Raw genomic sequence first — 56084 nt, 5'->3', positions numbered from 1 at the left:
TCGAACAAAGCAGAAAGCCGAATTGGATGCCGCCTACGCCGCGCTCGAGGCTGAGACTGACGCCACACGAGCTGCGGTCGAGTCTGAAGCCGCGAGCGTACGCAGCGAGCTTGAGAAAGACGTGCACACTGCGCGTGCGGCGCTTGAGAGTGAACTTACTGAGGCTCGCGAGCAGTGGGAACAAGACGAGCGAGAAGCGCGAGCGCTACTCGACAGCGATGTCACAACCACCCGCGCAGCACTCGACGACGAAGTTGCTACCGCACAGGCGGCCCTTGAACATGAAGTAACGAGCACGAAATCGGCACTCGAACAAGAAGTTACGACGACCAAGACTGCGCTTGAGCAAGAAGTTAAGGTTGCTCAAGCGGCGCTCGAGCAAGAAGTGACGACAACTCGCTCGAACTTGGAGCAAGAAGTTGCGACAGCCAAGGCAGCACTTGACGACGAGGTGACGACAACTCGCGCCGAACTCGAGGCACACGTCAAAACTTCACGCAGTGAACTCGCAGCAGATCTGTCAGCCCAGAAGAAGGCGCTGGATCGCGAAGTCATATCCACCAAGAACGCACTCGCCAAGGAGGTCAGCTCAACGCGAGCAGCCCTCGAGGACGACGTTGACACCACCCGGGCAGGGCTTGAAGAAGAAATTACTACCGCTCACAGCGCATTCGAGAACGAGAGCACAACAGCACGCGCCCAGTTCGAAATCGAAATGACGACGCGACGCAACGAGCTTGAAGCAGAAATCGCGACCGGAACGGCAGGCCTCGAAGAAGAGATGGCTCGCCGTCATGCCGATCTTGATGCTGAAATTGACAGCAAGCGCACCGCCCTGGAGGCAGAAGACGCCGAAACTCGCGCGAGCCTCGCTCACGATGTGCAGAAGCGAACCGCAGACCTCGAACGAGACATCGCACGCCAGCGTGCAGAGCTCGCCAGCGAAGTCGAGTCGACTCGGGCATCCATTCAACATCAGCTTGACGAGACGCGCACCACAATCGAGCGCGAAGCTGAAGCAGCCCGCATCGAACTAGAGCAGGAGCTTGCGGCCCGTCGTGATGAAGCCGAGAAGGAGTTCTTGGCCCAGCACAAAGAAGCTTCGACGCAGACTCAAAACTACCTTGAGGAAGCCCAAGCCCAACTGGGCGAGGCCGTGCGAGAAGCGAACAGCAAGCGCCACGAGGCCGAAGTGCTCAACACAGACTCACAGGCAGAAGCGAAGGCGATTCTGGCAAATGCATCCGAACGCGCGGCTAGCGAACTTGCCGACGCCGAGCAACGCGCCAAGTCACTCGTCGACGACGCCGAAAAGCGTTCGAGCGAGCTTGTTAGTGATGCCGAAGAGCGATTGGCCAAGATCAAGGCTGAGCGCGAAACGGTTGCCGGCTACTTCGAAAACCTGCGCGGAGTTCTCAACCAAGCCGAGGATGTTGACCGGTAATCTGCCCGCGGGCATCTAGAATTGCGGGCAGCCTGACACCCCGTCGCTTCAGGCTGGACGGAGCCTCGTAATGAAGATTCTCAACCCTTTCCGCCTCGGTCTTCTTGGCGGCCTGGGTGTGCTCGTCGCGGTCGGTATCGGCCAGACGATCATTTCCTTGGCGACGATTCTTACCTACGTCGGCGCTGCACTGTTCTTGGCGCTCGGTCTCGACCCCTTGGTGACGTGGCTAGAGACAAAGAAGTTTCCCCGGTGGACGGCCATTCTCACGGTCCTCGTCGGAGTGCTCGGCGTTTTTGCGGGCCTCGTCTTCGCAATCGTTCCGGTGATCGCAGAGCAAGTGCGCACAGCGTCTCGCGCGATTCCGCGGCTCGTGACGGCGTTCTTTGACGGAACGATCAAGGAGAACGTTGAGACAGCATTTCCGTGGCTCAACGTTGAGGATCTGCTCGACGGTCTCAACACATGGCTAACCGAACTCGATTTCACCACTATCGGTGGGGGCGTTTTTGCGGTCGGCATCGGAATCGCCACGGGCATTACGGGCGCAATCATCGTGCTCATCCTCACGATTTACTTTGTGTCATCAATCAACAACATCAAGTCGGGCATCTACCAGTTAGTTCCGGCAACGAAGCGGGCCAAGTTCATCGATCTCGCTGAGCAGGTCAGCACCGCTGTTGGCCGGTACGTCATGGGCCAAGGATCACTTGCTCTAGTGAATGGCTTGCTGTCCTTCATTGTGCTGACGTGGATCTTCCCGGCGTTCGGAATGCCGGTCAAGTACTCAGCCCTGCTGGCGTTCATCGCTTTCTTGGGGTCGCTCATCCCGCTAATCGGAACGCTCAGCGGCTCCATCGTGATCACCCTGCTGGTACTGCTTTTCAACGGTCCCCCCAGCGTTATCGCCGTCGGAATCTATTACTTGATCTATATGCAGGTTGAGGCCTACCTGCTGAACCCACGCATTATGAGTAAGGCCGTAAAGGTACCCGGTGCGCTCGTGGTCATCGCCGCCCTCGCCGGTGGAACGCTGTTGGGCATCTTGGGTGCACTAATCGCTATCCCCGTTGCCGCGGCGATCCTGCTTGTCGTCAAACAGGTCATCGTTCCCCGCCAAGCGAATCTTTAGGCGATTTGCGCCGCACCCTGCCTAGAGAGACTGTGCAGGCTCCGGAGGCCAGGTGCGCGGCAATGGCAGCACCATCGGGTTTAGTCGAGCAACTATCTCGCTGAGCACACGGTAGGTCTGCGCCTCCCCCACCCAGAGGTGCTTTCCGCCTTCAACAGCAACGAACTCAAGTTCCGGCACCGAAGCGAAGCGTTTCGCTGCTTCCGCTGGACGCAGATAGTCGTCAAGCTCCGGGATGATTGCGACCAAACGGCGTTCATCGCCCGCCCAAGCAGCAACCTCGTCGGCGCTCGCTCGGTGGAGTGGCGGTGAGAGCAAAATTGCTCCAGTGATGGGATGTTCGCGGCCAAACTTGAGAGTGACTTCGGTGCCGAACGACCAACCCATTAGCCACACATTGGGCAGCCCGCGCTCGCGCACGAAGTCCATTGCAGCAGTCAGATCGTGTTGCTCAAGCAACCCTTCGCCAAACGAGCCCTCTGACGTGCCCCGAGGCGAGGTAACTCCACGAAAGTTGAACCGCAACACCGCGACATCCGCCAACGCAGGCAAACGTGCCGCTGCCTTACGAATGATGTGGGAATCCATGAAACCGCCGGCCGTCGGCAGCGGATGCAGCGTGACAAGAGTCGCGGCGATATGGCCAGACTCGGGCAACGAAAGCTCGCCAACGAGAGTGAACCCGTCGCTCGTCTCCAACTCGATATGTTCGCGCTTGGCTGGGAGTTCGGTAGCTCCTCTGATGGCTTCACTCACTGGTAGCTCTCACAATCTGATCTTCCAGCAGTGCTGGTGCCAATGGCGCCGCGCCGCGAGGTCATCTGCTTCGCCCATGATGCCGTCAGCACGCCACGTAACAGTGTGTGAGGCCCCAGCAGAGATGGGTTGAGAGCATCCGGGGCAGGTATAGGTTTTGACCGCATTGCCTGACGAGACCGGCTGAACATTCCATTCGCCGTCTGACTTGTGCTCGGTTCGCCGGGAACCGTACAGCATTTGGTTGAGGTCACCACGATCGTCATCGTCGGGGCGACGCCGTCCGCGGGGGCGATTCGAACGAGGCATGCCTCAAGCTTATGCGTTCGATCGAGAGGATCTAGTACCAGCCGTTGTCTTCAGAATACGCCCAGGCACCACACGGCGTAGCGTATCGGCCTTCAATGTAGCTGAGGCCCCACGCGATCTGTGTTGCTGGGTTTGTGGCCCAGTCAGCACCGGCTGTCGCCATCTTGCTGCCCGGAAGCGCCTGCGGGATTCCGTAGGCGCCGCTTGATGAGTTCATTGCGTAGACGTTCCAGCCTGATTCGCGGTTCCACAGACTGACCAAACAGTTGTATTGGTCGGTGCCCATGCCGCGCGCGGCAAGCATCGACTTCGCGATCGCTTGAGCCGTTCCAGGATCGGGAACCCCTGCCGCTGGAGCAGCGGGCGCCGCAGGAAGCACTGGTTCGACGACGATCTCCTTCACAGCCAACTTGTCACGCGCAATTTCGTTGACGAAACCTTCTGCGACTGTGATCGACTGCACTTCGGCGCGCTCGATCGAGTTCACCGGCACACTAGCGGCGGATAGCGTGCTTACCGGGTCTGGGGCAGCCATCATGAGGGTAGCGACGAACCCGAGACTGACCAGAGATGCAAAGAGTCGCAGACTCCACGAGGAACGTTTGTGGCGCCCAGAAATATCCGCACTCTGGCTTTTTGCCCGAGCGCGGAGAATTGTCGTTCGCGAATTACTCATCACAGTATTCGCGATATTAGCCCACCGACCTGAAAAAACAGCGGGAACTAGCGAACAGCGAGCATGACGTCGATCACGGTGTCGAGTAAATAGTCGACCTGTGTCTCGCGATAACCGCCCTTGGTGCTGCGGAATGCGATGGTGCGTACACGTTCAATTGTGAGCGTAGCGCCATGTTGAAAGTAGTTGGCCAGTTCATCTGCGAACGCATCAACGTCTTTGACCGCGTAGCCCGTCGTGAAGGAGCTGGCGCGAGAAAACTTTTTGCCGTTGTGGCGCGCTAGACGATTGAGAATCTCTTGAGCCTCTGAACGGGCATTGGCGTACCACGCCGCTTCACCGAGATCTGCAATCGAACGGTCACGCTCTCGAGCGGCAAAGGCGTCTTCTAGGCGCTCAAGAGCAGAATCAACGTGCAGCGGTGAGTATCCGCCCTTTTGCATGACGAAAGCAAGCTTGCGGATGGTGCGAGACGAGACCACAGCAGCCTCGGTTCGCTCAGACGTGTAGGCGCTGCGAGCCTCCTCGAGGAAGTCCTCGACTTGGTCAACGCTGTAGCCCAACTTTGACTTGCGGGTGCGGGGAAAAGTGGTGCTCACGGTTCTATTGTGCCTTACGCGAAGATAAGAAACAGCGCATAGCCGGCGGCGGCCGACAGCAGCGATGAATCAACGCGGTCGAGGAACCCTCCGTGACCCGGGAGCCAGGTACTGATGTCTTTGATTCCTAAGTCGCGTTTGATGAGCGACTCCGCGAGATCGCCCATTGTGGCGGTGCCGAGAATGACGAGCCCAAAGATGATTCCGACCCAGACGGGCTGATCGATCATGAAGAGTGCCAACAGAACTCCAGCAGCCACCGATGCGACCGCAGCTCCGGCAAAACCTTCCCATGTCTTGTTAGGGCTAATGGTGGGCGCCATCGGATGTTTTCCAAAGGAAAGACCGCTGGCGTAGGCTCCGATGTCGCTCACGACGACGACGATTAACATCGCAAGCGTCCACCACTGACCGCCATCTTGCGCAGTGAGAAGCACAGTGAAGCTCGCCAAGAAGGCGATGTAGAGCATGACGAAGACGCCGGCTCCGAGATCCCTGAGCACCGCCCGCACGGAACTGCGGTGATTCGGTCGAACAAGCCAGACGAGTCTCCACACGCTGACAAAGGCGATGCCTGCGAGAGTGATGTACCACTGCCCTTCGGCCAGCCAATAGAACGAGGCCGGCACGACCGCGACGGCGGCGATGACAGTGGGCAATCGCGGAATGTTGAGCCCGGCGAACCGAAGCGCGCTGGCCAACTCGAACGCCGTGAATGCCACGAGAACCCCAGCAAAGAGCATGTAGAGCTCTTTGACGAAGATCAGGCTGAACAACAACGAAAGACCTAGCGCGAGCCCCACAGTGAGTGCCATCGCCAAAGGACGCCCTGTGCGGGCGTTGATCTTGTCGTTAGTTGCCCGAACCTGAGCTTCGAATTCGGAAACCATTAGACCTCGAGTAGCTCGGACTCTTTGCGCTTGAGGGCGTCGTCAATAGCGTCTACGTGAGCTTTGGTGCTCGCTTCGAGCTCCTTTTCTGCACGAGCGACCTCATCTTCGCCGACCTCTGTAAGGGCATCTAGGTCATCTTTAGCTTTGCGACGCACGTTGCGCAGCGATACTCGAGCCTGCTCAGCCTTGTCACGAACGATCTTGACGAAATCCTTGCGGCGTTCCTCAGTCAGTTCAGGCAGCGTGGCACGGATTACGCTGCCATCGTTGCCAACGCTGGCGCCCAAGTGGTGGGCCCCGGCAATCGCCTTCTCGATGTCTTTGAGCGCAGACTTATCGAATGGCGTGATGAGGAGGGTACGGGCCTCTTGATTGACCATCGATGCAAGCTGCTGCAAGGGCGTCGGTGTGCCGTAGTAGTCCACGAGCACCTTCTGGAACAGTGCGGGGTTGGCACGGCCGGTGCGCACTGTACCGAAGTCGTCTTTGGCAGCGTCCACTGCCTTGTTCATCTTTTCGCTAGCTTCCGCTAGAACATCACTGATCACGAGCACTCCTCTTAGTCTCACCCGAGTTTAGCGTGCAGTCGCGGCATCGCCGGCTGCAGCACGCTCGGAGTTTGTCTGGCACCGATTAGGTCTTGCCTAACTTCGCACAGGGTTTCTTGGTTGGGTTGCTGGCGTTAAGCGCAGCACGGCACGTTAGCCGTGCACGCGAGTTCCAATTTGCTCTCCGACGATCGCACGCGTGAGATTCCCTGCCGGTTCCATGCCGAATACCAGCATCGGCATGGAGTTGTCCATGCAGAGGCTAAACGCAGTGGAGTCAACAACCTTGAGTCCCTGCACGAGAGCGTCTTGGAAACTGATTGAGTCAAGCTTGCGAGCATCAGGGTTGCTGCGGGGGTCCGAGTCATAAACGCCATCGACTCCGTTCTTAGCGACCAGTACTTCTTCAGCACCGATCTCGAGCGCGCGCTGCGCGGCCACAGTATCGGTCGAGAAGTACGGTAGACCGGCGCCAGCACCGAAGATCACGATGCGACCTTTCTCAAGGTGTCGTTCGGCGCGCAGAGGGATGTATGGCTCGGCAACCTGAGTCATGGCAATCGCCGACTGCACGCGGGTAGCGACACCTGCCTGCTCGAGAAAGTCCTGAAGGGCGAGGGCGTTCATGACGGTACCCAGCATTCCCATGTAGTCGGCACGGCCGCGGTCCATTCCACGCTGGCTAAGCTCGGCGCCGCGGAAGAAGTTTCCACCACCGACGACGATTGCGATTTCTACATCGGCGGATGCCGCAGCAATCTCCTTAGCGAGGGCCGAAACGACGTCGGGATTGACTCCGAGTTGTCCACCACCGAAGGATTCTCCCGACAGTTTCAGCAGCACCCGGCGTTTGCGTTGTGTTGTCATTGTCTTCTTTCCTTCGTGGTCGTCATATACAGGCTATTGGTTTGATTCGCGTTCAGCAGTGGCGCACAGCAGATTCGCTGCAAGCAATCCCCTCGGCACCTGAAATGGGCCCCGGCACACTAAAGGGCCGAGGCAGTAGTGCCTCGGGCCTTCATCAGTGTGCGTGTTAGGCGCCTACCTTGAAGCGTGCAAAACCGGTAACGGTGATGCCAGCATCACCGGCAACCTTGGCAACCGAGACCTTGTTGTCGCGAGCGTAGTCCTGATCAAACAGTGCGACCTGCTTGAAGAACGCGCCAAGACGGCCTTCTACGATCTTGGGAAGAGCAGCGTCAGGCTTGCCCTCACCGCGGCTGATCTCCTCAACGATGCGACGCTCGTTCGCGACGTCATCTGCCGGAACCTCGTCACGCGAGAGGTAGGTCGGAGCCGCGAACGAAATGTGCTGGGCAATTCCGCGAGCAGTTTCTGCGTCGTCACCTGTGTAGGCGACAACAACGCCGACCTGCGGAGGCAAGTCTTTGTTCGTGCGGTGCATGTAGACCTCGAACGAGTCACCCTCGAGCTTGGCCAGACGGCGAAGCTCGAACTTCTCGCCCAGGATCGCAGCTTCGTCGTCGATGAGCTGCTCGACCGTAGTCGACCCTGCGGATGCCGCGAGGCCTTCCTCAACGGTCGACGCACCAGAATCAGCAACAGCAGCAGCGACGGCTTCGCCGAGAGCAACAAACTTGTCGCTTTTTGCAACGAAGTCGGTCTCGCAGGCGAGTTCAATGATCGTCGTTGTGGAACCAGACGATTTTGCGGCGATGAGGCCCTCGCTGGTGGAACGGTCTGAACGCTTGGCGTTGCTCTTGGCACCGCGCAAACGCAGCAGCTCGGTGGCCTTTTCGAGGTCTCCGCCAGCTTCTACGAGTGCATTCTTGGTTTCGACCATGCCGGTGCCGAGGCGCTCACGCAGGGTCTTGAGGTCTTCGAGGCGAAAATCTGCCATTGTTTCGAATCCTTACTTCTTGTCGTCGGCTGCGTCAGCGGCCTTCGCAGCGGGCTTCGCAGCGGGCTTCTTTGCGGCGGGCTTAGCAGCAGGCTTTGCAGCCTTTGCCTCGTCCTTGTCTGCCTTGGCGGGCTTCTCAGCCTTTTCAGTCTTAGCGGGTGCTTCGGTCTTCTCAGCCTTAGCGGGTGCTTCGGTCTTCTCAGCCTTAGCGGGCTCTTCTGACTTAGCGGGCTCTTCTGACTTGGTCGCAGCAGCGTCAGCGTCAGCGTCAGCCTGGCCGAGAAGCTCAGCTTCCCAGGCAGCCATGGGCTCTACTTCTTTGCCCTCTTCTGGCTTCTGGTGACGCTGGATGAGTCCCTCAGCTGCAGCGTCAGCGACGATGCGGGTGAGAAGACCTACCGAGCGGATGGCGTCGTCGTTACCCGGGATGGGGTAAGCAACATCGTCGGGGTCGCAGTTGGTGTCGAGGATCGCGATGACGGGGATACCAAGCTTGTGAGCTTCGTCGATTGCGAGGTGCTCTTTCTTGGTGTCAACGATCCAGATTGCCGACGGGGTCTTCGTGAGGTTACGGATACCACCGAGGCTCTTCTGCAGTTTCACAAGCTCGCGCTTCTGAATGAGCAGTTCCTTCTTGGTGAAACCACGTGTGGTGTCGTCGAAGTCGACCTCTTCGAGTTCCTTCATGCGTGCAAGACGCTTGGAAACCGTCTGGAAGTTGGTGAGGAGTCCACCGAGCCAGCGCTGGTTCACGTAGGGCTGGCCTACGCGCAGAGCCTGCTCAGCGATCGTTCCCTGTGCCTGCTTCTTGGTGCCGACGAAGAGGATGGTTCCGCCGTGGGCGACCGTCTCCTTGACGTAGTCATACGTCGCGTCGATGTGAGCAAGCGACTGCTGCAAGTCGATGATGTGGCTGCCCGAGCGCTCGGTCAGAATAAAGCGCTTCATTTTCGGGTTCCAACGACGAGTCTGGTGTCCGAAGTGTACGCCGCTGTCGAGCAGCTGGCGGATGGTTACGACGGCCATGGCCGTTCTCCTTTTCTGGCTCACTGCTGCCCTAGGCATCAGCGGCCTTCTCAGTTAATATTCGCGACCGGTCGGCGCGAATCCTGGTGCCCGGGCATACCTCCGCCCCAATCGCAACGATGTGCAAGAGGGGACTGAGTGAAGATAGTGGCCGTGTGCTGCAGTAGTTTTACTGCAACGGGGCACGCGTAGTCACCGCGAATACACGCGGTGCTGCAAAAATCATACCATCGCTCCCCCACAACGTCATCCCGCGCATTGACTATCCCCTACTCATCGGTTTGGGCGCCAGAGTGCCGCGCGATCCTCGACAGTAGATGGATGCTTCGAGCCGCCACCTTTCTACTTCTGGCCCTTGTCGTGCTGCCACTTGGCCAAGCGTCGCCGAGCGTGGCATTAGCCGCTCCACCTGAGGCTGAGGCGGTGGATGTCGCGGCTTCAGCACCGTGGGATTGGCCAGCGCCTGATCCGCACGTGATCGTCCGCCCCTATCTCGCACCGGAAACCCCGTACTCCTCCGGACACCGCGGTATCGACATCGATCTTGGCTCAGCCGTTGATGTGCACGCGCCCACCGAGGGCGTCGTGCACTTTGCGGGCACCGTGGTTGACCGCCCCGTGCTCTCGATCCGGCATCCGGGTGGACTCATCACTAGTTATGAACCAGTGACAAGCACGCTCGCGCGCGGTGACTCGGTAATGCAGGGACAAGTGATCGGCGAAGCACAGGCCGGCCACTGCGTGCGGCCCTGCCTGCACTTCGGGGTTCGCTTCGATGGCAACTACGTGTCGCCGCTTAACTATCTGAGCGGGATACCGCGGGCTATCTTGCTGCCGACCCGTGATCCGTGATGCATGTCGGCAACCCGCTAGTGTTCGACGCTGTGCTTCGCCCCGTGCGATTCGGCGGTCTGTGATTCGGCGGTCAGCAAGTCGGCGGTCAGCGATCGGTCAGCTCGCGGTTCGTCAACCAGCACATCGGGAACCTGCTTGGCGGCAGCGTGCCTTGCTGCGTGCGAGCCTGCCGAGTGCTGAGGAGTGCGCACTTCAGCGCCAACCGAAATCACGCGGCCTGGCCACCAGAACTTCTCGCCAGCGATAAAGGCGAGCGAAGGCACGATGACCGTACGAACGAGCAGCGTATCCAGCAGCACACCAATGCAGACGATGATTCCGATCTGGGTGAGCGTGATGAGCGGCAGCACTCCAAGAACCGCGAACACAGCCGCGAGCAAGATACCCGCGCTCGTGATCACTCCACCGGTCGACGACAGCGCCCGAATCATTCCGGCTCGCGTGCCGTGCTCGACGGCCTCTTCTCTAGCTCGAGTCACCAAGAAGATGTTGTAGTCAACACCGAGCGCCACAAGGAATAGGAAGGCAAACAAGACAACATTCGTGTCAATTGCGGGGAACCCAAATACTGACTCAAACAGCAACCAACTGGCTCCGAGACTGGCGAAGAATGACGCCACCACGGTGAGCAGCAGCAAAATTGGCGCAACCAGAGAGCGCAGCAAGAGCACGAGAACGATAAACACGAGGCCCAGAATCATGGGAATCACGAGATCCTGATCAGACTGCTGAGCACGCTCCACGTCGAGAGCCTGAGCATCCAGACCGCCGACGAGGGCGTTCGCACCTTCGATAGTCGACAGCTCCGAGCGAAGCGCCTCGATCGCAGCGAACGATGCCTCTGTCTCAGCGGCATCATCCAACACCACAGTGATCTGCGTGATGGTGTCGGTGCTTTCACCGATGCGAACCGAATCGACGCCGTCGACACCCTCGGCAGCCTGGGCAACTTCCTCGGCATAACCAATATTCGCGATGACGGATGCCGGCGAACCGCTGCCGGCAGGGAACGCATCGGCAATAATTTCTTGCCCCTGGACCGCTTCGGGGACCTGCGTGAAGCTCTCGGTCTGCGACAGCCCGATCTTGATCTGGGGAACACCCAGCGAGAGTGCGCCAAGCACCACCGCGCCCAGAATGGCGACCACGACCGGCTTCTTGGAGACCAGAACGCCCAGTTTGTGCCAGACACCGCGCTCAGCACTGCCTTCCGTGCCAAATTTGGGGATGTACGGCCAGAACAGCCCGCGGCCAAAGAGCACGAGGGCAGCTGGCAGCACAACTAGGGCAAAGATCATCGCAATAACAACACCAGTGGCGCACGCAATTCCGAGGGCGCGATTGCCCTGCAGCTCAGCAAAAACGAGGGTGAGAAGCGCAAGCACGACGGTGCTTCCACTGGCGATGATGGCGGGGCCAGCGCCACGCAGCGCACGAGACATTGCCTCGCGACGATCCTCGACGAGCCGCAGTTCGTCACGGTATCGCGCAATCAATAACAGCGCGTAGTTGGTGCCGGCACCGAAAACTAGCACCGAGAGAATTCCCGTGACCGAGGCATCCAACTGGATGCCGGCGAGCGCAGCAACTCGGGCGGCAACGATACCCGCAAGGCCGTCAGCGGTGCCGACGACGATGAGGGGTACGAGCCACAACCACGGGCTGCGGTAGGTAATCAACAGCAAAACCGCAACGACGATGACCGTGGTGAGCAGCAGCGTGAAGTCGGCACCTTCGAACACTGCGGCAATGTCGACCGCAAAGCCCTCGGGGCCGCTGAGGAGTGCAGTGAGCCCACTGGGCAGATCAGAGTTTGCGGCTGCGCGAATCTCAGCGGCACGCTCGGCCTGCTCCCCCGCCTCTGAGAGTTTGTCGAGCGGAACGGTCACGAGTGCTGTTGTTCCGTCGTCGGAGAATACGGGAGGCGGAACGAAGCCTTCCGCTGAAAAGTCACCGAGAGCTGCGGTCGCGGAAGAAACAGCCTCAGTGTCGTTATCGCTGAGAGTGTCACCGTCGCGGCTGAACACCAGAAGCGCGACTGTTGAGTCAGCGCCGGGCAAATCTTCTGCCGCGGCTGCCGCTTGAGCGGATTCGGCCGAGGCTGGCAAGCCGATCCCGGGTAATGTGCCTTCTTCGTTGCCAGTACCGGCCGCGAAAATTGCGCCGGCTGCGAGAAGTGCACCGACCAGAACGATCCACGAAGTTCGTCGTGCGGTGATGAACGTCCTGAGGCGAGACATCGCGCTCCTTCTGAAGCCAAAGTACTTCGATTGGTTAGATATTCGACAAGTTAGGAATATAGCCCTAAACTGATGCGCATGCAACCCACCGACAAACCAGTCGGGCGACCCACAGCGCGACGCCCCACTCAGCTGTTGCGCGACATCCTCGATACCAGCGACGAGTTTGAACTACACGTGGGACGCACTCTCTCGGTGAACGCCACCGACCTCGAAGCCATGGAGCACCTGATCATGCACGGGCCACTTCCACCCACCGAACTCTCCCGACGACTCAACATTTCGACCGCCGCAGTGACCGCAGTAATCGACCGACTCATCGGCGTCGGCCACGTGACGCGACAACAACACCCCACCGATCGCCGCAGTGTGGTCGTGGTGCCGAACCCCCGCTCGGTGGAAACCGCAATGGCCACGCTCATGCCGATGATCATGGGCATCGATCAAGTGCTCGACGAGTTCGACGACGCAGAGAATAAGGTCATCGAGCGGTATCTCGATGGAGTCGTCACCATCTACCGTGCCCAGTTGCCCGATTCAGGCGAAGTGCCTCCCCCTAAGTCGGCGGTACCGCGACCACGCGCCGACGTTCCGGGCCCGCGACGCTCATCGTGGAAGCCCAACCGCTAGGCCCGAGGATGAGCCGTCCGGTAGCTTTCGCGCAAGCGCTCCGTTGAGACGTGCGTATAGAGCTGGGTGGTGCCGAGGCTGGCATGACCCAGCATTTCCTGCACCGCGCGTAAATCTGCGCCACCATCCAACAAATGGGTCGCGGCAGTGTGGCGAAGCGTGTGCGGGCCGGAGCCACCAGAGCCCGGCACATCAGCCAGCAAATGCGCAATCACTTCGTACACAGTTCGAGTTGTTAGTCGTTTGCCGCGCGCACCAACAAAGAGTGCCGCGGGCCCTGCAGCGTCGCTGGCGAGGCGGGGGCGCCCGCACTGTAGATAGGCAGAGATCGCTCGCTGCGCAGGGATTCCGAAAGGCACGACTCGCTCTTTCGACCCTTTGCCTAGCACCTGAACTGTCAGCCGCGAATCATCAATATCGCTCAGGCTCAGCCCGGTAAGTTCGCTCACGCGCAGCGCCGAGGCATAAAGCAACTCGACGATCGCCTGATCCCGCAACGCAACCGGATCGGCGGATGAAGCCCGTGCGGCGACACTCTGCAGCATGTCGGACATTTGGTCGCGATTGAGCACCCGGGGAAGGTGTCGTTCAGCTTTCGGCGCTTTGAGCCGTGCCGCAGCATCCGTCGACGCCTGATTTGTTTTCTCCAACCAGGCGCTGAATCCTCGAGAAGCGGCAGCCCGGCGGGCAAGAGTCGACTTGGCAAGGCCCGCCTGGGATGCGTGCCACAGCCAATCCCGAAGAAGTTCAAGGTCGAGGTCGTCTGGCTCGTTCGCTCCACGCTCTGTGGCGAATTCCACCAGATTGGTGAGGTCAGAGCGGTACGACCGCACGGTGTGCACGCTGAAGCCGCGATCGGCCGCAAGATAAGCGGCGAATGTTTCCACGAGGCGGTGAAGGTTCACGCCTCTATCGTGCGGTATGCGCGCGACAATCGGGTTCGCCGCGATAGCGTTTCGGGATGGCCACAGAATCTTCACGCTCCCGCAAAGGCATAGCGCTTGTCACTGGTGCAACCTCGGGCATTGGCGCCCAGTTTTCATATCAGCTTGCGCAGGAGGGTTACGACCTGGTTCTTGTTGCCCGCGATCGAGCCCGCCTCGACAGCGTGGCCGACGAGCTGCGCGAGGAGGCGAATGTTTCTGTCGAGGTGATAGCGGCAGATCTCACCGCAGCCGCTGAGCGTTCAGTGGTTGAAACTCGGCTGAAGTCGACCACCGAGCCCATCACGTTCCTTGTTAACAACGCCGGCTATGGACTACCCCAGGAGTTCGACCTCAACTCGGTTGACGATGAAGAACGGATGCTCGAGCTGCTGGCGACTGCTCCGATGCGCCTCAGCCATGCGGTATTGGGCGGAATGCTCGCGCGTGGCTCGGGCACCGTACTAACGGTGGCGAGCCTTGCCGGCGAAGCGCCACTCGGCCTCTACGCGGCAGCAAAAGCGTGGCCGATGAGTTTCAGCCGCTGGGCGAACGCGCACTATCGCAGTCGCGGGGTGACATTCACAGCGCTGGCACCCGGTTTTGTGCGCACCGAGTTCCACTCTCGACTGGGCATCGAACGAGCATCAATGGCACCAAACTGGATGTGGCTTGAAGCTGAGTTCGTCGTGCGCTCCGCTCTTCGCAGCGCTTCCCGCGGGCGTGCTGTTGCGATTCCGAGTGTGCGCTACAAGCTCCTGTGGGCTGTGATGAAACTAGCGCAGCCGCTGATTTTGATGTTCGTGGCTCGTGCAAGTCGGACATCGAACAAGCCGACTGGCTAGCAACTCTGCCAGGTAGCTAGCGGCTCCCCCTGGTAGCCGCATCGCCGGCTAGCGAATCGAGAACCCGCGCGCCTCGACTTCGTCTTTGAGGTGATCCCGAAGCGCAGCCGATGGGCCAGCGAGCGTTTCTGGTTTGCTGGTGCGACGCGCAGTGTGTTCTGCCCAGCCATATTCGGCATCCGGAATCTGGGGGTCGCTGGCAACCTGACGCCCGGCGTACAGACCGTTGGCGATCATGACGGCGTCGTAGTCGCTGACATGTTGTTCGAGGTTTTCGGTGGAGTACTGCTCGCGGTGCACGATCGATTCGCTGGGGAGACGCGGTTTTGCACCTCGACGCACTCCAGCATTGGGGTAACCGATCGTGAGCCCGGCGACCGCAAAAACGCCGGCGGGCAATACCAGCTCTTCGGCGACAAGGCTGGGCTCATTGCGTACGGAACCGATGGGCACCGCGCCGAGCCCGAGCGATTCTGCCGCAACAAGAGCATTCTGAAGAGCGAGACTGGCATCGATGGATGCCGTCAAGAACATTTCAAGGTTGTCGGCGGCAAAGGTATGTCCTTGTCGTTCGGCAAGGTAGTGCAGCCGCGAGACGTCAGCGCAGAAGATGAGCATTATCGGGGCTTCAGCGACGTAGCGCTGGTCTCCCACCAGGTGAGCCATGCGCGCTCGTCGTTGCTCATCTTCGACAACGATGATGCTGTACGCCTGCAGGTTAGACGAGGTGGGTGCGCTGCGCGCAGAAACCAGAATCGCTTCCAGCACTTCAGCCGCAATGGGGCTGGGATCGAAACTGCGAATCGACTCGTGGCCGGTGAGTACCCGGATGGTGTCGGTAAAGAATTCGGGTGAAATAAGTTGCTGTTCTAGTTCGATTCGGGTGTGTAGTGGTGTGGTGTCAACGCCCTGAGTCATAACCCAATGCTTTCACGCCCGGCTGCATGCCCGACGCAGCCGCCCTCTTGCCGTATCGCCTTATCGCTCTATCGCGCTATTCCGAGGCAGCCACTTCGGGGGCGTTAAAGGTTGAATTCTTGGCCGAGAATGTTTCGAGCCGCTGCTCTGGTGTCATCGCTTCAATCTGAGCCCACGCTTCGGCTGAATGCCCGGTGATTTCTGCCGTGTCGCCGATCGGGATGATCGAGTGCACTGTCTGGTTCTCGTAGACGTGCACCACGTTGACGGCCTGCCCATGGTCGACACCAGACAGCAGCCGATCTTCGGCGCTGAGGTCGAGGGTGTAGCAGGTTGCCGACGCCACTGAAACGGGGATGCCGGCAAAAGTTGAGTGGGTCGAGTAGTGCAGGTGGCCGGCGAGAATCGCTCGCACATCGCTGCCCTGCAGCACTTCGGCCAAGCGTTCTTGGCGCTGAAGTTCGAGCATGCCCATCGCTTCGAGCATCGGTGTCGGGATCGGTGGATGATGTACCGCCAGCAGAGTGCCGTGCGGTGCTGGGGTGGCGAGTTCGTCGCGCAACCAGTCCAGTTGTTCGTCGCTGATGTCAGCGTGATGGTAGCCCGGAACTGTGGTGTCGAAGGAGATGATGCGCAACCCGTCAATCATGTAGACGCGGTCTTGCGGGGCATCCGATTCGTCATCAAATAAGAGCTTGGAGTACTGGTCGCGTTCGTCATGGTTGCCCATGACCCAGATAATTTCGGAGTTCATGCGCTTGGCGGCGGGCTCGACGATGCTGCGCAAGCGTAGGTAGGCATCGGGCTCACCGAGGTCGGCGAGGTCGCCGGTGAAGACGATGGCTTGGGGCTGCGCCGTGGACCGTTCGAGCTGCGCGAGAGCCTGCTCAAGATGGTCGATGGTGTTGACGGAACCATACAGCGGTCTTCCGCCGGCCAGCAGGTGGGTATCGCTGACGTGGGCGATGACGTGGCTGGGTGCTGGATACTGGCCGAGTTGAATCACGCTTCTAGCCTAGGTGCGTCGAGTGTCATCCGACAGGGTGGAGTGCCACCGAAGCGATCGGCTTGGCCGCAATGTCGGGCAGTTAACGCAGGATGCCCGCCCCCACGTGAGTGGAGACGGGCATCCGTAGTGTTCACATCTAGTTAGACGCGAGCGACTGCGAGGAAACTAGTCCTTCTTGTCGACGACCGGCAACTGAACAGTTCCGGTGCGCACACTTTCTACTGCGGTGTCGAATTCGCGTGTGATTCCGTCGCTGTTCTTGAAGGTGAGCATGCTCACCACGACTGCCACAACCAGGTTGAGCGCGAACCCGGGGACGATTTCGTACATTGCGCCGGTGAGCGCGGGTACGTTGCCCCAGATGATGACGGTGACTGCACCGACGATCATCCCTGCAAGGGCACCCATGCTGGTGAGCTTGCGCCAGAAGAGCGACAGGATGACGATCGGTCCGAATGCTGCACCGAAGCCAGCCCAGGCGTAGGCGACGAGGCTGAGGATCGACGAGTTGGGGTCCCACGCGAGGATGATCGCGACGATCGAAACGATGAGAACACCCAGGCGACCGAGGATTACCTGAGCCTTGGGCGTTGCTTCCTTCTTGGCGACGATCTTGAAGAGGTCTTCGACCAATGCGGACGACGACACGATGAGCTGCGAGGAGATCGTGCTCATGACGGCGGCAAGTACTGCTGTGAGAACGAGTCCAGCGATCAGGGGGTGGAAGAAGATCTGTGCGAGTTCGAGGAACACACGCTCCGGGTTCTCGAGCGAAAGCTCTGGGTGCTGCTGGAAGTACGCGACACCGATGAGAGCGGATGCCATGGCGCCGATTACGGAGACAAGCATCCAGGTGATACCGATTCGACGACCGGCGATCGCATCCCCAGGTGAGCGAAGCGCCATGAAGCGCACGAGGATATGTGGCTGACCGAAGTAGCCAAGCCCCCATGCTGCAGCAGAAATCGCGGCGAGCACGGTTCCGCCAGTGAAGAGGCTGAACATGTCAATTTCGGTGTTCGCTGCACGAATCGATTCGATGGTGTTGGCGACTCCACCGGTCTGGGTGATTCCGACGATCGGTACGGCGATGAGGGCAAGGAAGATCATGATGCCCTGCACGACGTCGGTGTAGGTTGCGCCGATGAATCCGCCGAAGAGTGTGTAGAGAACGGTAACTCCACCAACAACGAGCATTCCGATCCAGTACTCGGAGCCGAATGCGCTCTGGAAGAAGACGCCACCGGCGACCATTCCGGAGGATACGTAGAAGGTGAAGAACACGAGGATGATGACGCCTGCTGCGACGCGCAGGATGCGTGACTTGTCGCGAAGACGGTTCTCGAAGAAGCTGGGAAGTGTGATCGAGTTTTTCGATACCTCGGTGTAGGCGCGCAGTCGCGGTGCTACAAACTTCCAGTTGAGCCAAGCACCAATGGTGAGGCCAATGGCGATCCAGCCTTGGAAGAGGCCGCCGATGTAGAAGGCGCCGGGGAGTCCGAGGAGGAGCCAACCCGACATGTCGGATGCGCCAGCACTGAGCGCTGCAACTCCGGGGCTGAGCTTGCGGCCGGCGAGCATGTAGTCGTCAAGGTTGGTTGTTCGCTTGTACGCCCACCAACCGATACCGAGCATTGCGGCCAAATAAATGACCATTGCGATAATTTGGAAGAACTGATCGTTCATAGTGTCGCCTTTCTTATGCACGTCCGTGGGCTAAGCCTGTCTACTTTGACAGACATAAGGATTAGGAACAATCTCAATCGGCACCTATAAAGCATAAGATTTTCTAAAGAGTGCGTATGTTTCTGCAGTATTGCCCCATGTTTCCGGCCTTTGTGCAGGATTTTTGCAATGCGAGAGGTAAGTTCACAGCTTTCACCTCTTGTGCACACAGCCGATATTGCTCGCTATTTCCCTGAGGAACGCACTGAGCCTCGCGCGTCCAGAATTATTCTACGTCTCTTTGTCATCATTTCAGCGATGAGGATGCGGCCTGCTTCCAGCCACGCTCGGTTTCGCTGACGCGACCGTCGAGTTCGAGCATCCCGAGCTGAGCGCGCACTGTGGCGAGCGCGAGGCCACTGCGAGCTGCGATGTCGTCGGTGGTGCGAGCGCTACGTGTGCTGAGAGCATCGAGAAGGCGGGTGGTTTCTGTGTTGCGGGGAGCATCAGCATCCGCAGGTCCTGATCGGGATTCAGAGTCGGACTGGCCGGCGGACTGGTCACCGCCTGCTCGATCGTCGGACTCGCTCGTCAGGTCACCGTCTGAGTTGGCACTGGCACGCGCTTGGCGTTCGAGCGGGGCGAGTTCTGCCATTTGGTCGGGATCGGTGACGCACACGGCGTCGTAGTCGCGGATGAGGCGGTGGCAGCCAGCGGAGGCTGCGCTGGTGACGGGACCGGGAACTGCTCCCAGCGGCCGACCGAGGGTGGCGGCATGGCCTGCAGTGTTGAGCGAACCGGAACGCCATCCAGCCTCAAGCACAATGGTCGCCATGCTCGCTGCGGCAATGAGTCTGTTTCTTTGCAAGAACCTCCACTTGGTGGGTGGCGAGCCGCACGGGAGTTCGGAAATCACGGCTCCACTTTCGACGATTCGGGTGAGGAGGCTGTCGTGGCCGCTCGGGTAGAAGCGGTCTACTCCCCCGGCGAGAAACGCCACAGTGAGTCCTTGGCTGGCGAGGGCTGCGCGGTGCGCCATCCCGTCGATTCCGTAGGCGGCACCGGAAATGATTGTGTAGCCACGATCGACGAGACCGGCGGAGGCTTCCATAGTGATGTGCTCTCCGTAGCCGGTCGCAGCCCGGGCGCCGACAAGTGCGATCCCGTCTGCTATCCCGGCGAGCGCAGCATCCGCTCCTCTCACCCAGAGTGCGGACGGCGCATGCCAGTCGAGGTCGTTGAGCCGGGTTGGCCAGAGAGCATCTTCGCGGGTCAGCAGCCGCGCTCCAAAGCGGGCCGCTTGACGCAGGGCGATGAGCGCAGTGTCTGATTTGAGTCGCGGCAGCCACCGTTCGATGGCTTGCCGCATGTCGTCTTCTGGTACCGGGTCACCGTCTGCCGACAGTTCGGCGGCGAAGCGTGCAGCATCCCGATGCTCAACGACAGCGGAGAGTGCTCGTGCTGCGCCGAGTTGCTGAATCGCGCGCCCTGCGAGTCGATCGCCGGGCTCGGCTAGCCCGCTCCAGGTGGCTCGCGCAAAGCGATCTTCGATGGCGTCGTGATCGAGATCACCGGGAGCGCTTACCGCGCGGACGAGGTTTGCTACTTCTGATTCTTTAAGTCCAAACATGCTCACTGTGACATTGCCTTTCGTAGATACAGTGCTTGACCGACGTGGGTGTCGTCGGGTCGTTCGTCGTCGGCGAGGTCAGCCAGTGACCAAGCGACCCGCAGTACGCGGTCGTAGCCGCGCATAGTGATCCCGCCGCGTTCGAGAGCGCGGTCGAGCCCCGCGGTGATCTTGGGCGCGAGCCGGAGTTCGCGGCCGCGGAGGTAGGAGCCAGGCACTTGCGAGTTGAGTCGCCAGGGCGTTGCCGTAAGTCGCGCCAGCGCGCGTTGCCGGGCCGCAGTGACTTTGGCTCGAGCATCCGCTGTGGAAAGAGACGGGTGCTCCCCTGCTAGACGCAGTTGCGCACTCGTGATTCGTTCAACTCTGAACTGGATGTCAATGCGGTCGAGCAGCGGGCCAGAGAGCCGCGCGAGGTAGCGTCGCCGCGAATTCGGCGGGCACGTGCATTCGCTGTCGCGCGCACCCCATTGCCCGCAGGGGCACGGGTTGGCGGCCATCACGAGCTGAAAGCGACCCGGAAAGTGCGCAACTGAGTTGGCCCGGTGGATGCTGATGATCCCCGATTCAAGAGGCTGGCGCAGTGCATCCAGTGCTGCAGGCGCGAACTCGGGTGCCTCGTCAAGAAAGAGCACTCCGTCGGAGGCGCGCGCGGCAGCACCCGGACGAATCTGGGAGCTACCCCCACCCACGAGCGCGGCGGCGGTAGCGGTGTGGTGCGGGGCTTCGAGCGGTGGCCGGGTAGTGAGGCTGCTGCCGACGGGTAGCCCCGCGAGGGAACGGATTGACGATACCTCGAGCGCGGCTTGGGGGTCGAGGTCGGGCAGCAAACCAGGCAGTCGAGCGGCGAGCATGGTTTTGCCGGCGCCGGGCGGTCCCAGGAGGAAAACGTGGTGGCCTCCGGCTGCGGCGACGAGCATCGCGTCAATCGCGTCGCCGCTGCCGATCATGTCGGCAAGATCGCCACTCTCGGCTGTCGCGGTCTCTACGATTGGTCGGGTGATGACATCCACTGGTTGGGGTTCAAACTCTCCCCCATGCCAGATCGCGGCGTCACGCAACGACGGAACCGCGACCACGCGCATTCCCGGAACGAGAGAAGCCTCGTCAGCGTTGCCGCTGGGGACCATCACTATGCCGAAGCCCGCACGCGATGCTGCGAGCACTGCGGGCAGCACGCCGTTCACCGGACGCAGCCGCCCATCAAGCCCGAGCTCGCCGATATGCATAACGCGATCGATGGACTCTGCGGATACGGTGCCGGATGCTGCAAGGGCCGCCAACGCGATCCCGAGGTCGAAACCGGAGCCGTGCTTGGGGAGCGCTGCGGGCGACAGGTTGACAGTAATTTTGCGGTTCGGCAGCCCGCATCCGGAGTTCGTGGCTGCCGCCCGCACCCGATCCTTCGCTTCGCCGAGGGCGGTGTCGGGCAGGCCGATCAGGACAAAGCCGGGGAGGTTGTTAGAGAGGTCTGCCTCGATCTCGACGATCGCACCCTCTAGGCCGAGCAGCGAGACGGCGTAGGTTCTGCCGATAGGCATCAGAAACTGCTCACTGCGACGCGACCGCTACCGCGACGGGCAACACAGGCGGCACTCACGACACTCGCTTCAGGTGCTCGATCTGGATCGCTCCACGAGCGGGCACGATCACGGCAACAGCATCGATGCGGATAGCCGCCCCTGAGCCGGGGTGCTCCTCACACCAAGCGGCCGCGAGCCGTCGCAAGCGCGCCACCTTGGTGGAGGTTATCGACTCGAAGGGGTGCCCGAAAAGCACACTCGACCGAGTCTTGACCTCAACGAACACGACCTCATCACAGTCTCTCGCGACGATGTCAAGCTCGCCCTGCGAGCATCGCCAATTGCGGTCGAGGATATCTAACCCTGTGTCGGTCAGATGATCGGCCGCGAGGCATTCGCCGCGAGCGCCTAGTTCGTCTTTTGCTGCCATGGCTCAAGAGTGACTCGAGAGCGCAACAGGTACAGCACCGCGCCGCAGGTCAGCGCGGAGTGTGACCGGAACGCGTCATGGTGAGGAGAAGACGCCCGCCCGTCAAACTCTTTGGGGTTTCGCTCGGTGGCGGTATCGTTCCCGTATGACGCGCGGTGTCAACCAGCGAGTGTGGCTTGAACGGTGGCAGGTCGAGGACCTCCCAGTGCTCGAGAAGGGCAATACCCCCGAGATGACGAGGTTCGTTGGCGGGCCCGAAAGCGCTCAGCAGATCGTCGCACGGCACGCCAAGTTTCTGCGCCTCTGGGAGACCAGCGAAGCGCGTATGTTCAGCATCCGCTCATCGGCTTCAGTAGAGCCGGTGGGCTCCGTTGGCTACTGGAAAAGACAGTGGCGAGGCAGAGATATCTACGAAACCGGGTGGAGCGTGCACACCGCGCATCAGGGCAACGGAATCGCCGCTTGCGCTCTCACCGAATGCCTCCAGTTCGCGGCAGACAATGGCGACCGCGACCATGTGCTGACGTTCCCCCGCATCGACAACACCGCGTCCAACGCCCTCTGCAAGCGCGCCGGGTTCACGCTCATTCGCGAAGCCGACTTTGAGTACCCCAAAGGCCACTCGATCCGAGTCAATGAATGGATGTTCGACCTCACCTACCTTCGCCCGCCGAGCCAGCTCAACCAGACGCAAGGGCACGTCTGAGCAACTACTCGAACAGCCCAGCGATCAGGCTCGCCGCAAGCACAACCATGATCACAGCGATCACGATGTCGAGCACGCGCCAAGCTGCGGGCTTCGCGAACAGCGGTCGCAAGAACCGACTGCCATAACCGAGAGCCGCGAACCACACGATGCTGCCGAGGCAGGCACCAAGCGCGAACCACCAGCGTTCGGCGCCGTACGTTCCGCCGATCGAGCCAAGCAGCAGCACGGTGTCGATGTAGACGTGCGGGTTGAGCCAGGTGAGCGCGAGCGCCGTTGAGAGGGCGGCGGCGAGCGTCATCCCGGTGCCACCCGTGGTGGTGGTCAGCGCCTGGGGCTTGGCCGCCCGCCGAATCGATAAGAACGCGTACACGAGCAAGAAGAGTGCGCCGCCAACGCGGGCAATGACGAGCAACCAGCCGGCCTGTTGGATGAGCGTTCCGAGCCCTGCGATGCCCGCCAGAATGAGCACGATGTCCGAGAGCGTGCACACGAGCACGACTGCGGTCACATGCTCACTGCGCAATCCCTGACGCAGCACGAACGCGTTTTGGGCACCGATCGCGATGATGAGCGACAGGCCAAAACCAAAGCCTGCGATCACGACGGCGAGAATCAATGGCATGAACTGACTCTAGGGGCACAATAGGAGCATGCCCGACACTTCACTGCACGATCGCAGCGAAGTGGTTGATGCCCTCCGCAGCGCTGTCAGCGGCGAGGTAGATGACAGCACCCGCCGCCGCGCGGAATACTCCAGCGATGCCTCAAACTATCGGGTCGTGCCGCAAGTTGTGGTGTTCCCTCGCGACACCGACGATGTGCTCGCGGCCCTCTCCGTTTCTCGCGAAAGCGCCACGCCCATCACAGCACGCGGCGGCGGCACCTCGGTTGCTGGCAATGCAATCGGCACCGGAATACTGCTCGACTTCTCGCGCCACCTCAACCAAGTGATCGAGGTCGACCCGGATGCTCGCACCGCCCGCGTGCAGCCCGGCACCGTCTTAGGTACCCTCCAATCGGCCGCGCGACCCCACGGTCTGCGCTTCGGCCCCGATCCCTCAACCTGGTCGCGCTGCACCGTCGGAGGCATGATCGGCAACAATGCGTGCGGCGCCCACTCGCTGCAGTTCGGACGCACCGCCGACAACGTGCAGAGCCTCGATGTGGTTGATGGTCTCGGACGACGATTCACGGCTGCCAGCGACCCCTGCGTGGTCGACGGCCTCCTCGCCCTTGTCAGCAGCAATCTCGCCACTATCCGCACAGAGCTAGGGCGTTTCGGCCGCCAGGTGTCGGGCTACAGCCTCGAGCACCTCCTGCCGGAGCACGGCAATCACCTGGCCCGCAGTCTCGTGGGCACCGAAGGCAGTCTCGTGACCGTGCTCGAAGCGACTGTCGATCTGGTCGTGGAGCCGCAGCATCCACTTCTCGTCGCCCTCGGCTACCCCGACATGGCCACCGCCGCCGATGCTGTGCCCGCGTTACTCGCCCATCACCCCAGCGCGATTGAAGGCCTCGACGCCCGAATTGTGGATGCCGTCAGCCGCACCCGTGGCGCCCGCGCCGTTGCCGCGCTGCCCGAAGGCGCCGGATGGTTACTCGTTGAGGTCACAGGAGCCGACCCCGCTGAGACCCTCCAACGCGCCCAACGCCTTGCCGCCGATTCTGCCGCGATCGAGTCACGCATCATCACCGATTCGATCGCCGCGAAGCAACTGTGGCGCATCAGAGAAGATGGCGCCGGGCTGGCGGGGCGCACAGCATCCGGAGCTCAAGCATGGCCGGGCTTCGAAGACGCCGCAGTTCCACCCGAACGCCTCGGCAGCTACCTGCGTGACTTCGACAAGTTGCTCGCCGAATATGCGATCGAGGGGATGCCGTACGGCCATTTCGGGGACGGTTGCGTTCATGTGCGCCTCGATATCCCCCTCGCGACGGATGGCGCAGTCTTGCGCGCCTTCGTGGATGACGCCGCCGGCCTTGTGGCATCCCACGGCGGCTCGCTCTCGGGCGAACACGGCGACGGCCGGGCGCGCAGCGAGCTGCTGCCGCACATGTACTCGGGCGCCGCAATTAGCCTGTTCGGCCAGTTCAAGCGCCTCTTCGACCCGCACAACCTCATGAATCCCGGCATCGTGGTGGATCCAGCGCCCGTGGATGCCGACCTGCGCCGCCCGGCCGCACTGCCCATCACGAAGGTCAACGGGTTCGCCTTTAGCGCCGACGATGGTGACGTCACGACGGCCGCGCACCGCTGCGTCGGAGTCGGCAAGTGTCGTGCCGACAACTCGGCCAGCCATGGCGTGATGTGCCCGTCGTTCCTCGCGACCGGCGACGAAAAGGACTCCACTCGTGGTCGCGCACGGGTGCTGCAAGAAATGGCCAATGGCACTCTCGTGACCGGTGGCGTGAACTCCCCGGAAGTTCACGACGCCCTCGACCTCTGCCTCTCGTGCAAAGCCTGCGCGAGTGACTGCCCCGCCGGCGTCGACATGGCCACGCTAAAAGCCGAAGTGCTGCACCGCCGCTATAACGGAAAACTTCGCCCCCGCAGCCACTACCTCCTCGGCCAGCTCCCCCGCTGGGCGCGACTCATCTCGCCGATCGCACCTCTCGCCAATGCCGTGCTGCGGGTGCCATTTTTCGCTCGGTTCGCCCTCTGGGCTGGCGGAATGGATGCTCGGCGCACGTTCCCCGCCTTCGCGCGCCGCGCTTTCCGCTCCAGCCCCGAAGCTCGCGCTCTACGCGCTGCTAGCCGAATCGCCGCTGACACCGCCGCGCGCCAACAGGTGCTCCTGTGGGCCGATTCCTTCACCGACAACTTCTCCCCAGACATCGCGCGGGCGACCATCCGCGTGCTCGATGCAGCCGGCTACGAAGTGCTGCTGCCCGAACGAGACGTGTGCTGCGGGCTGACCTGGATCACGACCGGGCAGTTGGATGGCGCGCGAAAACGGCTCACCGAACTAGTGGGCGAGTTCTCTCCGTACGTCGACCGTGGCATCCCGATTGTGGGAATCGAACCCTCGTGCACGGCAGTGCTGCGCTCCGACCTCACCGAACTACTGCCCGATAGTGCCGAGGCAGCAGCAGTCGCCCGCTCAACGTTCACGCTCTCGGAGCTGCTGACGGCGCCGGCACCGATGGGTCCAGCCAACTGGCAACCGCCAAGCCTGAGCGGCGAAACCTTTGTCGTGCAGCCCCACTGCCACCAGCACGCCGTGATGGGTTTCGATGCCGACCGCGCCTTGCTCGCGGCATCGGGGGCAACAATCTCCGAGATCAGTGGATGCTGCGGCCTAGCCGGAAACTTCGGCATGGAAAAGGGCCACTACGACGTTTCCGTCGCGGTAGCCGAGAACGGCATCCTGCCAGCATTACGCAACGCGGAACCCGGCAGCACTCTTCTCGCCGATGGCTTCTCGTGCCGTACGCAAGCAAGCCAACTGGCCAACACCGACGGCAAACACCTGGCAGAGGTCCTAGCTGCGGCGCTTCCCGAGCACTAAACAGAGAGCGCTATTCGTCGAGCGCGAGTTCCTTGGGGAGTTCGAGATCCTTGGCACTGAGCTCTTCGATATTCACGTCTTTGAAGGTGAGCACGCGCACACTCTTGACGAAGCGATCGGAACGGTAAACATCCCACACCCACACATCGGTCATCGAGAGCTCGAAATAGAAGTCATGTTCCGTATCGCGGCGCACCAAATCGACCTCGTTAGCGAGGTAGAACCGTCGCTCCGTTTCAATCACAAAACGGAACTGGCTCACTACATCGCGGTACTCGCGGTACAGCGCTAGCTCGACCTCGCGGTCGTAGTCTTCAAACTCGTCTTCATCCATGCTGCCTTTATTGTAGGCCGCACTAACGCAACCATGTGTGCCGGTGCAGTTCTGTCGCCCCGAGGCTGCGAATCGCCTCAAAATGGGCGGCTGAACCGTACCCTTTGTTGCTGGGCCAGTGATAGCCGGGATACTCCTCATCGGCTGCGATCATGAGCCGATCCCGTTGCACTTTTGCCACCACGGATGCCGCAGCAACCGATACGCAGTCCCGGTCAGCTTTGACCCTGGTGTGCACTCGCGGCGCAACGGTCAGCGCGGTGCTGAGCCAGTCGGTGGAGCCGTCCAACAGCACCACGCTCGACATGACGTCAACACCCGCTTCGTGCAGTTGGATGAGCGCGCGTTTGCCGGCGAGCCCGAGGGCGGCGGTGATTCCAATGGAGTCGACCTCTGTGGCATCCGCGTAACCGACTGCAGACAGCGGAGCCCACTCGAGAGTGAGCGGCTCTAGAAGTTCGCGGCGCTTCTGGCTCAACATTTTTGAGTCACGCAGCCCCACCGGCCAAGCACCATGCGCAGGAGTCATCGCGGTCATACCGACTCCGACGGGGCCGGCAATCGCGCCCCTGCCCACTTCGTCGCATCCGATCACGCAACGCGCACCCGAAGCAAAAAGTTCGAGCTCAACATCGCTACTGGGGTCAGCTACTGCCACTGTCTACTCTGCGTTCGGGGTTACCCGCTGAAAGGTGGTGGGGTAATTGTCGAGCACGCTCCAGCGTTCGGTGGGCCAACTGATGAGAAAAGCCCGCCCGACGACAGAGTCAACCTTCACGAAACCGCCAGTGGGGTCATCGCGGTGGGCAGCGGAGTCAGCGGAGTTGTACCGATTGTCACCCATGACCCAGATGGAATCATCGGGAACGGTAACGGAGAAGTCATCCGGAGTTGCTTTGGTGACAGCATCCGGGAGCACAATGTATGGCTCTTCCAACGGAATGCCATTGACGATCAGTTGCCCAAACTCGTTGCAGCACTCAATGGTGTCGCCCGGCAAACCGATCACGCGCTTGATGAGGTGATTGCTGCTGTCGGGAGCGCTCAGGCCAACAAAGGCAAGCACGCCATCCACCGCACCAACAAACCAGTTCTCTGGTTCGCTGGAGATTGCGGGAAGCCAGCCACCCGGGTCGGTGAACACGACAACGTCGCCATGGGAGATGGGGAAGAATCGGGGTTCAAGCTGATTGACGAGGATGCGGTCATCAATCTGCAACGTGTTTTCCATCGACGACGACGGGATATAGAACGAACGCACCAAGAAAGTCTTGATCATGAATGAGATCAGGATGGCTGCGACGAAGATGATCACCAGGTCGCGCAGGAAGAGTTTCCACCCGCCGGTCTTTTTGTCAGCAGCGTGACGGTGACCACGACTGCTCGGCAGTGCGTTCTCAACAGTTTCGTTTGTCATTTAACCCCAAAGCTCCCAGCAAGCATAAGCCGCTGGGAGCAGTTGGTTCGTGAATTGCGAGTCGTGTTAGTTGTCGCGCTTCTCTTTGATCTTTGCCTTCTTGCCGCGAAGCGCGCGCAAGTAGTACAGCTTGGCGCGGCGAACAGCACCACGTGAGACGACCTCGATGTGGTCGATAACTGGGGAATGAACGGGGAAGGTACGCTCTACGCCGATCTGGAAGCTCACCTTGCGGACCGTGAAGGTCTCGCGAACGCCGTGACCTGAACGACCGATTACAACGCCCTGGAACACCTGGATACGCGAGCGCGTACCTTCGATGATGTTTACGTGAACCTTGACGTTATCGCCGGCACGGAAGTCAGGAATGTTGTCTTTGAGAGACGCCTTGTCGACGTCATCGAGAATATGCATTATTGATCGCTCTCTGCGCCCGCCATGAGTCGAACACACATAGATAGATAAGAAAGATCGTGCTTCAAGCGGTTACGACGCCCTCATGGCAGAGTCGTGCGCGAGCACAATCAACAATTCTGCCACAGATTTAGTCGAATGTGCGATTCTCATCCGCGTCAAGGATGATGACGTTGCAGTTGTCTAGCCGCTCTCCTGGCTGAGACGGCCGCTGCGCATCACGCTCGAAACCCTCAACGAGAGTGTTGAAGCGGTTACGTGTCTCAGTGACGAGCTGCCAGAGCGCGATCCAGAAGCCAGCCACACCCACAACCACGATGAGAGCTGCCAGCAGCGGAGCATCCACAAATCCGTAGGCGATGATCACTGCATGCCAGGCGGCGAGCACCCCGGCATCGATCCACGACACCGATCGCTGAGAACGCACACTCTTGCGTGCCGTCGTCAATCCAGCGATTGCGAGTAGCGCAAAAGCCAAGATGGGGCACAGCAGCAGGAAGAGAACGAAATCCCAACCGACACTGGATCCGAAGATTCCACGCCCGACCAGCACCCATAGGGGCAACACGATCACAGCGATGAACTGCCAATAATAGAATGCACGCCTGATCATCATGGTTCTCAGGGTATCTTCGATGTGATTAAGAATGCTGAAAATCTCACTCTGAAAGACCGTGGTGGCCCCCTGTGCCAAAATCCGCCATCGTACGCACCGAACCAGTGCAGCAACGAAGCGCCGAGCGCCTTACCGTACTGCTCGATGCGGCAGCCATTCTCCTCGATGATCTCGGAATCGATGCGATCACCACCAGCGATGTCGCCAAGCGGGCGCACTCGTCGGTTGGCGTTATCTATCGCTATTTTCCCAACATCCAGGCGCTGCTTCGCGCTCTCGCAACCCGCAATTTCGATAAGTATCGTGCCGGGCTCGCAGCAACTCTCAACAAGAGGGCGACCAGTGCGCTCGACGCACTCAATGTTGCGATCGACGTGTATGTCGAGCTCAGCCGCACCGAGCCTGGTTTTCGAGTGCTCTCCTTCGGCAAGATCATTGACCGCCGATTCAACGTTGATCGCAAGAGCAACAACACGGCTCTTGCCGAGATTTTGACGGATCTGCTTATCACCACCTATGGGGTTCCCGCCTCAGATGCACTCATTTTTGACATCGAAGTCACCGTAGAAATAGCAGATTCGTTGCTTGAACGTGCATTCTTGTATGACCCGCGCGGTGAAGAACCGTTTATCGACAAGCTTCGAGAGTTCATTGAACAACTCTTGGCACCGCACACGAAAGAGGCAACCACCGAATGATCGAGTTGAGAACGCCCGCCGAAATCAATGAGATGAAAGCCGCGGGAGAATTCGTCGCCAGCGTGCTTACCGCCACACAGGCGGCATCCAAAGTGGGAGTCAACCTGCTCGAGATCGATGCGCTTGCCCACAGCATGATCCGCGAACGCGGCGCTGAAAGCTGCTACATCAACTACCACCCTTCGTTTGGTGCATCGCCTTTCGGCAAAGTCATTTGCACCTCGGTCAACGATGCTGCACTGCACGGAGTCCCCCATGACTACACGCTCAAAGATGGCGACCTGCTGAGCCTCGACTTTGCTGTTGCGGTTGATGGCTGGGTCTCTGACTCCGCCATCACCTTTGCTGTTGGCACTCCCCGTGACGAAGATATCCAACTGATGGATGTCACGTCTCGTGCCCTCGATGCTGGCATCGCCGCGGCTGTCGTCGGCAATCGCATCGGCGGCATCTCGGCCGCAATCGGCGATGTCGCTTATGGAGCTGGCTACGAAGTGAACCTAGATTTTGGTGGTCACGGTGTTGGTCGCGAAATGCACGGCGACCCGCACATTCCCAATGACGGCAAAGCTCGACGCGGAATGCCGCTCAAACCAGGACTGGTCTTTGCTATCGAGCCGTGGCTCATGATCGGCACCGACGAGATTTACACGGATGATGACGGCTGGACGCTGCGCAGCATCGACGGTTCGCGTGCGGCCCACTTCGAACACACGGTCGCGATCACGCCAGATGGTCCGCTAGTTCTGACCGCTCGCAAATAGGCAAAGAAGGTCGGATGTTCGACGCCAGAAATCGGGCGTAAGTTACTGGTCGTCTGGCAGCAAGTCAGGGCGAACCCGACGAGTGCGTTCGAGCTGCTGCTCGTGACGCCAGTCGGCAATCGCCTTGTGGTTTCCACTGAGCAACACGTCGGGCACGGAACGCTCACGCCACGTCGACGGTTTCGTGTAACTGGGGTACTCAAGGAGCCCCTGCTCGTGGCTCTCTTCTGTGAGGCTTTCGGGGTTGCCGATCACGCCAGGAACCAGTCGACCGATTGCTTCGATCATTGCCATCGTCGCGACCTCGCCGCCGTTCAACACGTAGTCGCCGAGACTGATCTCGCGCACTCGCGCGCGTGAGGCTGCATAGTCGATCACTCGCTGATCGATGCCCTCGTAGCGGCCACAGGTGAAGACGAGATGCTTCTCCAGCGCCAGCTCCCGGGCCGCTGCCTGCGTGAACGGAACTCCGGCAGGAGTCGGAACAATGACTACCGTTTCGGGCGTGAGCGTGGCATCCAGCGCTTCACCCCACGGCTCAGGGCGCATCACCATGCCTGCGCCTCCGCCGTAAGGGGTGTCGTCGACGGTGCGATGCCGATCGTACGTAAAGTCCCGCAGATCGTGCACACCGAGCTCGATAATTCCACGCTCGCGCGCCTTACCAAGCAAAGAGATGTCGAGCACCCCAAAGAAGTCGGGGAAGATCGTCACGATGTCTATGCGCACGCGTTGACCCTAACTTCTATTTGGACTCTGGTGCGTCAGTCTCAGGCGCTTCGGCCTCGGCTGCATCGGCCACGGCTGCATCGGCCACAGAAGCTTCAGCCACAGAAGCTTCAGCCTCGACTGCGTCAGCCTGAGGCTTCGCGGTCTTGGCCTTTGGCGCGGTGGCCTCTGGTGTGTCAGCGTCGTCGGCGAGCTCTTCAAAGAGTCCAGGAGGCGGGGTAACAACCATTTCGCCGGTCTCGAGATCGACGCTGGCAACGATCGACTTGACGAACGGTACGAGAACGTCGCCGTTTTCTGTCGTAACCGTGAGCAGGTCTTGTGCAGGAAAGTGATCAACCTGCGCGAGAGTACCGACCTGAATGCCATCGCGGATTACCTTGAGGCCGATGAGTTGGTGGTCGAACCACGCATCCTCTTCTGGCTCCTCGTTGGGATCGTGATCGATCCAGAGGATGGCCTTGACCAAAGTTTCAGCCTCGCTGCGGTCAAGCACTCCTGTGAAGAAGGCGACCGGCTGGGCGTTGAACCACTTGAGCTCGATGAGCTCGAGCGTCTTACCGTGCCAAGCAGAACTTGTTGGCACCTGTAGGGAGAACACGGCGCCCGGAACGAAACGTCGTTCCGGGGCATCCGTGTACATCTCTACTTTGACGGCTCCCTTGAGCCCATGAGCCTTCGTCAGGCGCCCCACTCGCAACTGCGTGCGACCTTCGCGGGGTGTTTTTACTTCGCCCACTGGTTAGAAGTCAGTGTCGACGACGTCGACACGTACTTTGCGACCATCGGCCAGAGCCGTGATCAGCGTACGCAGTGCTTTCGCGGTGCGACCAGAACGACCGATTACACGGCCAAGATCTTCTGGGTGCACGCGAACCTCGAGAAGTTCACCGCGTTGCGTGTTCTTTGCAACGACCTGAACCTCTTCGGGGTGGTCGACGATACCTTTGACGAGGTGTTCGAGAGCGGGAGCGAGCAACTGCTAAGCCTTGTCTGCGTCAGCGGCAGGTGCTTCAGCAGCCTCATCAGCGACGGGAGCTTTTGCAGCTGGTGCCTCTTCAGCCTTAGGTTCAGTCTTCTCAGCCTTGGGCTTGAGAACAGGCTTCTTCTTCTCGTCAGCCTGGAACTCTGGCTTGGCTTCCTTCACCTTGACGGTGCTCTTAGCGTTTTTGTCACCCTTGAAGATGCCCCAGTCGCCGGTCAACTTGAGGATTGCCTCAACCTGCGGGCTCGGCTGCGCGCCAACGCTCAACCAGTACTGTGCACGCTCGGACTCGACCTCGATGAACGAGGGCTCCTCGGTGGGGTGGTACTTTCCAATTTCTTCAATGACACGACCATCGCGCTTTTTGCGCGAGTCTGCAATGACGATGCGGTAGTAGGGTGCACGGATCTTGCCCATGCGCTTCAAACGAATCTTTACAGCCACAATTCTCCTGATTTAAATGTTTTGGTGGCGAACTGCTAGCCGTGAGCGTGGGGGCACACTCGGCACAAAAGCTCTAGTGGATTCCGTTCGTGCCAGATTAGAGGGTCGGGCTACGAAGGACTCAACCGCCTATTCTGCCAGAGTTTTGAGCGCTTCGGGAACCGACAGCGAATAAAGCCCCAAACTGCCAGCGTTAATCGTTTTGCGAGTCGCGCCAGGAGAGCCACTGCTTGGTGCTGGTCAGGTCGTAATCGGGCCCAGTTATACCCAAAGTGAAGAGCGTGATGCCCTGCTCGCGCATGCTGTCAGCATCTTCAACACTCTTATCGCGAAGCTCGTTCGACAGCTCAATTTCGTTGATGTCGCGGCCAATGGTCTCGCAATGGCCAGCCAAGACGCTCAATTTGTGCACGAGTGCGTCACCCGTGGCGAAGCTGTGCCAGATGTCTGCGTGCTTAGCAACCAACTTGAGGGTCTTCTTCTCTCCCCCACCACCGATCAGCACGGGAATCTTGCGCGTGGGCGCTGGGTTTACTTTGCCCCAGCGTGACTCGATGCGAGGTAGTGCCTCGGCTAGAGCATCCAACCGCGATCCGGCCGTGCCGAACTCGTAGCCGTATTCGTCGTAGTCGCGCTCGAACCAGCCTGAACCGGTGCCGAAGATGAAACGCCCATCACTGATGTGGTCGAGGGTGCGGGCCATGTCTGCCTGAAGGTCCGGATTGCGGTAGCTGTTGCAATTGACGAGGGTTCCGAACTCAACCCGGCTCGTCAGTTCGGCCCATGATGCGAGCTCGGTCCACGCCTCAAAGTGCAAACCGTCGGGCTCCCCATAGAGCGGAAAGAAGTGATCCCAGTTGAAGAGCACGTCAACGCCGAGCTGTTCGAGTTCACGAACTCGGTCTCGAATAACCGAATACTCGGCGTGCTGCGGCTGAAGCTGAACGGCAATTCTTACGGGACGGCTCTGTGTCATAACTCCACAGTATCCCGTCGCAGCGGTGCGATTACGAGCAGGCAACGCGTGCCGACAACACCCTCACGCGGGCTTGGGACGGAAGTCGGCTAGCGACCGAGGAACTTCTGCAAGCTCTCAAGTTCTTCGGGTGATGGGCCACCAGCAGCAGGTTTCGAACCACCGAGGCCAAAGCCTGAGCCTGCGGGCGCGGATGGGCCAACAGCACCCTGAGCACGGGCTGCTTCGTCTGCCGCACGCTTAGCAGGGTTGCCCGACTTGGAGCTCTTCTTCTTCTGGCTCTTCTTGGCATTCGCCGACTTGCCGCCATGGCCGCCAGGGATCGGGCCCATGCCGGGAATCTGTGGCGTGCCGCCCTTGGCAACTGTTTTCATCATCTTGGCCGCCTGGTCGAAACGGTTCACGAGCGCGTTCACCTCAGTGACAGTCGTTCCTGAACCACGAGCGATACGTACACGACGCGAGCCATTGAGCAGCTTCGGCACCGTGCGCTCTTTCTTAGTCATCGACTGGATGATGGCCTCAGTGCGCGTGATCTCCGACTCATCGAAGTTGTCGAGCTGCTCGCGCATGCCCTTGGCACCGGGCAGCATCCCCAACATGCTCTTGATCGAGCCCATGTTTTTGAGCTGCTGCATCTGGTCAAGAAAGTCATCAAGAGTGAACGAGTCAGTCGCAAATTTCTCAGCGACCTTGCGCGACTCTTCTTCGTTGAAAGTCTTTTGCGCCTGCTCGATGAGAGTGAGGATGTCACCCAGGTCGAGAATTCGGCTGGCCATACGGTCGGGGTGGAATGGCTCGAAATCGTCGAGACCTTCGCCCGTTGAGGCGAACATGATCGGGCGGCCCGTGATCGAGGCCACCGACAGCGCGGCACCACCGCGAGCGTCACCATCAAGCTTGGACAGCACGACACCGGTGAAATCGACACCCTCTTGGAAGGCACGCGCAGTCTTGACCGCGTCTTGACCGATCATCGCGTCAATAATGAAGAGCACTTCGTCAGGGTCGACAGCCTTGCGGATGTTGGCGGCCTGCTTCATGAGCTCGGCATCCACACCTAAACGACCAGCGGTGTCAATGATGACAACATCGTGCTGCTTGTCTTTAGCAAATTTGAGGGCCTGTTTGGCAACCTTCACCGGGTCACCCTTGCCGTTGCCCGGCTCGGGCGCGAACACTGCGACGCCGGCCTGCTCGGCGACCACCTGAAGCTGCGTAACCGCGTTGGGGCGCTGAAGGTCGGCCGCAACCAACAGCGGAGTGTGGCCGTCGGCAGCAAGCCACTTGGAAAGCTTTCCGGCGAGAGTCGTCTTACCCGCACCCTGAAGGCCGGCGAGCATGATGACAGTCGGCGGGTTCTTGGCGAACTCAATGCGCCGGGCCTCGCCACCCAAGATCGTGACGAGCTCGTCGTTGACGATCTGCACAACCTGCTGCGCGGGGTTCAACGCACTCGAAACCTCATGGCCGAGCGCGCGCTCACGAACGCGGCCCGTGAAGTCTTTGACAACCTCAAGCGCAACGTCAGCATCGAGCAGTGCACGGCGAATCTCGCGAACGGTGCGGTCAACATCCGCTTCGCTGAGCTTGCCCTTGCCGCGCAGGTTCTTGAACGTATCCGCGAGGCGGTCGGTGAGATTTCCAAAAGTGGCCATGATCACACCAGTTTAAGGTGTCGAAGCGCCGCTTGCGAACCCAATGCACTGACAGCGCGCCGCAGTAGGGTGAGACAGTGAGACATGGCATCGTAATCCTCCCCCAACAGCCTTGGGCTGAAGCCAAACATCGCTGGATCCAAGCTGAAGAACTCGGCTTCGATCATGCCTGGACCTACGACCACCTGTCGTGGCGAACCCTCGCCGACGAGACGTGGCACGCGACAGTTCCCACGCTAACGGCAGCCGCGAGCGTGACCAGCCGCATTAAGCTCGGCACCTTCGTCGCGTCACCCAATTTTCGGCATCCGGTTACCTTCGCCAAAGAGCTGGCAACCCTCGACGACGTCAGCGATGGTCGCTTCCTGCTCGGTGTTGGTTCTGGCGGCACTGGCTTTGACTCGACCGTGCTTGGCCAGCCCGAGCTGAGCCCGCGCGAACGTCACGCACGCTTCGAAGAGTTTGTCCGCGGGCTCGATGAACTCTTGCGTTTCGAAGAACCCGGCAGCGGTGGCATCAACTTCAGCGGCGACTGGTTCACCGCAGTGAATGCACGGATGGTCGGGGCACCGGCCCAGACTCCGCGCCTGCCCTTCGTGGTTGCTGCAGAAGGCCCCCGCGGCCTGAGACTTGCCGCAGAACTCGCTGAAGGCTGGCTCACGCTCGGCCGCACCGCTGACACCCTCGAGGAGTGGTGGCAGGTCGTCGCCGAGTCCTCCGCCCGCATGGATGCCAGCCTCGAGAAGGCCGGCCGAGCATCCGCAACTCTCGATCGCTATCTGAACCTCGATGGCGCACCACAGTTCAGCCTCGAGAGCGTCGGCGCCTGGGATGACGCCATCGGTCGCGCTGAAGCTTTCGGTTTCACCGACGTAATCGGGCACTGGCCACGCCCCGAAGGAATCTACGCGGGCGACGAGAGCGTACTGATTGAGATCGCTTCAGGATTCTCGCGGTAACTTTCCTGGATCTCGCACTTGTTTACGCGCGGGTCGCGCTAGCGTGGAGGCATGACAGCTCTCATTGTTCCCATCGCCGGACATACCCCCCAGGTTTCTGACAGCGCCTTCGTAGCGCCGAACGCAACACTGGTCGGGCAAGTCACCCTCGGGGAACGCGCGAGCATCTTCTACGGTGCGGTGCTTCGTGCCGACGTCGACTCGATCACCATCGGTGAAGGGTCAAACCTGCAAGACAACGTGACGGTTCACTGCGATGAAGGCTTCCCAACAACCGTAGGCTCTGGGGTGAGCGTTGGCCACGGGGCTGTCCTTCACGGCTGCACCGTCGAAGATGACTGCCTGATTGGCATGAGCGCAACAGTGCTCAATGGAGCCGTCATCGGCACCGGATCACTCGTCGCGGCAGGCGCTGTCGTGCTCGAAGGCACCATCGTGCCGCCCGGATCGCTCGTCGCTGGCGTTCCTGCAAAAGTTCGCCGCGAACTGAACGACGACGAGATCGCTGGTGTGCGCCAGAACGCCACGCACTACCTCGACATTTCGGCCGCGCACAAAGCGGTCGGCAACTAGCCAGAGCCGGCAGCAAGCGAAAGCTAGCGGCTAGCGCGGGTCGGCAGCAAGCGAAAGCTAGCGGCTAGCGCGGGTCGGCAGCTAAAGATCTAGCCGACGAGATTCTGCACGAAGACATGCGGGGTGAAACCGGTGAGGTCGTTGATGCCTTCGCCCTGGCCGACCAACTTGATCGGGATGCCCGTGCGCTCCTGCACGGCAAGAACGAACCCGGCCTTCGCCGACCCATCCAATTTGGTGATCACAAGACCAGTGACGCCGGCGTGCTGGATGAACGCTTCAGCCTGGGCAACACCGTTCTGACCCGTGGTCGCATCAAGTACAAGCAATACTTCAGCGATCTCGGTCTGCTTCTCCACGACGCGACGAATCTTGCCGAGCTCATCCATCAGCCCGCTCTTGGTCTGCAAGCGCCCAGCTGTGTCGATGATGGCGATGTCGATCGAGTCGCGCTGAGCACGCTCCACCGTTTGGAATGCGACGGAAGCCGGATCTTGACCCTGCTGCTGAGGACGCACAATCGATGCTCCCCCGCGCTCGGCCCACGTCGCCAACTGTTCGACCGCAGCAGCACGGAAAGTGTCAGCCGCGCCAACCACAACAGTGCGGCCGTGGCCAACCAAGAACTTGGCGAATTTGCCGATCGTCGTCGTTTTTCCGACGCCATTGACCCCAACAACTAGGACAACTGCGGGGCGGGCGCTGAGGGTGAGAGTGGGGTCGAGGCGGGCTAGGCGTTCCTCGAGGGTTTCGCGCAGCATCCGCTTCAGGTCTGTTGGATCGTCAGTCTTATATTTGGCGACGCTGGCACGCAGTTCTTCGATGACCGAGTCGGTGATGTCGGGCCCAAAGTCTGCTGAGATGAGGGCGTCTTCAAGATCGCTCCACGTATCGGCGTCGATGGTGTCGCGCGCGAACATAGATTTGAGTGCGCCCGAAAGCGACCAGGATGCTGCCATGAGTACAGGTTAAGGCAGGTCGGCGCCCTCCCCTAACCGCGCTAGGATTTTTGGATGCTCTCACTGATTCGCCATGGCCAAACCGACTGGAACGCTGCCGGACGCATGCAAGGCTCCAGCGACATCCCGTTGAACGACGTCGGGCGTCAGCAAGCTCAGGATGCCGTTGAACTGCTGCGCGGCACCGAATGGGACGTGATTGTCAGTTCTCCCCTGCAGCGCGCCCGCGAGACAGCGCAGATCATCGCCGACGGACTCGGGCTCGAACTTGGTCGCAGCTATGACCTGCTCATAGAGCGCAACTATGGCGAGGGCGAAGGCCTCACCAAGGCAGAGATCGATCAGAAGTGGCCTGATGTGCCGATGTATCCGGGCCTCGAAAGTCTCGACTCGGTTGTCAAACGCGGCATTGAAGCTCTCGACCAGGTCTCAGCCGATTACGGCGACAAGAAAGTGATCGTTGTGTGTCACGGAACGATCATCCGCTACACACTCTCCGAGCTTGCCGGACGCGACTTTGATCACATTCTGAATGGATCAATCTCAACGATCGAACGACTCGCCGACTGCTGGGCTGTGCGCACCGTCAACGGCGAACCGCTGGCCTGGGTCGACTAACTCGCCGCAGTTTCTTTAGCTTGCTTCGGTCTCGCTAGCTTGCTTCGGTCTCGCTAGCTTGCTGCACTTTCGTTTGCCCGCTGCGGTTTTTTAGCTGGCTTCGCTTGACGCGGTCTCTTTCGCAACGCGCTGGCCAACGACCGCGCTGATTCCGTCGGATCGCATGCTCACGCCGTAGAGCGCATCCGCAATTTCCATGGTGCGCTTCTGGTGCGTAATGACGATGAGTTGGCTGGTTTGGCGCAGGTCCTCGAAGATCGCCAAGAGTCGGCCAAGGTTGGCATCGTCGAGCGCCGCCTCAACCTCGTCCATGATGTAGAACGGGCTGGGGCGTGCCTTGAAGATAGCGATCAGCAAGGCGACTGCGGCTAATGATCGCTCGCCACCGCTCAGCAGCGAGAGGCGTTCGATCTTCTTGCCTGCGGGCTTCACTGTGACCTCGATGCCAGTGGTGAGCAGTTCGTCAGGATTGGTCAGGAAGATGCTTCCCGTGCCACCAGGGAACAACACAGGGAAGACATCGTTGAACGCGTTCTTCGTGTCCTCGAAGGCGCTCGAGAAGATTGCCTGCATCTTCTCGTCGAGCTCATCGATGATTGTGAGCAAGTCTTTTCGGGTGTTCGAAAGGTCGGTGAGCTGCTCGGTCAAGAACTTGTGACGCTGCTCGAGCGCCTCGAACTCTTCGAGCGCGAGCGGGTTGACCCGGCCCAAGCGTGCGAGCTTTCGCTCAGCCTTCTGCAGGCGAATCTCTTGTTCGGCACGCACAAACGGGCGACCGGATGCCGCGGGCTCGGCCGCTGCATCATCACTGTTGTTGTCATCGCTGTTGCTACCATCGGCGATGCTGTCGCTGTCGTCGGCGTCGCTGTCGTCGCTCTTGCTGTCGTCGCTCTTGCTGTCGTCGCTCTTGCTGTCGTCGACAACGGCGACCGTGTCATCCGGAACGGCAACCTGTGGGCCATATTCCGCAACGAGTACATCTTCGACGAGGCCGAGTTCTTCACCCGATCGTTCGAGCAAACTGGAGAGGTGCAGCTTCTTTTCGTAGATCTGCATTTCGAGACCGTGCACGCTTTCGCTGACGGCCGAGAGTCGTTCGCGCAGCGCGGACTCCTCGCGGCGCAGCCCCGAGAGCTCCTGGTTTTGGGCGGAACGTTCGGCTTCTTTTGCCCCGAGAACTACGCGGGCCTCAGAGAGCGAACGGTCGACAGAATCGAGCACTGCCGGCAGCATCTCAACAACCCGAGTCGCGGATGCAATCTGCCGTTGACGAATTACCGCCAGTCGTGCCTGTTCTGCGGCCGCTTCACGCTCGCGCACGAGCTGGGCGGCAAGTTGCTCGGCCCGGGCCCGCTCGGCGCGCACCCTCTCGCGGATCGTCTCGAGTTGGATGCGATGCTCAACCTCGCGCGCTCGCGCCGTTTCGACCTCGGCGAGCATGGGGTCACGTTCTGAGACGTCGAGGATGGGTCGCGGGGCGGACTGATAGTCATCGGCTGCAGTCTGTGCGCGACCGACTTCGGCGGTGGCATCCGATACCGCTTCTGTAGCAACGTCGACGGCACGGGCGAGGCGATCGCATTCGGCTTGGGCAGCATCAGCCTGAATACGGTGTCGGCCAAGAAGTTCAGACTGGGCGGCAAGCTGGGCGTCGTATTCGCGCAGTGTGGCAAGCGCGGTTTCGGCATCCGTCTTTGCGGAGGTGAGTTCGCGGCGCTTCTCGTCGAGCTCACAATTCGTGCGCTCGATCTGGGTGGTGACGACACCGAGTTTTTCGGCGGCGGCGTCACGTTCGGCAACGAGTTCGAGTCGTGAGCGTTTGGCGCCAGATCCACCGCGCAAGACGAACTGGGTGAGCACGTCGCCGTCGCGCGTGACAAACGTGATGTCTGCGGCGTTGGTGAGCGAACTGTAGGCGGCGCGGGCAGCGTCAAGGTCATCGGCAATCAACACGTGGGTGAGGAGTCCGTGCACGCCATCCGGCGCGGTTACGACGTCGGACGCCGGCACTGTTCCTTGGGCAGCGCCGAGCGACACCGCAGATTTTGCCGCGTTTGCCACGACTACTTCTACTCGGCCAAAGTCGCGACTGGCAGATTCAGCAAGCGCCTCGATCGCAGAGTCGCGATCCTCAGCAAGGACCGCATCCGCCAGGGTTCCGAGGGCGGCGGCAATTGCTGCCTCGAAGCCGGGGGTGATCTTGACGTGTTCTGCGACCAGCCCCCGAATGCCAGAGAGTTGTGCGGCAACGAGCGCGCTAGAGCCATCTTTCTGATCGACCGCGAGCGAAAGTGCCGAATTGCGGGCAGCAAGAGCATCGCGTTCACGTTCGGAAGCGTGCAGCGCATCACGTAGCGATTCGATTTCGGCTTGGATGCTCGCAACCTTCGCCTCTGCCGCCTCATAGGCGTTGTCGAGCGAGCCATCCGATTCGGTGGTGGAGTTGTTGGCCTCAACCTCGAGGGCCTCAAATTCGGTTTGTGCTGCCTCGCGACGAGACTGCGCTTCGGCGAGCGCCTGCTGTTGACGAACAAGTTCACCCTGAGCGGCAGTGCGCGTCGAGGTGGCTACTTCTACGCGAGCAGTGAGCCCGGCGCTCTCCAACTCGTGACGAGAGACCAGTGCACTCTGCGCGGCAATTTCTTCGTCGAGCGAGTCAAGCGCGGCCTTCGCTCGTGCTGTTGATGCTGCAGCAGCACCGACAGCCTTTTCGGCATCCTCGACACCGGCAGCGAGAGCATCCGCTCCGGCCGTGACTTCGTCAACCAACGTCTGACTCACGGTGTTACCCGACGTGGGCGCGTCACCCTGCTGCCCGAGCAGCGACAGACGCTGATTGGCAAGGGTGTACAGACTGCGCAGGCGTTCCTGCACCGATTCGAGACCGAAGGACACACGCCGAGCCTCATCAACATCGTCACCAACCTGAGCCTGCTCAAGCCGGGCTTCGCGCAACTTGTTCTGATCGAGCTGTTCCTGCAGAACTATGCGCTGCGTCTTGCGTTCGCTCTCGCTGCGGCTGAAATCGTTAATGCTCGAGCGCAGTTCGACAACCTCGTCGGCGAGGAGCCGTGCGCGAGCATCCCGAACAATGGAGGCAATCGAGGCTGCCTCTTTGGCGATCTCGGCCTGCTGACCGAGCGGCTTGAGCTGACGACGGATCTCCCCGGCCAAGTCAGAAAGGCGGGTGAGGTTAGCCTGCATCGCGTCAAGCTTGCGCAGGGTTTTCTCTTTGCGACGCCGGTGCTTGAGGATGCCGGCCGCTTCTTCGATGAAACCGCGACGGTCTTCTGGACTGGCATGCAGCACCGCATCCAACTGCCCCTGACCGACGATGACGTGCATCTCTCGGCCAAGACCCGAGTCGCTAAGCAGTTCTTGCACATCAAGCAGTCGGCACTGGGTTCCATTGATCGCATATTCACTGCCACCATTGCGGAACAGCGTGCGGCTGATCGTGACTTCGCTGTACTCAATCGGCAAAGCGCCGTCGGCGTTGTCGATAGTCAGCACAACCTCAGCGCGGCCGAGCGGACCCTTGGTGGCGGTGCCAGCAAAGATGACGTCTTCCATCTTGCCGCCGCGCAGAGTCTTAGCGCCCTGCTCGCCCATGACCCAGGCCAGAGCATCCACCACATTCGACTTGCCCGAACCGTTAGGGCCAACAACGCACGTCACGCCCTGCTCGAAAGCGAAAGTGGTCGACTGAGCGAACGACTTGAACCCCTTGAGGGTCAAACTCTTGAGGTACACGTCACCGCCTTCACTGTGCTGGCCAACACTGTGCTGGCCAGGTCACTGGCCAACGTGATGGTCAGAACCTTGCTATACGGTACCGGATGCGCGGGGCCCCGCCGTTCTGCCGCGCAGAAGAAGGGTCTCTCATCGCTCTGGTTTCACGTCAGGCGCGGGAGTATTCTGGTCGGCAACTAAGTAGCACCCAACCAGCCAGATTGGTGCGCTCATGACAGAATTCGACATCGCAACTGTTGAGATTCCCCGGGAGCTTGACCCCACCGGCAAAGACGAGTTTTGCCAAGCGATTGCGCTCAGCAATCTGAGTGACGAACTCGCGTTTGGAACCACCGATACCGCGTTTGACGTCGCAGAAGAACTCGCGCTCTGGCAGCCAAGTGAATTTGAGCGCTACCGGATGCTCGTCGCAACGGTCGACGGGCGTGTAGTTGGCCGGGGCACCTATGAAACGACCGTTGGCGAGGATGCCGACACGGCTTGGGTGATTGTGCATGTGCACCCCGACTTCCGCCGGAACGGGATTGGAAGCGCTCTTCTTGCGGAGCTTGAAACGATCGCGCGACGCGACAATAAACGCCAAGTGGTCATGTACGCCCCCTCGTCGCTCAATGAGGGGCCCGTGCTCGCCGCACCAACCGAGTTCGGCTCTGTGTCGAAAAATAACCCTGAAACTCAGTTCTTGCTGGCTCACGGCTTCAGCTTTGAACAGGTTGAACGAGTCAGTCGTCTCGCGCTTGCCGTGCCTGGTTTGTTATCTCTTGTTGATGACGCCATTGATCGCAGCAACCGCGACTACGCCCTACACGAATGGGTTGATCTCTGCCCAGAACGGTGGCGCGAGGATCTCGCAGTCCTCTATACGCGCATGAGCACCGACGAACCCTCCGCCGGCCTCGAGCCTCCTGAGGATGTCTGGTCAGTGGATCGACTGCTCGAATACCAGGAGCGACTCACCGAGAGCACACTGTCCATGGTCTACGCCGCAGTCGAGCACGTCGACACCGGCACGGTGGTGGCGTACACGGCTTTAGCGGTTCCTCGCGAGCCCAGCCGCGCCGTCAATCAGGCGGGCACACTCGTGCTTCAGGAACATCGAGGCAGTCGGATTCCTGCCTATTGGCTACCAAGGAGTGTGGAAGCGGGTTCTGCGCTCGCGTGCTCTAACGGATGCGACACGCGCTCGGGCCCCACCACTAGACCGCGCGAGCCCCAACTCGCACACGCTGGCAAAACCCACAGAAATGCGAGCCGCGGTTCATGAACTGTTCGCGAATGACCTCGCGCCCACAACGCGGGCACTCCTTGCCTTGCTGGCCGTAGACATTCAACGAGTGCACAAAGTAGCCAGATTCGCCATTCACGTTCAGGTATTGCGCGTCGAAGCTCGTGCCGCCCTCGGCCAGCGCCTTAGCGAACACCGCCCGCACTTCTGCGAGCAACAGAACGGCTCTGGCACGGCTCAGCGACTCGGTGGGCTGGTTGTAGTGAATCTGTGCCGCCCACAACGCCTCGTCGGCATAAATGTTGCCGATACCGCTCACGAGGGTTTGATCGAGCATCGCCCGTTTCACTGTGGTGCGCTTCGCTTTCAGCGCCCGCAAAAACTTGGCGTCATCAAAGTGCGGGTCGAGCGGGTCACGAGCAATGTGGGCTACCTGGCTCGGCACGGTTAGGTGCGGCTGATCAAGAGTGGGCAGCATGCTGTCGAGAGACATCGAGCCGAAAATACGTTGGTCGACAAAGTTGAGGCGCAGTGCGCCGTGATCAGGATGATCAAGTTCGATCCGGATGCGCGTGAGCCGGTCATCCGTGCTGCGATCACGCAGCAGCACTTGGCCGCTCATGCCCAGGTGGGCCACGAGTGCTTCGCCGTGGCCAGCCGCGGAGGCGCCAGCGTCATCGTCGGCGCCAGCGGCGCGCTCGAGTGCCTCATCTGCGGGGCCGCCGAGCGGGATCCACAGGAACTTGCCGCGCCGTTGGGGCGCCTGAAAGGTACGGGCGGTGAGCCGGTCGATGAAGTCTTCGCTCGGGCCATCGTGACGACGAAGCGAGCGCTCATCGAAGACGGTGACGGATGCCGCAGTCGCGCCTGTAATGGCCGGTTCGAGGCCGGCGCGAACCACTTCGACCTCGGGAAGTTCAGGCACGAGAGTTACTTAGTCGCGGTTTGAAGGAGAGTCCAAGCTTCAAGCGCTGCAGCCATCTCTGCCTGCTTCTTGCTCGAGCCGACACCCGTAGCAATGACCTCATCGCGCAGAACGATGCTGGCGTGAAAACGCTTGGAGTGGTCGGGCCCGCTATCTTTGATGCGATAGTCGGGAGCCCCGCGGCCTAGGTGGGCTGCGAGCTCTTGAAGGCTCGTTTTGGGGTCCATTGCGGCCCCAAACCGCTCAGGGTCGGCCAGCAGTGGTGCGACCAGGCGCAAGACGAGCGCGGTCGCTTCGTTCTCGCCAAGGTCGAGGTAGGCGGCACCGATGATCGCTTCGACAGTGTCGGCCAGGATGGACGGCTTTTCGCGGCCGCCCGTCTGCTCTTCTCCCTTGCCAAGGCGAATGAATGCACCAAGCCCAATTTGGCGCGCGATTTCGGCAAGCGCGACAGAGGAAACAAGACTAGCCCGACGCTTGGCAAGGTCTCCCTCGTCAAGGTTCGGGTTATCGCGGTACAGCTTGACCGTTACTGCCTGGCCAAGAATTGAGTCACCAAGAAACTCGAGTCGCTCATTATTGGCAATTCCGCCGTTTTCGTACGCGAAAGAGCGATGCGTCAACGCGAGCACAAGCAAATCAGGGGCAATACTGACCCCGAGCACGGCGGAGAGCTCAGCCGGTGCGCTAGAGCCCGTGACCGCCATTCTCGACCCAAGTATGTGAAGACTAGTTAAACGTCAGCTACCTTGCGGCCCTTGTACTCCATGTACAGGGGGGTGCCAGCGGAGTCTTCGACTACCTTGGCGCGGTGCGGGAGGCTGTAAACGGTCTTGCCATTTTCGACGGTCTTGACGAGTGTGGGAGGCGTTGCCTTCCACTGGGCGCGGCGCATGCGGGTGCTGGCCCGCGACATCTTGCGCTTTGGTACTGCCATGACTAACTCTTTTCTTCTTGGGTCTCAGGTGAATCGTTCGCGTCGTGCGAGTCTTGCGTGAAATCTTGGAGGCCGGCCAACGCTGCCCAGCGTGCATCGATGGGCGCTTCGTGTTCATGTCCTGGATTGTCGAGCAACCGAACCCCACACTCAGGGCACAGGCCGAGACAATCTTTCTGACAGACCGGCTGGAACGGTAGCGACAACACCACCGCATCCCTGACTACTGGTTCCAGGTCGACGTGTTCGTCGATAACCGTGTAGTCAAAAGCTTCGTCCTCAGAATACGCGAAAAGTTCTTGAAACTCGACCCGAACAGGCATCGCGATATCAATGAGGCAGCGAACACACTCGGCCTGAGCTGTGCCGGTTACCCGAGCATCAACCAGAACACCGTCGTGAAGCGACTCAAAACGCGCATCAATGCCCAGCTCAGCGCCCTTCGGCACCGCAATTACGGCGTTGCCAAAAGATTCGGATACGACGACGTCGAGGGAGTGCTCTCTCATCTCACCGGGACGGTGCATGAGGTCGCGCACCAACACGGCGTACGGATTCTCGCTGATTCTAGACACGATCGTCAATTCTACCCCCGCGAGGCCCTCGCTGTCGCCCCCGGTCAGCGATCGCACAGTCACACGATGCGCGTGTGAGCGACAGCCGCGGCATCCGCACCCCAATAGACTGGGCTACACAGACCCGTGCGCTTGGTATGGCGTGGTTGGTTTGCCCAGGAATTGGGCTGCCGGTCTTCTCGAAACACTATTCACATTCTTCGGCGCGCCCAGTGCCGAAATTCGCGGTTTTTCGGAGGCCCTTTTGTCTGTTTTTTCTCGCACTGTGCTCGTCGCCGGTGTCTCAATTTTTGCCCTCAGCGGATGCGCGGCTACCGCCTCACCGTCCACTACGCCCTCCCCCGATGCAGCAGCAGGCGCTGTTGAGCTCAGCAATTGCGGCTTCGATGTGAGCTTCGACTCCGCGCCTGAGCGCGTTATTACGATCAAGTCGTCGACTACCGAGCTGCTGCTGGCGCTCGGATTGGGCGATCGCATCATTGGAACCGCATTTCAGGATGGTCCGGTGCCCGACGAGTGGGCATCCGAAGCTTCAGGGCTCACCTCAATCGCCGAACGCGTGCCGAGCGAAGAGGCTGTGCTCGATCTAGAACCAGATCTCGTGTTTGCCGGCTGGGAATCCACGTTCAGTGCCGATGGCGCAGGCGAACGTGCCGACCTAACGTCACTCGGCATCAACACTTTCGTTGCTCCCTCTGCATGTCAGAGTGCCGAGCAGCCCGCCCAGTTGAGCTTCGACAATGTGTTTAGCGATATCGAGACTGTTGCCTCGATTTTCCGCGTTGATGCGAGCGACCTGGTTAACGACCAGCGCGACCGACTCGCCGCAATTGACGCCAACGGTGACTCACGCACTGCCCTCTGGTTCTCGTCAGGCTCGGACACCCCCTACGTTGGTGCAGGAATCGGTGCACCCCAGCTCTTGCTCGACACCGTAGGACTCACCAACATTGCCGCCGATGTGGATTCCACCTGGGCTCCGTACAACTGGGAAGCCGTCGTTGACGCTGACCCCGATTTCATTGTGCTCGTGGATGCCGCCTGGAACAGTGCCGACAAGAAGATCGGTGTGCTTGAGGCGAACCCTGCAACCGCAAACCTGAGCGCTGTGAAGGCTGGCCGTTACCTCGTGGTGCCGTTCGCAGCGAGTGAAGCTGGCGTGCGAAGCGTAGAGGCTGCCGAAACTTTGTCGGCTCAGATTGCGGAGCTTGATGGCTAAAGTTTCCCCGCTCGCTCTCGGCACCGCACTCGGGGTCGCACTTCTGGTGTCGATCACGGTTGCGGTGACGATCGGGCCTGCCGACATCCGGTTTGATGAGGTCTGGCGGTCTATTGGTAGCCATCTCGGGATCGGGGTGAGCCCGCTGAGCGAGCTGCGTGATGGCATTGTGTGGCAGTTGCGGTTGCCGCGCGTGCTGACCGCTGCCTCGGTGGGCGCTGGGTTGGCGTTGAGCGGGGCGGTTATGCAGGCCATCACGCGCAATCCTCTTGCTGACCCGTACCTACTCGGGCTTTCCTCGGGCGCTGCCCTTGGTGCCGTGTCGGTGTTGCTGTTGGGCGCCGCCGTCTTATTGCCCTTGGCAGCGTTTGTTGGCGCACTGCTCGCGCTCACCCTGACACTGTTGCTTGCAGGTTCACTCGGCGCGATCACGCCATCACGCACGGTGCTCGCGGGTATCGCTGTCTCAGCGCTCGCATCGGCAATTACGAGCTTTGTGATCTTTTGGAGCGTCACCGGCGACTCCTACCGCGAAGTACTCTCCTGGCTCCTTGGCTCGCTCAGCGGAGCCCGCTGGCCCGCCGTCGCCATCACGATGACGGCCATCCTAGTGGTCGGTATCCCCGTGATGCTCACCGGGCGCCTGCTCGATTCCTTTGCCTTCGGCGACGTGCAGGCAGCGTCGCTCGGAGTGAACGTCAGCGCGACGCGGTGGGGACTGCTCGCCGCAACCGCTCTTGTCACCGGCGCCATGGTGTCGGTGAGTGGCTCCATCGGCTTTGTCGGCCTGATATTGCCTCATGCGGTGCGACTGCTCGTAGGCCCTGGCCACCGCGCCCTGCTGCCCCTCAGCACACTGCTTGGCGCCGTCTTTCTCGTGTGGGCCGACACGCTCGCCCGCACCATCTTTGACCCGCGAGAGATTCCCGTGGGAATCGTGACCGCCATGATCGGCGCCCCCATCTTTGCGCTCCTGCTCACCCGCCGAAAGAGTTCAACATGAGCGAGAACAGCGGCCTTGTCGGGGAACGCATCAGCATCACCGCCGACGGCACACTACTCATCGACAACGTCGACTGCACTGTCGCGCGCGGCTCGCTGAGCGCCCTCGTCGGGCCAAACGGTGCCGGAAAATCCACCCTGCTTCGTGCGCTCACAGCAGTGCGGGCCCCGGCATCCGGATCCGTACACTTCGACGGCGACAATCTGCTCGGGATGCCGCGAAGACAACGCGCACGCCTTGCGGCGTTCGTGGAGCAGGATGCCACCACAGACTCTTCGCTCACGGTCGACATGGTTGTGCAGCTTGGCCGCCTCCCCCACCAGTCGATGTGGGAAGCGGATTCCGCAGAATCTGCAGCAGTCGTAACCGAAAGCCTCGCCACGGTGGGGATGACCGGATTTCGCGACCGCGAATTCCCAAGCCTCTCGGGCGGCGAAAAGCAGCGCGTGATGCTCGCGCGGGCACTCGCCCAGCAGCCCCAATTGCTCGCCCTCGACGAGCCAACGAACCACCTCGACATTGCCGCACAGCTCTCGGTGCTCGACCTGCTCGCGCACCTGCGCACGACCGGAGTCACTGTATTGGCAGCGTTGCACGATCTCTCGCTTGCGGCGAGCTACTGCGACCACATCATCGTGCTCTCGCATGGCCGCGTCGTAGCGGCGGGCGCGACCGAAGCTGTGCTGACCGAAGCGCTGATCGCCGAGGTCTACGGGGTGCGGGCATCCATTCTGCGCAACCCCGTGACGGGCAAACCTGTCATCGGCTTCAGCCCGGCTTAGGGCATCTCTGTCACCGGGCCCGGCCTAAGGCGTCCGGTTCGTCGGTCAATTGGCCGGCTGCCCGCGCTTAGCGCTTCCGCTCCACTGGCCCAAACGCCGTGCGCGGCGCCCACCGTGCGCGCAGTCGGGCTCGCCAACTGGACGATGCTCGCAGCGATGCTAGTGAGGCCGTCACTGCTGTTCGCCGCAACGGTGTTGTGCGCGGGCTGAAGGCTGCGACTTCGACGCTTGCCAACAGGGTCGCGAGCGAGTTCGTGGTCGACGCACCCATCTGACCCGACAAGTTCTCGGACTGCTGGCGCGGCGTTGCGGTCGCGCTCAGGTCGAAGCCCAAATCTGTTGCGGTGTCGCACACTTCGCGCCACGCAGGGGCAATAGCGCCGCGTGACACCGCCGACAAGCGCAGGCCACGGCGAACCAGTCTCACGAGCGCCGGGATCAGCAACAGAATCGGCAAGGCAAGCAGCAACAACCAGAACGGGGATGCCGCTACCGAACCCGAAAGCGGAGTTGTCGGCTCCTCGTCAAGAGGCAACTCAGGGCGTGCCCCGGAGGTCGCCGTCGGCGTTGACGTTGGGGTCGCCACAGGCTCTGGCTGCGACTCATCCACATCGGGCGTGCTGGGATCATCGGTGATGCTTTGCGCAAATCGAGGTTCAGTGCCGACAGAGACGGTGGGCTCGAAGCGGATCCATCCGATGGTCGGAAAGTACAATTCTGGCCACGCATGGAGGTTGTCGGTCGAGATCACAAACTTGATCTCATCGGTCTCCTCATCGACCTTCTTTTGCCCCGGAGTGAAGCCGACAACGACCCGCGCGGGGATGTCGAGCGTGCGTGCCATCGCTGCCATCGCCGACGCAAAGTGCACGCAGTACCCGCTCTTGGCGCTCAGGAATTCGCCGAGCACGCCAGCACCCGAACCGTCATAGTCATCCGTCAGCGGCGCGTTCTCGGAGTACTCGAAGTCGCCATCCTTGAAAAACGATTGGAGGGCAAGTGCCTGATCAAAACGAGTGGGCTCACTGCCCGCCACTTCTTTCGCTGTGACTCCGACAATGGTTGGCAGGGTGACTGGCAGCGCAAGATACTTCTCGAATCCCTCGGGCAACGTCGTGGGAGCTGCCTCAAGCTGTTCAATCGATGGTGCGGGCGTGATGTACGACACTTCGTACTTTTGATTCTTTGAGTTGCTATTCACTGTCGAGACGGTGAGTCCCTCAGGCTCCCAATTCCAATCGCCTTCGAGCCCAGAAATGCCTGACGATGCGTAGGGAACCGGCAAAAACTTGCCCCTGATGCGCTCAATTTCGATCTGCATCGTCTTCTCGGTACGCGGAACTTCCGGCGCGAGCCCAGCCGGCTCCGGGAAAGAATCGACCGCGTCGCTACTTTCGTTGTCGCCCTCGGACGGCCTCCAGGTGTCGTCGTCGAACTCATCGAGCACCGCAACCCTCAGGTACTCGCCGGCGCCCTCCGCGGTGTAGCGCAAGGCGAGCAGCGGTGCATTGCGACGCAGATCACTGCTCAGGTTGATGATCGGGTTCACGCCGGTCGAGATTAGTCCGGGGCGGCTGCCCAGTTCGGCCGCGGGCTCAACGCTCGGCAACAACACCGGAACGGTCAACGAGATCACAAGAGCCACTGACACCAACGGCCAGGCTGCCCGCACGCTGACACGCGGAGACGCAACCAGCAAGATCGCGACATACGCCAGTGACGTCATTGCAAAAACGAAAGCGTCGTGCAGCTCGCTGCGAATAAGACTCGGCACGAGCAACAGAATTAGTAGCGGGATGCCGGTGAGCGCCGGTTTGCGAATAACGAACGCCGCGGCGTCCATAGCGATTGCCACTGCCACCGCACCCAAGCAGATCAGGAACACGATGCCGGTGTCAGCATCCGCAGGAAAGCGTTGGTTCGCTATTGACTCGTCGCCGTCGCTCGCAAGCTGCGCGAACCGCGCAAAAGTCTCCCCGGTCGGCACGATGCCCGCAATCGCCGTGTCCGCAGCGAACATGAGAACGAGAACTAACGCCGCAGCCGCGACGGCCACAGCAGAACCTACAATCGCTCTTCGGCGCGTGCGGCGAACGGCCGCTGCCGTCGCGAACGTCACCATCACAACGGTCATGAAAGGAAACCACCAGGCGCCCTCGGTAAGCACAGCGCCCAAGCTGCCTGCAGCAACGCCAACAGCCAACGCCATTACACCGGCCAACGACCACACACGCACCCGGTGATCGTGACGCTCGATGCTGTTCAACCGCGCTTGCTCAGTTGCGCTCACGGGCCAACCTCGATTCCGTGACAAAAAGATTCCACACGTCGGCGACATCGTCGAACGACTGCACCGAGATAACCTTCCAGCCCGCAGCGCGCAGTTCCTCCGCCAGCGGTGGGCGGTTCGCTGCGCCAAAGCGTGCTCGATCGCCTAAACCAGAAGTCGTCTCGATGATGAACGCCACTGCAAGCACATTGCTCGTGGCTTGGCTCACTAAGAAATCGACGGTAGACGGCTCAGGATTGGCGACCAGAGCGATGACCGGCCCGCGGGCGAATGAACGCGAAGACGGCTCACCCCACCAGTCGGCTGGCGTTTCGATCGGGGCCAGAGCCGCAAGACGAGTGAGGAGCTCTTGCTCGGCCGAAGACCGGCGATGAAGTGTGGCTGCATCCGTCAACTGGGACTGACCAGTTTCGATGATCTGCACCAAGAATCCCTCACGGCGCAGCTGCACGGCTGCCGCGGCGAGCATCGTCACGACCCACTCAAAGCGAGCGCTGTGCGATTGGGATTCGCCGTTACCACCGACCGCTCGCAGAACCGTCGCCCTGCTCGCATCGGGATAACCCTCTAGCCGCGTGTCGACGATGATGCGTGCTTCGGGGTAGCTGTGTTGCTCCTCCTGACGAACCATGAGGCTGCCATGCCGAGCGGATGCCTTCCAATGAACCCGGCGCATTGCATCACCCCGGCGGTATTCGCGCGTCATCGCGTCGTCATCGTCGCCCGCCGAACGCCGCTGGACGACACGAGCCTCGCCGTCACCCGACTGAGCGATAAGAGCGCTTGTCGTGAGCTGCGCGACCCGAGGTGTCACGATCAGGGAGGATTCGGAACCGACATTCCAGGCGCCCCACGCAAGCTCAAAGGGGTCCGTCGCTTCTACGATTAGCGGGCCGATCTCAAAAATTCCGCGAGTGGCGGGAGTCAAGGAGTACGACAGCTGCGCAGCACTGAGATCACTCGCTAGTCGGGTCTTTACAGAGAGACGAGGCAACCAACCGCTGTCGGTCACCCACGGACGCCAAGGCAATGCATCCCGCCACCGCACCGGGGACGTTGCACGCTTCGAATGATTGTCGACCCGCAAAGTCACAGCAGTAGTGCTTCCTGCCTCAACCACGGGGAAAGAGAATCTGCGCGAAACGCTCAGCGCGGACTCCCTGCTGCGCACAAAAGCCAACGCCACGAGAGGCAGCGCCACCGTGAAGCACCCGACATATAACAAAATGGGCATACCTGTGGCGAACCCCACAAGAACGGCCACAAGGCCCAACGCTACGAAAGTGACTCCCCGACGCGTGAGGCGCGCCCCGCCCAGCACGATGCGAATCGATCGCCGAAAATCTGCGCGGGCCATGAGCCTAGACCTAGGAAGCAGCAGCGACTACAGGAACCGGAGTCTCGGCCACTATGCGCTCAATCACGTCAGCGATCGAATGACCCGACAGCACCGCCGCAGTGTCACCGGTGTGGCGTGCGGGAATCATCCGGTGAGCCAACACCGTTACGGCCAAGGCGTCGATGTCATCGGGCAACACGAAGTCACGACCATCGACTGCAGCGCGAGCCTTTGCCGCCCGCACCAAGTGGAGCGTCGCCCGCGGGCTCGCCCCCACCCGAACTTCACGGTCACGACGAGTCGTCTGCGCGATCGCGACGGCATATTCCTCGACCGCAGTGCTGACAAAGACACGACGCACCGTGGCAATGAGATCGCGCAACTGCTCGACCGTCACGACAGGCGTGAGCGAATCGAGCGGGCTCGTGAGCTCACGCGAGCGCAACATGGCTAGCTCGGCGTCAGCATCCGGGTAGCCCATCGAAATTCGCGCCATAAAGCGATCCCGCTGAGCCTCAGGCAGCGGATACGTGCCCTCCATCTCGATGGGGTTCTGAGTCGCGACCACAATGAACGGGCTCGTGAGCTCATAGGTGTGACCGTCGACCGTCACGCTCGACTCCGCCATGCACTCAAGGAGCGCCGACTGCGTCTTGGGGCTAGCGCGATTGATCTCGTCACCGATCACGATGTTCGCGAAAACCGGGCCCTTCTTGAACTCGAAATCACGCGTGTTCTGGTTGTAGACCGAAACGCCAGTGATATCGGCAGGGAGCAGGTCAGGGGTGAACTGAACTCGCGACACTGAACAATCGACGCTGCGTGCCAGCGCCCGAGCGAGCATCGTTTTGCCCACCCCTGGCACGTCTTCGATGAGGAGATGACCCTCTGCCAGAAGCACCGTGAGCGCCAACCGCACGGCATCTGCCTTGCCGTCAATCACCGTCGAAACGCTGCGCACGATGGCAGCACAGTGATCATGGAACACGTCATCGGGCATCGGTGTGGAAGTCACATCATCCATTCATTGAGTCTGCCAGCGCTGGTGCACTACGGCAATTGCTTGCGGTGGCGCAGCTTCTCTTCAAGCTCGCGAATTTTCTCTTGCTTCTCGAAATACTCGATCTCGGCATCAAGTTTGGCGAGCTCAGCTTCTGTGTTGCTCGTTTCGAGCTGGCGTAGTGCCTCGTGGCGTTGAGGCGCACCAAAGCTGCCGAAATTGTTGGCTGGCGCATATTCGCGACCGATTGCAAACCAGAGGATGGTGCCGATGAGTGGCAAGAAAATCACGACAAAGATCCACGTGACCTTTCCCAAATTTTTGATGCGTGATTCGTCGATCAGAATGATGTCAATCAGCACCGCTATGAGCATCGCGAAGAACGCGAGCGAAATCAGACTCCCCATCAGATCAGAATAGAGCCAAACCTCTCGACAGTCGAGTATTAATCTTCTTTCAGGTCAGTGTCGTCGTGAGCTTCATCAAAACCGGCGAGCCACGCTTCCTTGGTGCCCAAACGGAACATGTCGTCGGCACCCACTCGAACAAGTGAACGCGCGCCTGGCGCCTCGAGCTCGGCGACGTAGTGGGCGAGACCACGCACGATCGCGACGGGGAATCCCCCAGCCTTGCCCTTCACGAGATCTGTCGCTGCGGCGAGTTCGTCAGCCACAGCAGTGACGCTGACGGCGAGGGGACGACCGGATGCATCGACGGTGCCCCGCAGATCATCAAGCACACGGATACCGGCCGCGCCGATCGCAATATCAGCCTGACCTCTTCGCCAGGGTCGGCCCACCGTGTCGGTGATCACGACGCCGACATTCACGCCGAAGCGCTCGCGCAGTCCGGCGCAAAGGTGACGCGCAGTCTCATCCGGGTCTAGCGGCAGCAGCAGCACGATGCCGTCGGGGGTATTGCTTGAGTCCACGCCGGCTGCGGCCATCACGAGCCCGAGACGGTTCTCGACAATTCGGGTGACACCATTGGGATGTTCGCGTGAGGCGACCACGCGAACCGTCTCGTCAGTGATGGCTTGCTCGCGATCGGCAGCCTGCACAGCGCGTCCCTCAGCCTTGCTCACGATCTTGGAGGTCACCGTCAGAATGTCGCCATCCTCCAGCCCGCCCGACTGGGTATCGCCAGAGTCGGCGATCACTGCGGCCGCGATCACCTCGACCAGGTCGTCTCCGGACACAATCTCGGGGATACCGGGCACGGCCCATGCGCTCATTCTCACGCCTCTAGTGTGCGGCATTGCCGTCGCCGACACTATTTGCGCAGCGCTGGAAGCACGTCGCGACCAAATACATCGAGGAACTCGAGCTGATTTCGTCCAACGTTGTGGAGATAAATGCGGTCGAAGCCGAGATCAAGGTAGCTCTGGATGTAGGCACGGTGCACGTCGGGATCGGCGCTGACGGGCATCCGCCCCTCGAAATCTTCTGGACGCACCATTCGCGCAAGCTGCTCAAGCTCGAAGGGTGAACGGATGTCGTTCTTAGCGAACCGCAAGCCACCATTTGGCCATTCGCTGAGGGCATTCTTCATCGCCTGCTCATCGGTCTCAGCCCAACTAAGGTGCAGCCGCAAGACACGGCTTTGCTTGGAGGTGTCTCGCCCAGCTTCACGGGCGCCTTCGGCAAATCGTTTGAGCAGCAGGTCAATCTTCTCGAGCGGCGCCGCCTCAGTAATCAGGCCATCAACTGCCTTGCCAGCACGCTTGGCGGCGACGGGTCCCGCTGTCGCAACCAAGATTTCGGGCGCCGTTTCTGGCATCGTCCAGAGTCGGGTCGATTCCAAACGGTAAAACTGGCCGTCATGCCGCACATCCTTGCCCGAAAGCCCCGACGCGAATAACTTCTTGATGATCTCAACGGCCTCAAACATCCGGTTGATGCGCTCGGGCGCTTCTGGCCAGTACTGCCCAACCACGTGCTCATTGATCGCCTCTCCACTGCCCAAACCTAACCAGTGCCGGCCAGGGTTCATCGCGGCAAGCGTGGCTGATGCCTGAGCCACCATCGCCGGATGCCAACGAAATGTGGGCGCAGTGACTCCCGTTCCCAAATCGCCGCTGGTGGTCTGGCCCAGAGCGCTCAACACGTTCCACACAAATGACGCCTGCCCCTGCTGGGGAATCCACGGCTGGTAGTGATCAGCCGCCATCACGCCGCGAAAACCGCGCGACTCAGCGTGCTGGGCGAACGCCAACACTTCGAGCGGATGAAACCGCTCAAGCATTGCGGCATAACCAATGTGGGGCGCAGAAACGGATGCGGGCATCTGTCTATTGTTGCGCGGACTGCGAGGAGCGCGATCGTCGCTCAGACAGAACCACTGAATTACGGCTGCTTCGCAAGGATAATCGGCGGTCTAGATGATGAGGAGCTGCCATGAATCTCGGCGCATTTTCGATCAGTTTGACGGTGAAAGATCTCGCTGCATCTACAGCGTTCTACGAGAAACTAGGGTTTGCCGCATTTGGCGGTGATCCAACCCAAGGTGGGCGATTCTCAAGAACGGGGACCGTGCCATCAAGAGTCACCATCGTCAGCGGTGCCGACGATTCAACTGAGGGCCCCGCCAGCATCGTGCTCGAAGACCCCGATGGAAATCCGATCCTAATCGACCAGCACCGGTAGAAACATACGATTGACGCCCCGAGGAATCATGTCAAGATGCGCGCGAGGATTGATTCGTGGAATCATTTGAGAGTGCGCGCGAGGATGGTCTGGCTGCTGGTCCTTTCTTGCTGGTCGTCA

Annotated in this window: 58 protein-coding genes (1 of these 58 running past the window's edge); 17 read left to right on the top strand and 41 right to left on the bottom strand. The window is 60.6% G+C overall.

From position 1 onward, the window contains the following. Together ABD112_RS06750 and ABD112_RS06745 are read left to right on the top strand one after the other, a co-directional pair. A protein-coding gene (locus tag ABD112_RS06750; RefSeq protein ID WP_343924364.1) for a coiled-coil domain-containing protein crosses the window boundary here: on the top strand, positions 1-1444 show its 3' portion. 899 nt of this gene lie to the left of the window's left edge; 1444 of the gene's 2343 nt are visible here — the last part of the coding sequence; its start codon lies beyond the left edge, outside the window; its stop codon occupies positions 1442-1444. A gap of 70 nt (positions 1445-1514) precedes the next feature. Further along, positions 1515-2576 carry an AI-2E family transporter gene (locus tag ABD112_RS06745; protein WP_343924363.1) on the top strand — a complete coding sequence of 354 codons (1062 nt, stop codon included), beginning with the start codon at positions 1515-1517 and terminating at the stop codon, positions 2574-2576. A 21-nt stretch (positions 2577-2597) separates the two neighbouring features. Here the strand turns inward: ABD112_RS06745 and ABD112_RS06740 are convergent, their stop codons facing one another. The 9 genes from ABD112_RS06740 to rpsB form a co-directional block, all read right to left on the bottom strand. Beyond that, positions 2598-3332: an alpha/beta hydrolase gene (locus ABD112_RS06740; protein WP_343924361.1), complete on the bottom strand. Its 735-nt coding sequence runs from the start codon at positions 3330-3332 to the stop codon at positions 2598-2600. Positions 3333-3341: 9 nt separating this feature from the next. Next, on the bottom strand, positions 3342-3641 hold the full coding sequence (locus tag ABD112_RS06735) for a hypothetical protein (protein ID WP_343924360.1): 300 nt from the start codon (positions 3639-3641) through the stop codon (positions 3342-3344). A gap of 31 nt (positions 3642-3672) precedes the next feature. Further along, on the bottom strand, positions 3673-4317 hold the full coding sequence (locus ABD112_RS06730) for an aggregation-promoting factor C-terminal-like domain-containing protein (RefSeq protein WP_343924358.1): 645 nt from the start codon (positions 4315-4317) through the stop codon (positions 3673-3675). A gap of 47 nt (positions 4318-4364) precedes the next feature. Next, a complete protein-coding gene (locus ABD112_RS06725; RefSeq protein ID WP_343924357.1) occupies positions 4365-4916 on the bottom strand; it encodes a DivIVA domain-containing protein in 552 nt (183 codons plus the stop codon). Positions 4917-4930: 14 nt separating this feature from the next. Further along, positions 4931-5806: a phosphatidate cytidylyltransferase gene (locus ABD112_RS06720; protein ID WP_343924355.1), complete on the bottom strand. Its 876-nt coding sequence runs from the start codon at positions 5804-5806 to the stop codon at positions 4931-4933. Next, entirely contained in the window at positions 5806-6357 is a 552-nt protein-coding gene (gene frr / locus ABD112_RS06715; protein ID WP_343924353.1) for a ribosome recycling factor, read from the bottom strand. Before frr ends, ABD112_RS06720 begins: the two co-directional genes overlap by 1 nt. Before the next feature lie 153 nt (positions 6358-6510). Then, positions 6511-7224, bottom strand: a complete 714-nt coding sequence (pyrH, locus tag ABD112_RS06710) for a UMP kinase (protein ID WP_343924351.1) — start codon at positions 7222-7224, stop codon at positions 6511-6513. A 166-nt stretch (positions 7225-7390) separates the two neighbouring features. Then, entirely contained in the window at positions 7391-8218 is an 828-nt protein-coding gene (gene tsf, locus ABD112_RS06705; protein ID WP_343924349.1) for a translation elongation factor Ts, read from the bottom strand. 12 nt (positions 8219-8230) lie between these two features. Beyond that, on the bottom strand, positions 8231-9244 hold the full coding sequence (gene rpsB / locus ABD112_RS06700; RefSeq protein ID WP_343924347.1) for a 30S ribosomal protein S2: 1014 nt from the start codon (positions 9242-9244) through the stop codon (positions 8231-8233). Between the two features lie 321 nt (positions 9245-9565). Here rpsB and ABD112_RS06695 point away from each other — a divergent pair, with 321 nt between their 5' ends. Next, positions 9566-10096 (top strand): M23 family metallopeptidase, encoded by a 531-nt coding sequence (locus tag ABD112_RS06695; RefSeq protein WP_343924345.1) that lies wholly within the window; start codon positions 9566-9568, stop codon positions 10094-10096. 17 nt (positions 10097-10113) lie between these two features. Here the strand turns inward: ABD112_RS06695 and ABD112_RS06690 are convergent, their stop codons facing one another. Next, positions 10114-12339 carry an MMPL family transporter gene (locus ABD112_RS06690; protein WP_343924343.1) on the bottom strand — a complete coding sequence of 742 codons (2226 nt, stop codon included), beginning with the start codon at positions 12337-12339 and terminating at the stop codon, positions 10114-10116. Between the two features lie 78 nt (positions 12340-12417). Here ABD112_RS06690 and ABD112_RS06685 point away from each other — a divergent pair, with 78 nt between their 5' ends. Continuing rightward, positions 12418-12969, top strand: coding sequence for a MarR family transcriptional regulator (locus ABD112_RS06685; protein WP_343924341.1), 552 nt, complete (start codon positions 12418-12420; stop codon positions 12967-12969). On the opposite strand, the gene ABD112_RS06680 is transcribed toward ABD112_RS06685, so the two are convergent. Beyond that, entirely contained in the window at positions 12966-13874 is a 909-nt protein-coding gene (locus tag ABD112_RS06680; RefSeq protein ID WP_343924339.1) for a tyrosine recombinase XerC, read from the bottom strand. The genes ABD112_RS06685 and ABD112_RS06680 overlap by 4 nt on opposite strands. Before the next feature lie 56 nt (positions 13875-13930). Between ABD112_RS06680 and ABD112_RS06675 the strand changes: the two genes are divergently transcribed. Beyond that, a complete protein-coding gene (locus tag ABD112_RS06675; RefSeq protein ID WP_343924337.1) occupies positions 13931-14737 on the top strand; it encodes an SDR family NAD(P)-dependent oxidoreductase in 807 nt (268 codons plus the stop codon). Between the two features lie 48 nt (positions 14738-14785). Here the strand turns inward: ABD112_RS06675 and ABD112_RS06670 are convergent, their stop codons facing one another. The 6 genes from ABD112_RS06670 to ABD112_RS06645 form a co-directional block, all read right to left on the bottom strand. After that, complete coding sequence (locus ABD112_RS06670) at positions 14786-15655, bottom strand: NADPH-dependent oxidoreductase (RefSeq protein ID WP_343924335.1); 870 nt, start codon at positions 15653-15655, stop codon at positions 14786-14788. A gap of 76 nt (positions 15656-15731) precedes the next feature. Beyond that, positions 15732-16661, bottom strand: a complete 930-nt coding sequence (locus tag ABD112_RS06665) for a phosphodiesterase (RefSeq protein ID WP_343924333.1) — start codon at positions 16659-16661, stop codon at positions 15732-15734. Between the two features lie 168 nt (positions 16662-16829). Then, positions 16830-18350: a sodium/proline symporter PutP gene (putP, locus tag ABD112_RS06660; RefSeq protein WP_343924331.1), complete on the bottom strand. Its 1521-nt coding sequence runs from the start codon at positions 18348-18350 to the stop codon at positions 16830-16832. 286 nt (positions 18351-18636) lie between these two features. Further along, the gene (gene dprA / locus ABD112_RS06655; RefSeq protein WP_425563807.1) at positions 18637-19965 is read right to left on the bottom strand and encodes a DNA-processing protein DprA; all 1329 of its coding nucleotides are present in this window, start codon (positions 19963-19965) and stop codon (positions 18637-18639) included. Then, positions 19962-21497, bottom strand: a complete 1536-nt coding sequence (locus tag ABD112_RS06650; RefSeq protein ID WP_343924329.1) for a YifB family Mg chelatase-like AAA ATPase — start codon at positions 21495-21497, stop codon at positions 19962-19964. Before ABD112_RS06650 ends, dprA begins: the two co-directional genes overlap by 4 nt. Positions 21498-21552: 55 nt before the next feature. Beyond that, positions 21553-21909: a YraN family protein gene (locus tag ABD112_RS06645; protein ID WP_343924327.1), complete on the bottom strand. Its 357-nt coding sequence runs from the start codon at positions 21907-21909 to the stop codon at positions 21553-21555. Between the two features lie 145 nt (positions 21910-22054). Between ABD112_RS06645 and ABD112_RS06640 the strand changes: the two genes are divergently transcribed. Continuing rightward, complete coding sequence (locus tag ABD112_RS06640) at positions 22055-22615, top strand: GNAT family N-acetyltransferase (RefSeq protein ID WP_343924325.1); 561 nt, start codon at positions 22055-22057, stop codon at positions 22613-22615. Positions 22616-22619: 4 nt separating this feature from the next. Here the strand turns inward: ABD112_RS06640 and ABD112_RS06635 are convergent, their stop codons facing one another. Further along, entirely contained in the window at positions 22620-23240 is a 621-nt protein-coding gene (locus tag ABD112_RS06635) for a LysE/ArgO family amino acid transporter (protein ID WP_343924323.1), read from the bottom strand. A gap of 28 nt (positions 23241-23268) precedes the next feature. Between ABD112_RS06635 and ABD112_RS06630 the strand changes: the two genes are divergently transcribed. After that, positions 23269-26127 (top strand): FAD-binding and (Fe-S)-binding domain-containing protein, encoded by a 2859-nt coding sequence (locus ABD112_RS06630; RefSeq protein ID WP_343924321.1) that lies wholly within the window; start codon positions 23269-23271, stop codon positions 26125-26127. A gap of 10 nt (positions 26128-26137) precedes the next feature. On the opposite strand, the gene ABD112_RS06625 is transcribed toward ABD112_RS06630, so the two are convergent. The 5 genes from ABD112_RS06625 to ABD112_RS06605 form a co-directional block, all read right to left on the bottom strand. After that, the gene (locus tag ABD112_RS06625; RefSeq protein WP_009772690.1) at positions 26138-26461 is read right to left on the bottom strand and encodes a DUF2469 domain-containing protein; all 324 of its coding nucleotides are present in this window, start codon (positions 26459-26461) and stop codon (positions 26138-26140) included. A 22-nt stretch (positions 26462-26483) separates the two neighbouring features. Further along, positions 26484-27119, bottom strand: a complete 636-nt coding sequence (locus ABD112_RS06620; protein ID WP_343924316.1) for a ribonuclease HII — start codon at positions 27117-27119, stop codon at positions 26484-26486. Between the two features lie 3 nt (positions 27120-27122). Next, the gene (lepB, locus tag ABD112_RS06615) at positions 27123-27878 is read right to left on the bottom strand and encodes a signal peptidase I (RefSeq protein WP_343924314.1); all 756 of its coding nucleotides are present in this window, start codon (positions 27876-27878) and stop codon (positions 27123-27125) included. Between the two features lie 66 nt (positions 27879-27944). Beyond that, positions 27945-28292 carry a 50S ribosomal protein L19 gene (gene rplS, locus ABD112_RS06610; RefSeq protein WP_343924312.1) on the bottom strand — a complete coding sequence of 116 codons (348 nt, stop codon included), beginning with the start codon at positions 28290-28292 and terminating at the stop codon, positions 27945-27947. A 130-nt stretch (positions 28293-28422) separates the two neighbouring features. Continuing rightward, complete coding sequence (locus ABD112_RS06605) at positions 28423-28908, bottom strand: MFS transporter (RefSeq protein ID WP_343924310.1); 486 nt, start codon at positions 28906-28908, stop codon at positions 28423-28425. A 71-nt stretch (positions 28909-28979) separates the two neighbouring features. On the opposite strand from ABD112_RS06605, the gene ABD112_RS06600 reads away from it, so the two are divergent. Then, entirely contained in the window at positions 28980-29606 is a 627-nt protein-coding gene (locus tag ABD112_RS06600) for a TetR/AcrR family transcriptional regulator (protein WP_343924308.1), read from the top strand. Next, complete coding sequence (gene map / locus ABD112_RS06595) at positions 29603-30370, top strand: type I methionyl aminopeptidase (RefSeq protein ID WP_343924306.1); 768 nt, start codon at positions 29603-29605, stop codon at positions 30368-30370. Before ABD112_RS06600 ends, map begins: the two co-directional genes overlap by 4 nt. A 42-nt stretch (positions 30371-30412) precedes the next feature. On the opposite strand, the gene trmD is transcribed toward map, so the two are convergent. The 6 genes from trmD to ffh form a co-directional block, all read right to left on the bottom strand. Then, on the bottom strand, positions 30413-31099 hold the full coding sequence (gene trmD / locus ABD112_RS06590; RefSeq protein WP_343924304.1) for a tRNA (guanosine(37)-N1)-methyltransferase TrmD: 687 nt from the start codon (positions 31097-31099) through the stop codon (positions 30413-30415). Positions 31100-31115: 16 nt separating this feature from the next. Next, positions 31116-31838, bottom strand: coding sequence for a ribosome maturation factor RimM (rimM, locus tag ABD112_RS06585; protein WP_343924302.1), 723 nt, complete (start codon positions 31836-31838; stop codon positions 31116-31118). Between the two features lie 3 nt (positions 31839-31841). Then, entirely contained in the window at positions 31842-32078 is a 237-nt protein-coding gene (locus tag ABD112_RS06580; RefSeq protein ID WP_219950614.1) for an RNA-binding protein, read from the bottom strand. Between the two features lie 3 nt (positions 32079-32081). Further along, complete coding sequence (rpsP, locus tag ABD112_RS06575; protein WP_343924298.1) at positions 32082-32528, bottom strand: 30S ribosomal protein S16; 447 nt, start codon at positions 32526-32528, stop codon at positions 32082-32084. 193 nt (positions 32529-32721) lie between these two features. Continuing rightward, entirely contained in the window at positions 32722-33504 is a 783-nt protein-coding gene (locus ABD112_RS06570) for an LLM class F420-dependent oxidoreductase (RefSeq protein ID WP_343924296.1), read from the bottom strand. An 89-nt stretch (positions 33505-33593) separates the two neighbouring features. After that, complete coding sequence (gene ffh / locus ABD112_RS06565) at positions 33594-35162, bottom strand: signal recognition particle protein (RefSeq protein WP_343924294.1); 1569 nt, start codon at positions 35160-35162, stop codon at positions 33594-33596. Between the two features lie 77 nt (positions 35163-35239). On the opposite strand from ffh, the gene ABD112_RS06560 reads away from it, so the two are divergent. Together ABD112_RS06560 and ABD112_RS06555 are read left to right on the top strand one after the other, a co-directional pair. Further along, positions 35240-36121 carry an LLM class flavin-dependent oxidoreductase gene (locus tag ABD112_RS06560; protein ID WP_343924292.1) on the top strand — a complete coding sequence of 294 codons (882 nt, stop codon included), beginning with the start codon at positions 35240-35242 and terminating at the stop codon, positions 36119-36121. Positions 36122-36172: 51 nt separating this feature from the next. Then, positions 36173-36694, top strand: a complete 522-nt coding sequence (locus ABD112_RS06555; protein WP_343924290.1) for a gamma carbonic anhydrase family protein — start codon at positions 36173-36175, stop codon at positions 36692-36694. 89 nt (positions 36695-36783) lie between these two features. Here ABD112_RS06555 and ftsY read toward each other — a convergent pair whose 3' ends face one another. Further along, entirely contained in the window at positions 36784-37653 is an 870-nt protein-coding gene (ftsY, locus tag ABD112_RS06550; RefSeq protein ID WP_343924288.1) for a signal recognition particle-docking protein FtsY, read from the bottom strand. A gap of 54 nt (positions 37654-37707) precedes the next feature. On the opposite strand from ftsY, the gene ABD112_RS06545 reads away from it, so the two are divergent. Beyond that, entirely contained in the window at positions 37708-38271 is a 564-nt protein-coding gene (locus tag ABD112_RS06545; protein ID WP_343924286.1) for a histidine phosphatase family protein, read from the top strand. A gap of 90 nt (positions 38272-38361) precedes the next feature. Here the strand turns inward: ABD112_RS06545 and smc are convergent, their stop codons facing one another. After that, entirely contained in the window at positions 38362-42024 is a 3663-nt protein-coding gene (gene smc / locus ABD112_RS06540; protein WP_343924284.1) for a chromosome segregation protein SMC, read from the bottom strand. Positions 42025-42235: 211 nt separating this feature from the next. Here smc and ABD112_RS06535 point away from each other — a divergent pair, with 211 nt between their 5' ends. Next, positions 42236-43288 carry a GNAT family N-acetyltransferase gene (locus ABD112_RS06535; RefSeq protein ID WP_343924282.1) on the top strand — a complete coding sequence of 351 codons (1053 nt, stop codon included), beginning with the start codon at positions 42236-42238 and terminating at the stop codon, positions 43286-43288. On the opposite strand, the gene mutM is transcribed toward ABD112_RS06535, so the two are convergent. The 4 genes from mutM to ABD112_RS06515 are packed head-to-tail and all read right to left on the bottom strand — an operon-like array spanning position 43221 to position 45686. Next, the gene (gene mutM, locus ABD112_RS06530; RefSeq protein WP_343924280.1) at positions 43221-44174 is read right to left on the bottom strand and encodes a bifunctional DNA-formamidopyrimidine glycosylase/DNA-(apurinic or apyrimidinic site) lyase; all 954 of its coding nucleotides are present in this window, start codon (positions 44172-44174) and stop codon (positions 43221-43223) included. The genes ABD112_RS06535 and mutM overlap by 68 nt on opposite strands. Positions 44175-44179: 5 nt before the next feature. Then, positions 44180-44881 carry a ribonuclease III gene (gene rnc / locus ABD112_RS06525; protein WP_343924278.1) on the bottom strand — a complete coding sequence of 234 codons (702 nt, stop codon included), beginning with the start codon at positions 44879-44881 and terminating at the stop codon, positions 44180-44182. A gap of 26 nt (positions 44882-44907) precedes the next feature. Continuing rightward, positions 44908-45111, bottom strand: coding sequence for a 50S ribosomal protein L32 (gene rpmF / locus ABD112_RS06520; RefSeq protein ID WP_009772721.1), 204 nt, complete (start codon positions 45109-45111; stop codon positions 44908-44910). Positions 45112-45113: 2 nt separating this feature from the next. Further along, positions 45114-45686, bottom strand: coding sequence for a YceD family protein (locus tag ABD112_RS06515; protein WP_343924276.1), 573 nt, complete (start codon positions 45684-45686; stop codon positions 45114-45116). Positions 45687-45930: 244 nt separating this feature from the next. Between ABD112_RS06515 and ABD112_RS06510 the strand changes: the two genes are divergently transcribed. Genes ABD112_RS06510 through ABD112_RS06500 form a run of 3 tightly spaced genes read left to right on the top strand, consistent with a single transcriptional unit; the run spans position 45931 to position 48690 of the window. Next, complete coding sequence (locus ABD112_RS06510; RefSeq protein WP_343924275.1) at positions 45931-46905, top strand: putative F420-0 ABC transporter substrate-binding protein; 975 nt, start codon at positions 45931-45933, stop codon at positions 46903-46905. Continuing rightward, positions 46898-47908, top strand: a complete 1011-nt coding sequence (locus ABD112_RS06505) for a putative F420-0 ABC transporter permease subunit (protein WP_343924273.1) — start codon at positions 46898-46900, stop codon at positions 47906-47908. Before ABD112_RS06510 ends, ABD112_RS06505 begins: the two co-directional genes overlap by 8 nt. Continuing rightward, positions 47905-48690 (top strand): ABC transporter ATP-binding protein, encoded by a 786-nt coding sequence (locus tag ABD112_RS06500; RefSeq protein ID WP_343924271.1) that lies wholly within the window; start codon positions 47905-47907, stop codon positions 48688-48690. The genes ABD112_RS06505 and ABD112_RS06500 overlap by 4 nt, the downstream gene beginning before the upstream one ends. A gap of 67 nt (positions 48691-48757) precedes the next feature. On the opposite strand, the gene ABD112_RS06495 is transcribed toward ABD112_RS06500, so the two are convergent. From ABD112_RS06495 to ABD112_RS06470, 6 genes are read right to left on the bottom strand one after another with little or no spacing between them, the layout of a single operon-like run. Then, complete coding sequence (locus ABD112_RS06495; RefSeq protein ID WP_343924270.1) at positions 48758-50980, bottom strand: transglutaminase TgpA family protein; 2223 nt, start codon at positions 50978-50980, stop codon at positions 48758-48760. Then, positions 50967-52337: a DUF58 domain-containing protein gene (locus ABD112_RS06490; protein ID WP_343924269.1), complete on the bottom strand. Its 1371-nt coding sequence runs from the start codon at positions 52335-52337 to the stop codon at positions 50967-50969. The genes ABD112_RS06495 and ABD112_RS06490 overlap by 14 nt, the downstream gene beginning before the upstream one ends. A 10-nt stretch (positions 52338-52347) precedes the next feature. Continuing rightward, entirely contained in the window at positions 52348-53343 is a 996-nt protein-coding gene (locus tag ABD112_RS06485; RefSeq protein WP_425563806.1) for an AAA family ATPase, read from the bottom strand. 26 nt (positions 53344-53369) lie between these two features. Next, the gene (locus ABD112_RS06480) at positions 53370-53726 is read right to left on the bottom strand and encodes a PLD nuclease N-terminal domain-containing protein (protein ID WP_343924267.1); all 357 of its coding nucleotides are present in this window, start codon (positions 53724-53726) and stop codon (positions 53370-53372) included. Between the two features lie 38 nt (positions 53727-53764). Then, entirely contained in the window at positions 53765-54577 is an 813-nt protein-coding gene (locus ABD112_RS06475; protein ID WP_343924266.1) for a coenzyme F420-0:L-glutamate ligase, read from the bottom strand. A gap of 14 nt (positions 54578-54591) precedes the next feature. After that, positions 54592-55605 (bottom strand): TIGR03557 family F420-dependent LLM class oxidoreductase, encoded by a 1014-nt coding sequence (locus tag ABD112_RS06470; RefSeq protein WP_343924265.1) that lies wholly within the window; start codon positions 55603-55605, stop codon positions 54592-54594. Positions 55606-55715: 110 nt separating this feature from the next. On the opposite strand from ABD112_RS06470, the gene ABD112_RS06465 reads away from it, so the two are divergent. Beyond that, positions 55716-55964, top strand: a complete 249-nt coding sequence (locus tag ABD112_RS06465; protein WP_343924263.1) for a VOC family protein — start codon at positions 55716-55718, stop codon at positions 55962-55964. Positions 55965-56084: the final 120 nt, after the last annotated feature.

Source organism: Rhodoglobus aureus (assembly GCF_039527955.1).
GTDB classification, from domain to species: Bacteria; Actinomycetota; Actinomycetes; order Actinomycetales; family Microbacteriaceae; genus Rhodoglobus; species Rhodoglobus aureus.
The sequence above is the reverse complement of the archived record's forward strand: the minus strand, read 5'-3'. Positions and strand labels throughout refer to the sequence as shown.

What these genes read in the sequence shown, in the direction of transcription:
- ABD112_RS06745 (WP_343924363.1), top strand. Translation starts at nt 1,515, where the DNA reads ATGAAGATTCTCAACCCTTTCCGCCTCGGTCTTCTTGGCGGCCTGGGT.
- ABD112_RS06735 (WP_343924360.1), bottom strand. Translation starts at nt 3,641, where the DNA reads ATGCCTCGTTCGAATCGCCCCCGCGGACGGCGTCGCCCCGACGATGAC.
- ABD112_RS06730 (WP_343924358.1), bottom strand. Translation starts at nt 4,317, where the DNA reads ATGAGTAATTCGCGAACGACAATTCTCCGCGCTCGGGCAAAAAGCCAG.
- ABD112_RS06720 (WP_343924355.1), bottom strand. Translation starts at nt 5,806, where the DNA reads ATGGTTTCCGAATTCGAAGCTCAGGTTCGGGCAACTAACGACAAGATC.
- pyrH (WP_343924351.1), bottom strand. Translation starts at nt 7,224, where the DNA reads ATGACAACACAACGCAAACGCCGGGTGCTGCTGAAACTGTCGGGAGAA.
- tsf (WP_343924349.1), bottom strand. Translation starts at nt 8,218, where the DNA reads ATGGCAGATTTTCGCCTCGAAGACCTCAAGACCCTGCGTGAGCGCCTC.
- rpsB (WP_343924347.1), bottom strand. Translation starts at nt 9,244, where the DNA reads ATGGCCGTCGTAACCATCCGCCAGCTGCTCGACAGCGGCGTACACTTC.
- ABD112_RS06695 (WP_343924345.1), top strand. Translation starts at nt 9,566, where the DNA reads ATGCTTCGAGCCGCCACCTTTCTACTTCTGGCCCTTGTCGTGCTGCCA.
- ABD112_RS06690 (WP_343924343.1), bottom strand. Translation starts at nt 12,339, where the DNA reads ATGTCTCGCCTCAGGACGTTCATCACCGCACGACGAACTTCGTGGATC.
- ABD112_RS06685 (WP_343924341.1), top strand. Translation starts at nt 12,418, where the DNA reads ATGCAACCCACCGACAAACCAGTCGGGCGACCCACAGCGCGACGCCCC.
- ABD112_RS06675 (WP_343924337.1), top strand. Translation starts at nt 13,931, where the DNA reads ATGGCCACAGAATCTTCACGCTCCCGCAAAGGCATAGCGCTTGTCACT.
- ABD112_RS06670 (WP_343924335.1), bottom strand. Translation starts at nt 15,655, where the DNA reads ATGACTCAGGGCGTTGACACCACACCACTACACACCCGAATCGAACTA.
- putP (WP_343924331.1), bottom strand. Translation starts at nt 18,350, where the DNA reads ATGAACGATCAGTTCTTCCAAATTATCGCAATGGTCATTTATTTGGCC.
- ABD112_RS06650 (WP_343924329.1), bottom strand. Translation starts at nt 21,497, where the DNA reads ATGCCTATCGGCAGAACCTACGCCGTCTCGCTGCTCGGCCTAGAGGGT.
- ABD112_RS06645 (WP_343924327.1), bottom strand. Translation starts at nt 21,909, where the DNA reads ATGGCAGCAAAAGACGAACTAGGCGCTCGCGGCGAATGCCTCGCGGCC.
- ABD112_RS06640 (WP_343924325.1), top strand. Translation starts at nt 22,055, where the DNA reads ATGACGCGCGGTGTCAACCAGCGAGTGTGGCTTGAACGGTGGCAGGTC.
- ABD112_RS06635 (WP_343924323.1), bottom strand. Translation starts at nt 23,240, where the DNA reads ATGCCATTGATTCTCGCCGTCGTGATCGCAGGCTTTGGTTTTGGCCTG.
- ABD112_RS06630 (WP_343924321.1), top strand. Translation starts at nt 23,269, where the DNA reads ATGCCCGACACTTCACTGCACGATCGCAGCGAAGTGGTTGATGCCCTC.
- ABD112_RS06625 (WP_009772690.1), bottom strand. Translation starts at nt 26,461, where the DNA reads ATGGATGAAGACGAGTTTGAAGACTACGACCGCGAGGTCGAGCTAGCG.
- lepB (WP_343924314.1), bottom strand. Translation starts at nt 27,878, where the DNA reads ATGACAAACGAAACTGTTGAGAACGCACTGCCGAGCAGTCGTGGTCAC.
- rplS (WP_343924312.1), bottom strand. Translation starts at nt 28,292, where the DNA reads ATGCATATTCTCGATGACGTCGACAAGGCGTCTCTCAAAGACAACATT.
- ABD112_RS06605 (WP_343924310.1), bottom strand. Translation starts at nt 28,908, where the DNA reads ATGATGATCAGGCGTGCATTCTATTATTGGCAGTTCATCGCTGTGATC.
- map (WP_343924306.1), top strand. Translation starts at nt 29,603, where the DNA reads ATGATCGAGTTGAGAACGCCCGCCGAAATCAATGAGATGAAAGCCGCG.
- ABD112_RS06570 (WP_343924296.1), bottom strand. Translation starts at nt 33,504, where the DNA reads ATGACACAGAGCCGTCCCGTAAGAATTGCCGTTCAGCTTCAGCCGCAG.
- ffh (WP_343924294.1), bottom strand. Translation starts at nt 35,162, where the DNA reads ATGGCCACTTTTGGAAATCTCACCGACCGCCTCGCGGATACGTTCAAG.
- ABD112_RS06555 (WP_343924290.1), top strand. Translation starts at nt 36,173, where the DNA reads ATGACAGCTCTCATTGTTCCCATCGCCGGACATACCCCCCAGGTTTCT.
- ftsY (WP_343924288.1), bottom strand. Translation starts at nt 37,653, where the DNA reads ATGGCAGCATCCTGGTCGCTTTCGGGCGCACTCAAATCTATGTTCGCG.
- ABD112_RS06545 (WP_343924286.1), top strand. Translation starts at nt 37,708, where the DNA reads ATGCTCTCACTGATTCGCCATGGCCAAACCGACTGGAACGCTGCCGGA.
- ABD112_RS06535 (WP_343924282.1), top strand. Translation starts at nt 42,236, where the DNA reads ATGACAGAATTCGACATCGCAACTGTTGAGATTCCCCGGGAGCTTGAC.
- rnc (WP_343924278.1), bottom strand. Translation starts at nt 44,881, where the DNA reads ATGGCGGTCACGGGCTCTAGCGCACCGGCTGAGCTCTCCGCCGTGCTC.
- rpmF (WP_009772721.1), bottom strand. Translation starts at nt 45,111, where the DNA reads ATGGCAGTACCAAAGCGCAAGATGTCGCGGGCCAGCACCCGCATGCGC.
- ABD112_RS06505 (WP_343924273.1), top strand. Translation starts at nt 46,898, where the DNA reads ATGGCTAAAGTTTCCCCGCTCGCTCTCGGCACCGCACTCGGGGTCGCA.
- ABD112_RS06500 (WP_343924271.1), top strand. Translation starts at nt 47,905, where the DNA reads ATGAGCGAGAACAGCGGCCTTGTCGGGGAACGCATCAGCATCACCGCC.
- ABD112_RS06490 (WP_343924269.1), bottom strand. Translation starts at nt 52,337, where the DNA reads ATGGCCCGCGCAGATTTTCGGCGATCGATTCGCATCGTGCTGGGCGGG.
- ABD112_RS06485 (WP_425563806.1), bottom strand. Translation starts at nt 53,343, where the DNA reads ATGGATGATGTGACTTCCACACCGATGCCCGATGACGTGTTCCATGAT.
- ABD112_RS06480 (WP_343924267.1), bottom strand. Translation starts at nt 53,726, where the DNA reads ATGGGGAGTCTGATTTCGCTCGCGTTCTTCGCGATGCTCATAGCGGTG.
- ABD112_RS06475 (WP_343924266.1), bottom strand. Translation starts at nt 54,577, where the DNA reads ATGCCGCACACTAGAGGCGTGAGAATGAGCGCATGGGCCGTGCCCGGT.
- ABD112_RS06470 (WP_343924265.1), bottom strand. Translation starts at nt 55,605, where the DNA reads ATGCCCGCATCCGTTTCTGCGCCCCACATTGGTTATGCCGCAATGCTT.
- ABD112_RS06465 (WP_343924263.1), top strand. Translation starts at nt 55,716, where the DNA reads ATGAATCTCGGCGCATTTTCGATCAGTTTGACGGTGAAAGATCTCGCT.